This window comes from Polaribacter aquimarinus, assembly GCF_003129485.1.
GTDB classification, from domain to species: Bacteria; Bacteroidota; Bacteroidia; order Flavobacteriales; family Flavobacteriaceae; genus Polaribacter; species Polaribacter aquimarinus.
Map to the genome: position 1 here is coordinate 230686 of NZ_QFFG01000004.1, position 57671 is coordinate 288356.

A 57671-nucleotide genomic window follows, 5' to 3' on the forward strand; every position below is an offset into this window, starting at 1 on the left:
TTATCAATTCTAACAAGAATATTCTTAACACTTTTGCTACTACATATTCACATTCTGCTGGTCCTTTTCCTGCTGATATTTGTATTATTTTAGTTTTCATTTTTTTTCTATTTTTCTGTCATTTCGACTTTACGGAGAAATCTCAGAGACCTTTCGTTTACTTCGTAAGCTACTTTGTAAGTAAAATATATTTTGCTTAAAGTAATGCTCAAGGTGACATTAATAACTCCATTAGTTGATAAATACGCCCGCGTTAGGGATTGAAGCATTTGTTTGAGCTCTTTTTTCTTTTTCAGAAAAAAAGCGAGTGCGTAAAGCCCGACCTTTAGGGAACGCCCAAATATTACTTATCCATTTTTACAATTTTTGGTGTAAATGTGCCTAACACCTCTACCAATTCTTGCTGATTTGCCATCACTTTTCTGATATCTTTATACGCCATTGGTGCTTCATCAATTCCACCTCCAATTAAGGTAACATCGTTCATTTTTAACTGATGTTTGATATCACTTTTAGTGAACTTTTCTTTACACTTTCTGCGAGAATGTTTTCTACCTGCTCCATGTGAAGCCGATTGCAAACTCGCCGAATTTCCCAAACCACGAACGATAAAACCTGGTGCTGTCATAGAGCCTGGAATGATACCCAACTCGTTCTTTTTAGCGGGTGTTGCTCCTTTTCTATGCACAATGCATTCTTTACCATTTACGGTTTCTTTCCAAGCAAAATTGTGATGATTCTCAATTTTTGCTACAGGTTTTGAACCTATTAATTTTGCAATTCTGGAGTGGATATCATCGTGACAAGCCTTGGCATAATCGCCTGCTAAATTCATTGCTTGCCAATATTCTTGCCCATCGTGCGTATTTAAATCTAACCAAGCTAAATGCTGCACATTTTTTGGTAAATGGCATTGTTTTGTTGCCAAATACGTGTAATGTTTTGCAATATTTGCGCCCAAACCTCGTGAACCACTGTGTGATAAAACACCTATATATTCGCCAGTTTGCAATCCGAATTCATTGTTGTTTTCTGTGATAGCAACTGTACCAAATTCTACAAAATGATTGCCACTTCCTGAAGTTCCTAATTGTTTATACGCTTTGTCTTTTAAGCGTTTTATCAACGGAATTTCTGTAAACTCATCTCTATAAAATATTTCGTGATCGTTTTTTTTATCGTGCGTTTCTCGCATTCCGAATTTTGTATGATCTTTTAAAATATTTTCAAATTGATGTTGTTTCCCTTTTAAAAATGAAACTGGAACTGGATAAACCGTCAAACACATTCTGCAACCAATATCTACACCTACTCCAAAAGGAATTACTGCATTATCTGTGGCTAAAACTCCGCCAATTGGCAAGCCATAACCATAATGTGCATCTGGCATTAAAGCACCTTGCACAGCTATTGGTAATTTTAAAGCATCATACAATTGATACTTTGCTTGTTCGTCAATTTCATTTTCGCCATAAATAGAAAATGGAACTCTAGTGTTTTTTAATTGATGCATTTTTACTTCAACTGGTTTTACCAAACCTTCTGCAACTTTTCCCCAAATGGCATTTCCTTGAAACTTTTCTGGAGCTAATAAAACTTCTTTGGCTTCTTCTAAAATGCGTTCTTTGGCTTCTCTTTTTCTGTATCTATTAATTTGCCCTAAAGCAATATTGATACTATTGTTCTTTGGAAATCCTAATTTGATTAGGTCTTTTCCTTTTAATTTATTTCCCATGATATTTTTCATTTATAATATCCGTTATTGGATATTTTTTTAGGTTCTTAAGAGTTCTTTTCGTGCTTAATTTCTCTTTTTTATACACTCTTAAGTTCCAATCATCTTTGTATTTGCACAACTTTTGTTCTGCTTCATAATATCCTCTTTTTAAGAGTTGATTATTTAACAAAGCATACTCGCTTAAAAGTAACGGGTCTATTATTTTTGAATGTGTTACATAAGCTCTTGTATACTTAATTTTGTATGCTCCTTTCGGAATTCTGATATAGAATCTCAATTTTAATTTTTTATGATATCTGTAATAAAAAGGGGTGCATAAACTTTTGGCTTTAGTACTTAACTTATTAAATTGCTTCTTACTTAAAGTTGGTAAATCTTTATAAATAAGATTTTCTGAGGTATACTTTAACCATTGTTTTTGGGCTTCTTCTTTTGTTCTGCCCCAAAACATTTTTTTACCTTTTTTGTATACTTCTAAAATAGCTTCTTTGTTTTTATAAAGTTCTATTTTATGGGTAATAACAATTTCTTTAAACCAACCATTTCTTATAGGTTTATCAAGCTTTTTATATCCTAAATTTCTTAATTTTTTAGAAATTTCTCTTTGTCTTTTCCAAATACAACGTACCTCATTTAATCGTTTTGATTTCAGGTTTTCTGGTTTCATTTTCCAAAATTTTTGAGTGTTAAATTCTATTGATGTCAACTTTTAAGTTGATACCAATTCTTAAAATTTTAATTCGGAAAGTTCTTTAGGAAATTAAATCATAAAAAAAGTCCGAAATTTTACAACTTCGGACTTTTCATATATAATAGAATAATGCTATTTGTATTTGTGAAAGTCGCGAAGTAAACAAGCAACAAAACCTAGTTCTGTTTGTATGTTTTTGTTTAATGGATAATTGAACATTTTACTTCGTTTTTTAATATTATTTGTTGCTTAATTGCGATGCAAACCTAAAACGTATTTTTGAATTACACAAATAAAATTTTAATTTATTTTACTGATAATCAATACTTTAAATAAAAAATAGACAATAGATTTCCTATCCGCTTTTTAGCAGATACTGAGTTTAGAAGTAACTCTTTGGCTTTGTGATATGTAACTAAAATCTACATTTGGTATTATCATCTAAAAAAAATTTCAAAAAAAAACGTCCAAAAATCAATTTTGGACGCTTTTACTATTTCATTTATAATTCCAAATCTAGAATATAGACTGCAATAGTCGCAAAAAGCGTCCGTTTTTATGTAGTTTATATCTATTCATCAATTAAAAATTTTGTTTTTTTTATTATTTCTGTGTTGCAAATATGTAAAAATTATAGATAATAAAAAAACGCTCAAATTAAATTTGAGCGTTTTACAATTTAAGTTATCCCCCAATAACCCTTATTGTTTTATAAATTTAGCTGTACCTACTTTACCTGCAGATTCATATTTTACTAAATAAATACCAGAACTTAAGTCAGAAATATCTAAAGTTTTATTTGTGCTATTAACTGCAAAAGACTTTACTTTTCTTCCAAGTACATTGAATAGATCTGCTCTAGAGATAGATTCTTTTGCAGAAATCGTTAATTGGTTTTTAGCTGGATTTGGATACATCGCAAAACCTAAGGTTTTGTTATTTTCTGTACTTGCTGTACCAGAAACATATAGATATACATTATCTAAGTAATAAACACCTGAAAAACCAGCTTGAGTTATTAAAAATTGTTTAATTGCACCTCTATCTCCATTTAATTCAAAATCTTTAGACTGCCAATTCTTAACTTCATCTTGACTGTTTATTGGATTAGAAATGTCAATTGCAGAAGTTTCTCCTGCTTGAGCTGCATGATTAGATAATTTTGGATTCATTACTTGACCTGCTTGAAAATCTTTAGCAATCCAATAATCCATATGCAAATGCGTCATACTTGAAGCGTTTAAATATTGATCTAAATCCATTCCTACGAAATTAGTACCAGTAACCTTTAAAACTTTATTCCCTGCAATAGTTACTTCTTCAAAAACAGAATCATCCCAAGAAACATTAGATAAAGTAGCCGAGGCTGTATATGCTTCACTGTATAAAGAGATTACGTTTGAAGCAGAAAAACTAGGAGGGGTGGCTGGTGCGTCAGTTGGTTCTGGGTCCATAGGTGCAGCTCCAGCTTTAGGACCTTTAATATTATCTACATAAAAAGTTCTTTCGTCTTTTGTAACATCTCCAAAACCAGTAACACCGGCTGCCCAATAAGCATGTATCACAAAATTCGCATATTGACCATTTGCTGTAGCAGCTTTACCATCTAAAGCTGTATTAAATGTAAATGAAAGCGTTTGCCAAGTACCATCTCCATTATGAGTGATAGCTGCTGCTGCCTCTGCTGCTCCACTTAGACCTCCATTTACTTTAACAAGAAAAGAAATTGCTGTTGATGATTTAACATCAATAGTCATAGTTTGTGTTCCAGAAAGATCAACATTGCTTGTAAGAGCTAGATTAGTTCCTTGCCAAACTTCTCCTGCACTATCAGCTACAATTTTTGCAACTTGCGTTGTATTTGTTCCTGTTCCTGCTTCAACTGTGTAAGCACCACCACCAAAGGCTCCAGTTAATCCTCCGCTTTCTCCACTTTCAAAACCCAATAATGTTTCTGATGCTGGAGGCGGCACAGTAGCTTTAGGCCCTTTAATATTATCAACATAAAATGTTCTTTCATCTTTGGTAACATCACCAAAACCTGTTGCACTTGAAGCCCAATATGCATGTATTACAAAGTTGGCATATTCTCCATTTGCAGCAGCAGCTTTACCATCTAAAGCTGTATTGAAAGTAAATGAAAGCGTTTGCCAAGTACCATCTCCATTATGAGTAACAGCTGCTGCTGCTTCTGCTGCTCCATTCACACCTCCATTTATTTTAACAAGAAAAGAAACTGCTGTTGATGATTTAACATCAATAGTCATGGTTTGTGTTCCCGAAAGATTAACATTACTTGTAAGAGCTAAATTAGTTCCTTGCCAAACCTCTCCAGCACTATCAGCTACTATTTTGGCAACTTGTGTCGTATTTGTACCTGTTCCCGATTCAACTGTGTATGCACCACCACCAAAGGCTCCAGTTAATCCTCCGCTTTCTCCACTTTCGAAACCTAGTAATAAATCTTGTGAAAACCCAATTGAAGAAATCAATAAGGCTAATAATAAAGTAATTTTTTTCATAATTAAGTATATTTAAAATGATTATACAACAATATTAACCTTAATGTGTTTAATATTAACATTATTCACCTCAACAAAAAACATACAAATAAAAATACTTAAAAAAGGAAAAAACAAACTTAAGAAAAACCCAATAAGAACAGTACTTTTAAGCCTTTTTAAAAAACGTTAAAATTTAAATATACACATTGAAAAAAATTAGTTGTATAGGTAATGTATAGTCTTAAAAACCTATGTTAAGTCGTTTAATTTTAAAGTATGGTTTATTAAACAAAAAAAACTTTGCAAATATTACATATTTGCAAAGTTTACAAACAAAATCCACTATACATAATTGTAATACTTTACAATTATAATTTTAATATTTTAAATTTTCATTCTTATCCCATAATCCCCAGTACGCTCCAACATCTCCTTCAGCTCCAACTTTCCAAGATTCATCAAAAGAAGAGAAATAAAAGATTTCAACATCATCTTTTTCTGCCCATACTTGAGTGTTTATAAAATATTTCATTGTATTCTCATCAGAAGAAACTGCATCACCTTCATTACCTCCTTTACTTGGCCACCCAGTTTCTGTAATTATTATTTTTTTACCATTTGCAGCTTCTATAACTTGATCGTACATTCTTTGCATATGCCCCAAAGAATAATCTATTGGACAACCTTCCCAATATGGATAACAGTTTGAAAGAATAACATCGCTAAATTCTACCAATTCTGGATGTCTAGAAAATTCGTAATAAGCATCTACATAGCCAACACTAACATCTGGAATTGCTTCTTTAACCCTTTTTATATATATTAATAGTTCCTCTAAAGTTAAATCGTTTCTATACAAAACTTCGTTACCAACAGCTGCAATATCAACACAACCTTCTTTAGCCAATTGTATTAAAGCTTTTATTTCTTCTTCGTTTTTTTCCATATCATCACCTAACCAAGCACCCACCATAGTTTTCATTCCATGTTTTTTAGCTATTCTAGGGATATGCTCATTACCTTCAATACATGAAAAAGAACGAATCCATTTTGTATAAGGTTTTAGGATTTTGATTCTTCTTTCTACTTGCTCTTCTGTTATTGTATCTCCTGGCTCTTGACCATCTTCATACATACTAAAACAGATTCCATGCATTCCTTGATTTAAAGTTTCTCTCCAAAGTTTTTTTAAATCATCAAAATTATATGATGAATAATCTACTCCAGAATCTCCTGACCCTTCTTTAAGTGTTAAAGAAAAATGATGATTTTCTCTGTATGACATTTTATTTAATTATTTTCTTATTTATAATTCCCCTCTACGTTCTACCAATATTTCTTTTATTTCTTTTGCTCTTTTCTCATTAAGACTGTATTTCCACATCACAATCATAGCTAAAGCAGCTGTTGATGCAGGAACTACGATATCAGCTACTCTCAAAGAATTCATTGTTTCTGCTGCTTGATTTGTAATGTTTTGATCAAATCCAACAATTTTTAAGATTACACCACTTAAAATAATAGCAATGGCTTGTCCTAATTTTACCATCCACCAATAGATTGCTCCAAAAGTACCTTCTTTACGAGGCATCCCATTTTCTAATTCGTCTAAATCACAAACATCTGCAGTCATAGACATCATTAATGTAAATAAACCTCCCATACCAAATGCAAACAAAGGAATAGGTATAAAGATTAACCATGGAATACCATTACTTGCATCGATACTAAACCATGACATTCCCATACTATCTAGATAAGGGTTTAAAAACTCAAATATAGAAGCCACTCCATTATTCATAGATTGCCCTAAAGAAGTTTGATTAAAACTATTATTTAGTTCTATATCAAATCCCCACCATTTTAAAATATACCCAATTATTGATAAAAAAGTTGAAATTAAGAAAGCCTTTCTTTTTCCCCATTTTGTTGCCATTCTTGAAATAATAGGAATTACAATAAAAGCCGTAATAATTGCATTTAAAGTATTGAACCATGCAGGCCAAGTACCCGCTTGTTCCCAACTACCACTATTCATATAAAAAACGATAATAAATACAGAAAATGCTGCCACTAATTGAAATCCATTAAAAACCAAAAAAGTAGCCCCACATAGTTTCATAAAAGGTTTATTTTTAGAAACTTGCTTAATTCCTTCCCATAGTTCTTTCATATTAGAAGCTAAAGATTTTAAACTTATTTCCTTTCTATTCTCCATATGAGAAGAATCAATCCCTCTACAAAAAAATGCTGGAAGAATTCCAAATAAAATACAGACTGCTCCCACAATTACTGCCATTGTTCTTACACCTTGAGCAGGGTTATCAAATGTATTTACATCGGGTATAATAACATACAACCAAGGCACTATCATCCACGCTATTTGCCCCATACTATTAGCTAAACTCATTAAACGTGTTCTTTCGTTATAGTCTGATGTCATCTCATAACCTAAACCAACTAACGGAGTTGCAAACATTGTGTTCCCTACTAGGAACAAGATTTGCAAAATCATGACATACCAAAAATTAAAGGTCTGAGAAGCATTTTCATCTAGTTGCCACATTAAAATAAATAAGATTCCACTAATTATTGCTCCGCTAAAAATATATGGTCTCCTACGTCCCCATTTCGATTTTGTATTGTCTGAAATGAATCCCATAACAGGATCAGTAATTGCATCAAATATTCGTGGCAAACCACCTAAAAGTCCGGCCCATACAGGATCCATCCCAAAAGCAGTTAATATGAATACTTGTAGATAAACCCCTAATACTCCTGGTAAAAGATTTAATACAAAATGTCCAGCTCCAAAAGCAGCTTTTTGTCCAAATGGAACTTTTCCTCTTGTAGTTGTCGTAGATTGATTTGACATATTTATTCGTTTTAGTTAATTAGTAATTTATTATTTACTCAACATTATAGTCTGTAATGCTTGTGCGTCGATATTTATAATTGTTTCTTTTTCTCCTAACTGCAATTTGAAATTTTTCTTTGTTAATCCTTCATTAAAAACTACAACTGCAATAGATCCATCTGTATTTTGAGCTGCTGCCACTTGTAAGTCTTTGTCAGATTTATCTACCCCAATAACTTTAGCATCTGGTCTTATGTACTTACTAAAATGTGCCATTGTATAATACAAAGGTGTAAAATACACTTCGTCTTTTACTGGGTCTACAATAACAGGAGCAATACACCAGTTTTTAAACCAGTTTGGTCCTCCTTTTGTGTCTAAAACCATATTCCAGTCTACCCATCCATCAACAAAATTGTTTAAACAGCCAATAATATCTCTTGCATATCTATTTACTGGAGCGTATTTTGGATGTAAATGTTTATCCTTTTCAGGAGCCCAAGTATATCCCCAATCTGTTGCTTCTTTTTTCCAGTACCAAGCATCATCTTGCCAAACAGGAACTTGAGCATCTATACAAGCTTCTGACTGAATTAAATATTTATTAGGTGCTTTATGATGAGCATATTGTAATTCGTCTGGAAATACTTCGAAAGTACTTGCGTACCAGTGAATAGCAGTTCCATCAAAATATTTTGAAGTTTCTTCATTTTTAAATTGAGAATCTACCCATTCTTTTAAGTGTTCTCTATTCTGATCGTATCCTAAAATTTTAATATTTGGATAGTCTTTTCTAAGTTTAGGACCTAAATGATTTTGTACGAAATTGGTCATTTCATCAGGAGAATAATGCATGCTTTCCCAATTATTACCATTTCCAAGAGGTTCATTTTCTACCGTAAAACCCCAAATATCAATTCCTTCTTTTTTGTAAGCTTCAACATATTTAGAAAAGAACAGCGCCCAGGTATCATAGTATTTTGGCAATAATTTTCCTCCAACCCATTTGTTATTATCTTTCATCCAAGGAGCTGCTGTCCATGGTGAACCAAATATTTTAAAACCATCTTTAGATGCTTTCATTGCATCTTTTATAAAAGGAATTAAATCGTCTTTATCTTCTTCGATTGTGAAGTGTTTCAACTCCATATCATCTTCCACAGGAGAATAAGAGTATTGAGATATCGAAAAATCACAAGAATTCATATGACTTCTTGTTAGAGAATAATTTGCTCCTTCTCTTGAGAAATAAGCCTGAATTATAGTGTCTCTATTCTTCTTACTTAATTTGTTTAATAAGTAAGCAGATGATTCTGTAAAAGCACCTCCAAAACCAGTAATGGTTTGAAAAGTTGTATCAGGATTAATTTTGATTGTTGATACATTTTCTGAGGTTATAAAATCAGAAATTTTAGTCAATTTATTTCCTGCTGCTGATGTTTCGTATACATCAACTACTAACGTATCTACTTTTTGGTTGCAACTAATCATCATCAATAAAAAAAGTGTTGAGAAAAAATAATTTGTTTTCATTTTGTTGGTTAATTTTATCTTGGATAATCTGTATTTGGTACTAAAACTGTTTTCATCATTTCTGCTTTATCGCCATTAAAGGTTTTGGTAATTGGTTTTCCGTTTCTCATTAATCCTTTAAAAATTCCTTTATCTACTAAATCCCAAATCGGGAATTTAGCCTCTCCTTTTAAGTTGATTAATCCGAAATGATTTTCAGACCCTAGTGGATTATTTGCATCTTTCCATTGCTCATCAAAAGCTTCAAAATAGAAACAAGAAATTCCTTCTTTATTGGTCCATTCTCTCATGTGTTTATAATACAAACCTTGTTTGTATTGGTCTGTTGCTCTAGAACCGTTTTCACCATAATGTCCGCTAGAAATAGTTGCCCAACCAGTTTCTCCTATATGAATTTTCTTAGTAGAATCGATACTTTTTACATAGTCTGAAACATCTTTAAAGAGCTGTTTAGATTTCTCTAAAGCACGTAACATTGCTTTATCTATTTTTTCTTGATCAGAAAGATTTTGCTCATCTTCTGGTATTTTCCAAAAATCTGGAGCATAATGCGAATAATGATATGGATAGGTGTGCATAGAAACATAATCTACAGCCTTAATTAAATCTTCTAAATCTTTCACTCTATAACTTTCGTCTCCACCACCCCAAGAAGAAAAATCATCTGAACTAGTGATCCATAAATCTTTAGATAGCTCTCCTTTTTTCTTTAAATTTTGTAAGTGATTTACCCATTTTAAAATCACACTAGGTTGCACAAAATAACTTGTTGCCCACTTTACCATAGCTTCATTACCAACTGCAATTACTTTTACAATATCTGGATATTGGTTTGCTAAAGCTACTGCCCTTGCAATCTCACCTTCGTTTTGAGGACTTTCAATATTATGATCTGGTTCTTTGTCTGTCCAAGCATTTAAACAATCTATCCAAGCTCCTAACATTACATACATTTCGAATTTTGGATCTTCCTTTTTAAGCTCGCTGATAGCCTTTAAAACATTAGCTGCGTGAGGTAATTTCGGTTGTACATTATAAGTTCTCAAAATTCTAATTCCCATTGCAGAAAGAATTTTTAAATCCTCTTTTAATTCTTTTATAGTTGGTTGTATCTCTCTTGAGTTTTCTCTGTATCCACCATAAGAAATTGCCAAATAATCTGCATTTCCTAAAATTTGTTTCGCCGTCATTGTTGTTGTTTTCTCTTTAGTATCTTTTGTCTCTTCCTTTTTAGAACTACACCCGAAACCAATGACAAAAATTAAAATTGCTGTTGTTGTTTTTAAAATTGATTTCATACGCGATTGTTTTATATTATTCTAAACTTTTCTTCTATTTTTTAAATGTTAAACCGTATCCAAATGGATATAATGGTTCTATGCTAGCATCCCAAAAATTAGGGCCATATTTACCTTTAAAATCATCTATTGATTTTGGCCAAGAGTGAGGTAATTTTCCAGAGAAATTATAATCTCCAAATAAAACTTCTGCAACTCCATCACCTTCTGAACCTGGTAACCAAGCAGCAACAAAAGCATCTGATTTTTTTATCTGCTCTGTAACCACTAATGGTCTTCCTGAAATTAAAATTACCAAAGTCTTTACTCCATTTTCTTGATACTTATTGATGTAATTTTGATGTTCTTTAGTAAGGGTTAATTCTAGTTGATTGGATTCGTGTCCAATATCTCCAAAGAATTCTGCATAAGGATTTTCACCAACTACAATAATGGCTAAATCTGCATCATAATGATTTCCTGTTGCGTCTTTATCGTAAATTACTGTTCCTTTTGATTGCTTTTTGATTCCGTCTAAAATGGTGGTTGCTCCTTTATAATTTTCTTTAGTTCCTTGCCAATTCACTGTCCAACCTCCAGATTGTAAGCCCGAATTGTTTGCGTGTTCGCCAACCACAATAATTTTCTTTGTTTTTTTATCAATTGGTAAAATGTTATTTTCATTTTTTAACAAAACCAAGGATTCTCTTACAGCTCGTTTTGCCACTTTTCGGTGTTCAGTACATCCTATTTTGGCAATAAAACTTGGATCAGGAAAAGGATTTTCAAACAATCCTAATCTATATTTTTGACGTAAAACTCTTCTTACTGCATCATCAATTCTTGACATAGAAATCGAATCATTTTCAACTCCTTTTTTTACTCCAGATTGAAAATCATCCAAATCTCCATCAACAGCCATCACTACATCTACACCTGCATTGATAATATCATTTCCTCCAAATCTTGAATATCCTTTCCAATCAGAAACTACGATGCCTTTAAAGTTCATTCCGACTTTTAAAGTATCTGTAATTAACCTTTTGTGAGCGTGCATTGAAATTCCTGTAACGGTATTGAATGATGCCATAACTGCACCAATTCCTTCTTGAACAGCAGCTTTATAAGGTGCTAATAATTTAGCTTCTATTTCTGTTGCATTTAAAGAAGTTTCTCCACCTTCTACTCCATAATCAGTTGAACCATCGCCTACAAAATGTTTAGCAGTTGCCATAACCGTTTTTGAGTCAGACAAGTTTCCTTGATGTCCCCTAACTGATGCTTTGGTTAACTTTTCTGTTATTTCTGTACTTTCTGAAAACGCCTCATAAACTCTACCCCATTTTTCATTAAAAGGTATGGCTACACAGGGAGCAAACACCCAATTAAAACCTGTAGCTTGTGCTTCTACAGCAGTTATTGCTGCAGCTTTTTCGACTAATTTTTCATTTGCTGCTGCACCCAAACCTATATTATGTGGAAAAATAGTTGCACCATTATACGTATTTTGACCATGAACAGCATCAACACCAAATAACAATGGGATTCCTAATCTAGTGGAAAGCGCTTGTTTTTGTAATTTGACAAATTTTTGTTGCCATTCTTCTGCAGTTTCTCCAGGATTAATGCCTTGTGTATGAATCACAGAACCAATGAATTTGGTGGCGATATCATCATCTTTAGTATCCCAGAAATGTCTAACCTGAGTCATCTGCCCGATTTTCTCCTCTAGGGTCATTAGTTTTAAAAGAGAATCGACCTTTTTTTCAATCATAATATCTTCATCAACCTTTGAATTCGATGTATTTTTACAACCAATAACCGTAAAGATTAAAGGAATAAAAATTTGATATTTATGAAATTTACTAGGCATTTCTTATTTTTTGATAGAAACTACTATTTTCTTTATTTCTCCTGATCTTTTAAACAACATATCGCTGTTTTGTTTATCTATTCTTAAACTATTTACTTCATAAGCTTTACCATCTGTATAAAATACTTTTAACTTATTATCATCTGATAATTGATATACAATTGGTACTTGACAATAAGTAAATGCTAAGGTTTCTGAATCTAGAATTAAAGTTTTCTTATCGCTATTAACATCAACATAATTAAAGTTTTTAGCTTCTTTTAAGAACTCTTCTTTTCTTAATAATCTTGGATTAAAGTTTAGTTCTCCATTTTTAACAAAAACCCCAAGCTCACCCATTCTTGATAAGATATCTTCCTTTACTTGACCAGTCATTCCTGGTTGTTGTGCACCTTTTGTAGCTGGCGTGTGCGAATACGGATCTGTTGGAAAAGCACCATACAATTTTGGTGATTTATGCACTCCAATTCCTTCGTTTATTTCATAATAATGGTCTAACAATCTACCTATAACTTCTTCACTTTCGTTATTGTTAATTGCTAACAAGCAGTTTTCTTGAACTGCTAATAATAACTTAGAAACCATATGCCAATAGATTGAGCCTAAACCTTCATAACCGAAAAATGTGCCTGATCTTCCGGTAAAAGATTTATGGTCGAACATTTCTTCGTAAATTTCTAAGAGCAAATTCTCTTCTTCTTTTACTAAAGATTGATATTCTTCAGAAAGGTTTTCTAAACCTGTTTTTAAAACATCAGCATTATTAAAATTACCGTTAAAGTGATAATTTCCTGCAACATCTTTATTGATGATTTTATGATTACCATCTGCTAATAATTGCTGTAACAATTTTGATTTCTCAACTGCTTTTGATGGAATATTATTCTTATCTATAAACCTTCCTAAGTCTTTATTAGGATATAAAATATAGCTGTATTGATCTTCTCTGAACAATGCACTTGCTTTTAAACCATCTAAAGTGGCTAAAGCTTGTTTTGGTGATAAATGCCCAGAACTTAATACTGCAACTTGACCTTCTAACATTTCTGACAAGTAAGAAATCGATACTTCTTTCTCATTTTCCACGGTCATTAAATTATACGCGTGATACATATTATCATCACGTTTATTGGCATCTATAGTTTGTTCTGTATATTTTTTTATGATGCTAAAGAAATCTAGTAAGTCGTTTTTAGAAATGGATGTTTTTTTGTTTTGGAATCCGTTTTTGTAAATTAATAATCTATAATTACTACCCGCATTTCCTACTCCATCTAAAACAGTTTTTCTATCAGCATCAGAAATATTTTTCGATAAAATGTTTTCATTTTCTTTTAGTGATACAACTACTGTATTAAAGAAAGTTACCAACTCATCAGAAATAGAAATCTTATCTATATCTGTGTTTGAAACTACATTTTCGAAAAAGTTTATAAAACGATGTAAGTAACAAAGTGTTACCATAGAAACACCATTACCCACCAAAGCATTGTTGGCGTCATTCCATTCTGGTCTTTGTGTATTCATCCAAATACCACCTTCAGGAATAAAATTAGATACTTTTGCCAACACAGTAGCTAGCAATTTCTCCATCATATTTACTCTATAGATACTATTGTTTGCATCTCTTAATAGCGCTCCATCTGCTCCTATTTGAATTCTTAATTCATCAATTTTATGATTTAATTCTTCATCAAAATCAATGGTATCTTTTGGATTTTGAAGCGTTTCTTGATAACTTTTAATCTTATAAGGTACGTTTGCATATACAAACACCTCTTCTGTAAAGTTTTCTGCTAATCTACCTGGATAATAATTTTCTATAAATTCTAAGAATTTTAATAGATAAATAATTTGATGATCTCCCCAATATCCGATATACGACCAAGGGTCATCTGGTTCTATGATTTCCCAATCAAAACCTCCTTTTGTAACTCTGTAGGGATTGTAGCCGTCAAAAGTAGAAGCGTTTAAAAACTTATGAATCATACCTTCCATAAACTCAGGATATGAATGCGCTAAAGCCTCCCAATTCTGAAAAATATCTCTCCAGTTTCCTTCGTAATCTAAAATTTTAGAACCATCAATTTCACTTCTAGTGTTAATTGAAAAACGGTTCCAAGGTCTACTTGGGTCTCCGTGTCTACGACTAAACTTTAACGGTAGATACTCTAAACATAACCTTTTAAAGTCTTTGTCTTCATTGGTTTTTGCTATATTTTTCAAGTAATCTACCGTAAACTCTTCTGGTAAATTATCTACTATATTTCTTTGATTTTCATATACCTCTTGATTAGCCTTTGCTAAATATTTTTCGAAATCTTGTTTTTCAATTTGATAGTTGTTGTCGAAAATTCCACCTCTCATAATATTGAAAAGCGTATTCGCAAAATGCCTTGTATTTCTTGGTTGAATTTGACCTATTTGTAAACCATCTGAAGCCGCTGTTAACTCTATTAAGTTGTCTGTGCCTTCATCTATACTCTTTTGGATAAGTTCAGTTAAATTCGATTCTTTTTGAATTAAACTAGCCAAACTATGGTAAGAGTTTAAATTTTGATTTACATTGGCAACCAGCGTCCAAGATTTTTTTTCATTAGCATTTAAGGTTAATTCTTGTATCGTAAAATAAGCTCCTTTTTCTGCTTTTACATCTACTTCTTGATGAATTTCTTCACCATTTCTAAACGCATCTAATTGTCTTGATGAAATTAAATATTTAGGATTTTGAACCCCAAAAGACCAAGCTAAATTCGATTTTAAGGCTTCACTAGGTTCTGCTTTATCTACAATAATGGCACTTAAAGCATAAATACCAATTCCTGAATCAGTTTCTAGTTCACACTTTTTATAAGCATCCACTAAATTACTACGAATACCTTGAATTGCAGAAGTAACCCCGTAAGGCAAAATATTTTGAATTCCGTCTAAAATGGTAACCTCGATTTTAGCAGAAGTGTTGTTAATTAAGTTTGATTTTCTTACAAAACCATGCTCGTTAGAAGTGTTCCAATGATATCTATACGTTAATCCTAAATCTTCGTTGATTTCTTCAAAAACAACTTTGTTTCCGTAATTGTTTTTGTATAAATTTCTTTTGATTTGATAAACACCTTCGTATTTACTAGAAAAAGGTTCCCAAAGAAAGGTTTTACCTTCTTTATGAACTTGTACAATAGTCTTACTACCAGTGACATCTGCAGATTCAGTAATTTTATCATCAGTATAATAAGGAAAAAGAGAATTTTCTGCATCCTTTCTACCCGCAGTTAAACCTCCATTGCTAGAGATAAACATCCAATGATTTGAATTACTTACAAGACTCATAAAAAATGGTCTCATTTTATCGCTATTCGTAATTTTGTAATAGGTTTCATTATCAAAATTCACCAATTCTCCTGTTACTTCTAGTTGAGGATTCTTTGCAATATTTTTACCTAAATAAATAGTATTCTTGGTCATTATAAAATCATACTTAAAACATATCCACAGATATGAAAAACAATGTTTTTATTTTAAATTTTAGTGTTATTTTTTAAGAAGTCTTAGTTTAACTTCTATAAAATTTTTAATTTTAAAAAATGAGTTGGCAACTTCTTGAGTTACCAACTCACTATATTTTATTTGTAAACTCTTACGTAATCCACAATCATTGTTTGTGGAAAAACTGTATTTGCATCTGGATTATCTAAGAAATTTCCACCCACAGCTAAGTTTAATATGATATAAAATTGGTTACTATTAAACACCCATTCTGTACCTTCTGGCAAGTCTGCTGGAGTGATTTGATTATATAAAACATCATCTACATAATAATTAATATAGTTCTCTCCCCACTCAATGCCAAAAATGTGAAATCCAGTATCAAACCGATCATTAGTTAATTCGTAACTTTTTGTAATTGGGTTTCCTCCTGAATACCCTGGTCCATGCACACTTCCATGAGTAATGGTAGGCTGTTGCCCTCTATATTCCATAATATCTATTTCACCGATATTTGGCCAAGCAACGGTACCATTTGAATCATCACCCAACATCCAAAAAGCTGGCCACAAACCTTTACCCCAAGGTAATTTTATACGTGCTTCAAACCTACCATATGTAGTTTCATACAAACCTTTTGTTAAGATTTTGGCTGAAGTATAATTAGCTCCCATAAAAGTTTCTCTCTTTGCAGTAATATGCAACATACCATCTTTTACTTCTATGTTTTCTGAACGATTGGTATAATATTGTAACTCATTGTTTCCCCAACCAGGTAATCCTTGAGCACTTCCATCGCCCAAATCAAACTTCCATTTTGATTGGTCTACTCCTCCATTTGTATCAAATTCATCAGCCCACACTAACTCTGATTTAGTTGTAGTTATTTGGGTTTCGTTATTTTCGCAGTTTGAAAAAAACACTATTGCAAATGCGAATAGAGATAAACGCATATGTGATTTATATTTATTTATAAAATTCATCTTTTAGTTTTTTAATTATTTTCTGAAATAAACATTATCAACGTATACTTTAGTTTGACCATAAGGTATACCCACAAATATTATCTGAGCAAGCTTGTCTCTTTTTGTTAATCCGGTAAAACTAGATAAAGGTATATCATGACTTACCCATTGATTTTGAGCTGGGTTATTTACCGTAATTTCGTGTTCTACATTATCACCACTTGTAGTGATGTCTCCATCAGGTCCAGCATCGACAAGTTTTATTTTAAATTCTGTATAAGTTGCAGACCAAGTATCTACTCTAAAATGTGTCATAGATGTTGCATCTATAGTATTTGCATCCTTAAATTCTACACCTACAAAACCTAAGTTATTATACTCTTTCATATTATCATTTACGATAACAACATCTTGTAATACTGTAGCTCCAAAAGACCAATCTGTTCTCCAAGTATCTACTGCAACATCTGTGTAAGCATCACTAAATAATGAAATTACATCTGCTGAAGGATTAGAAGGGACTGGTGATGCTATTGATGGTGCTGTAGGTATTTCATAGAAATACATATTATCTACTAAAACATCTTGTATAGTAGCATCAGATACTAACACAATTTGACCTAAATTAGATTTATTAGTTAGACCTGTAAAGTCAGAAAGTTTAAAATCAAAACTTACCCAGCTTCCTCTAGTTAAATTTGTTCCAGGTATAGTTATACTTCCTGAAGAGTCATCTCCTCCTCCAAAAGTATCATCACCACCAATATCTTGTAATCCAATTCTAATAAAATCTCCTGGATTTATATCTTCTTGAACTTGAATATCAATATGAAAATTAGTCATAGAAGATGCATTCACTGTTGGTACATTGATATGAAATTCTACACCTACATAATTTAAAGCCTTGTAATTAATGATTTCATTTCCGTTGATATTTATATCATTTTGACCTTGGGTAGTAGACCCTCCCCAATATCCATTATAATGATCTACTGCAATATTTGTATATGTATCACTAAACACAGATATTACATTAGCGGCACTTTGAGTTGGTGTAGGTGCTGGAGTAAAAGCTCCAAGAGATTCTAAAGAGTATTTCCCTTTAGCATCTATACCGTTTAATTTAGCTGTAATTTCTGCTTTACCAGTTCCTGAAACGGTGATTTTGCCTTTTTCATCTACAGTTGCAACTGATGGATTTGATGAAGTAAAATTAAAATAAGCAGGAGCAGTGGCCACTGTCTGCTCAGTACCATCACCTAAATTAAAAACTTGGTTTAAACCATCAAGAGTAATTACACCTCCAATAAAAGTTTGTTCAGATTTTTCAGAACCATTTAATATTTGTGGTCTTGGTTGTGCAATTGTTCCTAATTTTTCAAATTTCATTTCATCAATCCAAAATGTGTAACCAGAACCATTTGTTCCTTGTGTTCCTGCAGAATATCTAAACAATCCTCTTTCTTGTATTAATTTAGATGGATCTGGAATTGGAATAATTATTTTTTGCCAAGATGTACTTAAACTTGTATTTTGAATTGACGTTACATATTTATTATCCAAAAAATCTTCTCCAAAACCAAGTTCGCCTATTGTAACTCCTTGAGAAGCTTTTGCCCAAAATGTAAGGGCATCATATTTTCTTAAATCTCTTCCGGCACCATCAATTCTAAAAATAGCACCAGCATAATTTCCATTTGGATCGTTACCATTAGGAACATCAAATCGCATTGATGCTGTACCTTCATAACTCTCTTTTTCATCTACAGACCATGCGGTAGGTTTTGAGCCTCCATAAGGAAAATAAAAATCACTACCAAGACCTACAGGCGAGTCTATAAACACATCTCCGACAGAAGAAAAGGTAGCCAAAACTGCTTCATCAGAAACTTCTCTATCGCAACTGGTTACAGTTACTAAAATCAATCCTAGACAGAATATGATTTTTGAATATATATATTTTATTGTTTTCATTTTCTTATATTTTATTTTCCAATATTGATATGAATATATGTTCTAATCTCCCACTCTGAACCATTAGGAAAACCTACTGGACTTATAGTTGGAGCCGTTGCAAATGTACTTGATGTAGCATTTGGAGAATATCTAGGCGAAAATTCATTTAAAGATCTCCAAGTACCCCTTAAACCTACTTTTGTATCTGGTAAAATGAACCAGTCTGGTTTACCTAATGATGTAGAAATATCTAACATTAACTGTGTTGGAAATGTTAAGTTAAAGTCTCTATGATAATCAAAAGGTCCCCAGTCATTAAACTTTGCTATAGCAGTTACCTTCATTTTATTAAATATCATTCTAAGATCTCCACCACCTCTATATATTGTTCTTTCGCTATCTCCATTAGCTTGCGCAGTACCATAGTAGAAATTTGCTACCAAACCTAAATCTGTATGTACTTTTGAAACCATTCTAGAGTGTACTTCCCATAAATCTTGAGCTGGTGCAGATTTAGAAAATGCGAAGAAAGAACGATCTGCTAAGAATCCAATTGCTGCATCTTGTGTTGTGGGTAGGTGACGAAATACAAAACCTAAATTGAATGCAAATTTGGCATCTTCTGCTTTATCATTATCCCATTGGTACATGTAGGTTGCAGGAGTTGGATCGAAAGTAAAAAGAATTTCTCCTGCTGTAGTTTCTCGATTACCTCCTCTAACTGAAAATGGATCATCTACCCAATTTCTTAAACGCCCGGGTGCTCCAACACCATTAGGCATAGGATCAACTAAAGGCTGCTGATACAAGAAGTTTGGCGCAATTTGAAATTTACCTCCAAAATTATAAGCTATACCAGTTAAAAAGTTACTCATGTTACCGCTACCAGAATCTTTTAATTTCCATCCTGTAAAAGTTAATGTAGGATCAACCCCTCCATTAGCAACTAAACCCATTATAGAACTTTGGGCATACCAATTAAAACCTCCGTTAGTATAAGTGATTTTTGCTTTACCTCCCCAATTATCTTTAGATTGAACTCTATCATTAACTACTTGTCCTTTATCATTAATATCTTGATACACTCTACCATTTAAAGGTTTACCAGCCCAAATTGCACCTAATGTCCATCCAAAGTGTTTTCCTTTTCTTTCAAAAGCTATGGTTGCTCTCTCTGTAGGCAACGCTGGAATAACCCCTGATCTAGCTTGTGCTGGATCTAAAATTCGGTTTCCATTTTCATCAATTCCGTTACCATTTACAATATCTTTATGATATATTGCTGAGAAATCTAATCCACCTATTTTTCTATTATATTTTAACAAAACTGCTGGATTTGCTCCCCACCAAAGTTGTGGCCCAAAAGCAGCTTTTAAACCTTTTAAAGCTCCTTTTCCATCAACTTCCATTCCTAAAATCTCTCCGTTATAAATATCTAAATTAGGACCATAATTTGCTTCTGGATATAGCCCAAAGAAATCTCCTTCATACCCCCAGTGATAATGCCCGGTTCTATAAAAACCTCTTAAATCGAAATCTTTAGCATTCCATTCAAATTCAGCGTTATAAACTCTTAATCTATTATTATCGGTAATTGTTGTAACTCCATTGGGTGAATTAACTTGTATAGGTCTACCCACGTTTTCATAAAAAATATCATCTATTGGATTCCCAGCAATATTTCCTAAAATATTAAAGTTAACTTCCGCTTTCATATTATTAGACGGCTTCCCTTGAACCCCAATAAAATAAGATTGCATGTGATCAAAACCTCTTCTATCTGGAATTGTTTGACCAGTTCCATCAGCAACATCAGGTGTTGTTAATAGAGAACCTCCCGTATTAAAAGTTGTAAACTCTGCTCTTAAATTCGATAGAGACAACTTCTCTGTTCCACCAACAGAAGCTTTATCACCTCTTGCTTTTAAAACTGCAGCCATTAAATTAATTTTCTTAAAATGACTTTGAAATTCAGTGACATTACTTTTAAAAGGATTAAATTCATGTGCTTCTTTAAGTGCATAGTACGAAGCTCTTGGGTATAATGTGTATAAACCTCTAATATCCGTAGGACCTTTAGCAGCAATACCAAACCACTCTTCGTTCATATTTTTATCACCTTCTTTAGCTTGATCTCTGCTGTAACCATTACTTGGCCAAGAAGCTTGAGTATCGTGGATATCAGCATTTTTTCTTTCGTCGAACCCTGCTTTAAACCACCCATCACTAGATTGAAATGTAAAACCTCCTAATGAGTTTTGTGCTTTCCCTAAGCCATAAGCATTAGCATATATTTCTTTCCAATTGCTAACCATATAATGAGCTTGCATTAATTGATCTTCTTTATTGTCTCTTGCATTATAAGCATCAGAACCAAACTCTGTAAATAAAATTGGTTTACCGAATTCTTTCTTAACTCTATCAAAAGCATCATAAAAAGATTCACCTCTATACATGTTAGTACCATATACATCCAAATCTTTACATTCACTTGCTACGATATCTAAGTATAATAAATCACCGTTACAAATACCTATAGGATGATTTTTATCAACTCCTTTGATAGCTTTAGCAGCATCATTAAATAACTTGTACATTGCTCTTGCTTCTGCTCTTTTGGCTTTATCCTGGTCGTTTATGACAATTCCTTCATCTGTTTCAGCTCCTTCCCATGTTAAATGATAATTATTTTCATTACCCAACATAAATAACAAAAGGCCTGGAGTGTTTTTATAGATATTAGCCATCTTAACAGACTCTTCTATAAGATGTTTTCTCACCTTAGGATCTGCATATTTTGTTTTTGGATACCAGACACCATTTAAAGTTAAACCATAAGCTCCGAACTGATGGTTTATCATAGTATAAATACCAAAGTTCTCATACATATAAGTTATCCATTTGGGAGGTACTCCAATATATGTCCTAATAGCATTTACCCCCATGTTTTGCCATAAAGGCATTTCACCATCAAGAGCAGCTTTAATAATATCATCTGGCTTTTCCCAAAATTTAGCATCAAGTACATTATAACCAATTGGAACATAATCCCAATTTATACCGTTTACAATAAATGGCTTACCATTTACTTCTAGTCTTGTTCCTTTTTCATCTTTAACAATAGAAACCTTATCGCTCTGAGCATAAAAACTTAAGGTAAACATGAAAAGTACTAATCTTAGTAAATTGTTTCTCATAATTTATTTATGTTTAATTGATAATAAATTTGACTTCGTAATTAAACTTCTGTTTTTTTTAGAAGGCCTAAGATGTTAAAATCAAATTATTATGATTATTTGAATATTATAAAGTTAATAGTTAAATATTGTTAATATGTTAAAATACACCTCAACAAAAAACATACACCACAAAAAACATCTAAAAAACTTAGTAATTACTTGATTTTTTGTTTGAATTTTAACATATAAAGCTAAACGTTAAACTATATTGTTGTGGTAATGTATAGTTCTAATTTTTTATTGATGTGGTAAAAAAAAGGATGAAAAAAAATGTAAAGGCAAAAACTCATTTCATCTATTGTATTAAAAAAGGGTCAGAAGAAATTCTGACCCAAAAAAGTATCTTAATAAAGGTCTTTATATTGAATAAATTACTCTAATACAATAATAAACCACCAATCAAATGAAGCATCAGCATCTGTAGTTCTTAATACCATTTCATTAGGTGTACCTCTATCAAAAATTTCGTACTTATGATTACCACCAGTATAATATCCGATAAAACCATTACCGGACAAACTAATCGTTTCTATTCCTCCTGGAGCAGTTAATGTATAACTACCAGTATAATCGGGATATGCATAATTTAGTATGTCTGCTCCGTCAACTGTTCCATCTGTATTTGCACCTAAATCATTAACAATATGTGGATCCCTTCCAAAAACATCTCCATTTGTAATATGCTGAAAAGTACCATCTGAACTAAAAACAAACCTATCATCATACATCCCTACTGTAGCTTTTTCATTTGGACCAGCTCCATACCATTCTACAGGAGTAGAACCACCTACTGGCCCCAAACCAAAGTGACCAGGTTTAGAAGATTGAATTTTCCACGTTCTTGAAGTTACAGCATTTGGGCTAGCTGGATCAAAACCAAATAATTTAGCCGTTAGGTCATTTGGTGGAGAATATGTAGATAAAACTTCTACTTGAATTGATTTACTTGCAGTTAAACCTGCTGTCCCTGAAGCTACAACAGTAACAGTATATTTATTTAAACCTAACTTACTAAAACTTATAGAAGTTTTACCTGATAGGGCAACAATTTCTGTTCCATCAAAAACATATTTAAAAGAAACAGCTTGATCAGCCGTTGCTGAAAAATTAACAACTCCACTTCCATCTCCATTAGGATTAGCTGCATCTGCTCCAACAATTTCAGCTGTAATTTGGATATTCGATGGTGTTACTATCTCTCCAAAAGAATACTCATTTTCTTGACATCCTGTAAAAATTAGGATCACAAAGAAAAATAACGCTTTTATATATTTTATTTTTTTCATTGTATGTATTTTATTGATATTTAAAGTCATCTATATAAGCTTTAACATTATCGTTATTATTTTCTCCATTAACCTGAATAACAACTCTATTAAAGTCAGTTCTGTTTAAAGGATCGGCAGCACCAACAGTGGTATCATTTTTAAAATCAAAAGTAACCGTTTGCCATGTATCTAACTGAATTGGCTTTATTACCTCTGTTTGTAACACCCAAGGTTGACTTGCTGTACCATCTTGTAATTTTAATGAAACTTGGTTAGGTGAACCACCTGTTACACTAGTAGAGGCTACGTATATTTTAAAAGAAAAAGTATGCTTTTCCATATTAAAATTAGCATCAGCATCAAATCTTATATTTGCATATTGACCTCCAGTGTCGTCATACTCTAAAACCGTATTAGAATTATTATCAGAATTTTTAAAAGGATTTGCTAAACTAGTATTTAAACCTGCACTGTCTCCTGCCCAAGTTGTAATATTTCCTCCTCCTTCAAAATCATCATGAGGAATTGGGCCTGTAAAAAGGTCATCACCCCAAGCGATATCATCTATATAAGCTATAACGTTATCATTGTTATTTTCTCCATTTACTTGAAGTACAACTCTATTAAAATCTGATCTATTTAACGGGTTTGGTGAACCAGCTGTTGCATCGTTTTCAAAATCGAAAGTTAGAGTTTGCCAAGTATCTAATTGAATTGGTTTAATTATTTCTGTTTGAGAAACCCAAGGTTGAGCTGCAGTACCATCTTGCAGTTTTAAAGAAACTTGATTAGGTGAACTACCTGTTACACTACTTGAAGGTACATATACTTTTAATGAGAATTTCTTTTTTACAGAAAAATCAAAATTTTGAGCTACATCAAAACGAACATTAGCATATTGCCCCCCAGTGTCTTCGTACTTTAAAACCGCATTTGAAGAGTTGTCAGTATTTTTAAAAGGATTTGCAAAACTAGTGTCTGCACCTGCACTATCTCCAAACCATGTAGTTATTGTACCATTTCCTTCAAAATCATCAAATACTTTTGGAAATGTTGTTGGGGCCTTATAAAAATATAGATTATCTATAAATACAGTTCCAGAACCAACAAATTTAAATTGTTTTATATCTGATATAACTAATCCTTGACTTGTAAATTCAGATAAAGGTATATCAAAACTGTTCCATTCATTTGTTTTTAATTGTTTAGTCACAAAAAATTCTGATGATGAAGAACTAATTGGATAAATATCTATTGAAGTTGCATCTGCAGTCCAAACATCTATGTGTAACATCTCCATAGAAGATGCATCTTGTAAATTGTTAGAAAAATCAATACCTTGATAGTTTAGGTTGCTATACTGTAAGATAGCATCTCCATTTAAATCAAAAGCTGAATAAATTGTTGCTTGATTCCAGCTAGGATTATAATCTACACCACTAATATTAGTATAAGCATCACTAAAAATAGAAATAACATCTGTTGCATTTCTCACAGGAGGCGTAACTGCTGAAGCAATTGGTGCTAAAATTGCAGTTACTTCAAATTCTGCGGTATATTCTGTTGTAGCTATAGCACCACCTTTAGCAGTTACTTTAACTGAATATTTTCCAGCATCTTTATATTGGTAGTTAATCGTATTCCCGATATTTGCAGTTGCTACTGGTTGAGTAATTCCCGTTTCTCCTGAATCAAATTCAAACATAGCTGCAAAATCTGCATTTGCAGTAATATTAACTTGTTTTGAAATTGCTTTATCATTTTCTATAACCACAACTAAATTTTGAGGCGCTTTAAATGACACTACTAATTGTTGTATTAATTCCGTTTCATCTCCACCTAAGTTATAAGCTACTACTTTAACATCGTAGGTACCTTCTGCATAAGTATGATCTATACTTTGTCCAGGAGTTAATGTCTCAGGATCTTTTGTAGTATCTCCAAAAAACACTTTAAAACCTACAGCACCATCAGCACTTGGAGTAATAGTTACCAAACCTGTATTATCTTGTGTGATATCGTATATAGCTGCAACATTTGATGGTGGAGCCATATTCTCTACAAAAGAAATATCTCTTAAATTATCTGTACATGCGACCAGAACCAGCAACACTATACATATCTTATAAATATTTTTTATTTTTTTCATCTTTAATATTTTTAGTAATTAGGATTTTGAGACCAACGATCACCTGCTAATTGAATTTCAATAGCTGGTATTGGGAAAATTTCGTGTTTACCTGAAACAAAACCATTGATTTCTTGAGCTGCTTTACCTGTTCTTACTAAATCAAAAAATCGATGTCCTTCTCCAACTAACTCTACCCTTCTTTCTTTATATATATTATCTAGTAAAATAGTTCCAGTAGCATTGATATCATGATTGGTATCACCAAAGGCTCTTCTTCTTACTCTATTTAAATACGTTTGTGCTTTTGTATCGTTTGGAGTTGAACTTCTATTAAATGCTTCTGCAGCCATTAATAAAACATCTGCAAAACGAATAGCTCTGTAATTGTTTGGATTTGTTAAATTACGATCTCCTTGTGCTGTTGCACTTCTCTTTCTAGGTATGTATTTTCTATTAAAATAACCTGTATGTTCGAAACCAGTTCCAAATGTTGCTCCATTAGCAGTAGCCCAAGCATTAATATCTAAAATAGCTACATCTTTTCTTAAGTCACCTGCTTCGAATGCATCAACTACTTCTTGAACAGGAACATTAAAACTAAATCCTGAAGAGAACTCAGGACCAGTGTAAGCTCTAACACCACTGAAGCCAACAGCTACATTACCTTCACTACATTGCAAACAATCGAAACTTGCTCCTTGTCCATCAAAATACTGAACTTCAAAAACAGATTCTATATTATTTTCTCCTGCCTCTTCAAAAATTGATTTGTAGTCTGTTACCAAATCATAAGGTCCATTGGTAATTAAGTTATCAAGTACTACTGAAGCCTCATCAAATTTATTCTGATATAAATAAACTTTACCTAAAAGAGCTTGAGAAGCCCCTTTGGTCACTTTACCTGGAATAGATTGTGTGTAAGGTAGGTTGTCTACAGCAAAAATTAAATCTTTTTCAATTTGAGCATACACTTCTGCTTTAGGTGTTCTATCAATATTAAATTGCTCACCAAATTCTATTCTTTTATCAACTGCTAAAGGCACATCTCCGAACCATTTTACTAATTCGAAATAGTAATAAGCTCTTAAAAACCTTGCTTCTGCTAGTAATTTTTCTTTTCCAGAAAAATCTGTTTTGTCTTTAAATTCTAAGATATAATTAGCTCTGTTTACACCAGCGTACATCCAACTCCAAATATCTCTTAGTTGAGCATTTAAAGGAGTATGAATCATATCATCTATTTCTTGAATACCAACAACATCAGTGGCGCTTTCACCTCCTGCTAGAGTATTATCGGAAGCTATTTCACCTAACATAACATTTAGGTATGTAGATTGTAATAAATCATAAGCACCAATTAAAGCATCATTATAATCTTGCTCTGAGTTAAAGAAATCTTCAGAATTATTAGATGTTGGTTTTACATCAACAAAATCATCACTACATGAATAAGTTATAACTCCCAATAGAATTAATACTAAATATATTTTTATGTTTATTTTTTTCATCTTACTTTTTTTAAAAATTAACATTCATACCGAATATAATTGTTCTTGGACTAGGATAAAACCCTTGGTCTATTCCACCACCAATAGGACTACCATTTGAGGTCGTAGGATCAAAACCTCTATACTTTGTAAATGTCAATAGATTTGTTCCTGAAACATATAGTCTTAGTCTACTAAATTTTGCTCTTTCTAAAACTTTCTCGCCAAAACTATACCCTAACTGAATACTTTGTAGTCGAACAAAGCTACCATCTTCTACATAAAAATCTGAGAATAAATTATTACCATTTGCTCCAGTAGTTACTCTTGGAAATGTGTTACTTGATCCAGGTCCTGTCCATCTTTCTAAATAATAAGTTGGTCTGTTTGTTAATGGTAAATTTCTTTCATAATTTCTAACGATTTCATTACCTATAGATGCAAAAGCATAAGCATTAAAATCGAAATTTTTATAATTGAAAGATAAGTTTAGACCCATTGTTAAATCCGCAATAGGATCTCCAATGTATGTTCTATCAGTTTCATCTACTAAACCATCATTGTTTGTATCTACAAATCTTAAATCTCCAGGATTAGCATTTGTTTGATATTTGGTATCTTTTGTATCAATAACACCATCTTTATTTGTATCAGAATTTAAAGCATCTACTTCTGCCTGTGTTTGATATATACCATTCGTTTTGTATCCGTAAAAATATCCTATTGGAAAACCAGCTTCCATTCTAGATGGAGGTTCTTGACCAACACCAAAAGTTCCTCCTTCTATAATTCCTGTAGAATTACCAACAAAAGTTACATTGTTATCTAACGTTGTAAAATTATAATTTATATTAAAATTAAAATCTTCTGAAATTACTTCTTTATAACCAATAGCAAATTCAAATCCTTTATTCTCTACTGTACCTGCATTAACAACAGGAACTTGAGATCCAGGTGCTGCAACACCAATAATACCAGATGTTTGAGCAGAAACTAATAAATCCTCAGTAGTTTTCTTGAAGTAATCAGCAGTAATGTTAATTTTATTAAAAAGCTCCATATCTACACCAATATCTAAAGGAATCTGCTTTTCCCATCTAATTTCAGGATTTGAAATTGGACCAGGAGCAAGACCTTGTTGAATTTGATTATTGAAAACATACTCTGCCTGACCATTTAATATTGACACGAATCTAAAACCTGGTATTCTATCATTACCTACAATACCATAACTTGCTCTAAATTTTAAAAAGTTTACAATATCAGAATCGTTAAGAAAATCTTCTTCTGAAGCCACCCAACCTATTGAGGCTGTTGGAAAATATCCAAACTTATTTTTTGGACCAAAACTAGAAGACCCATCTCTTCTTACTACTGCAGATAGCAAATATTTACCATCAAATCCGTATTGTAATCTTGCAAAATATGATAATAAGCGACTATCAAAACTTAAATTTGAACCATTATTAAATGATTTATGAATAGCAAGACCATCACCCAAAGGTGCAACACCTAAAAGATCTACATCACTTAAATTAGTACCTCTTGCATTACTGGTAAGGTTTTTTTCAAATCTACTTATTGTTTTGAAAACTGATGTTCCAACCATTGCTTTCACATCATGTACATCATTAAAAACTCTTTCGTAATTTAGTACAGCATCAAAAGTATAATCGTAATAACTTTGACTAAAATCGTTAAATGTACTTTGATCAACATTAAAGACATTATTATTTCCGTATGTATATAATCTACTAAAACTATTACTATTAGCTACAGAATAATTTGCTTGAAATCTTGTTACAACAGTAAAATGATTTAAAAACTTATAATTTAAACCGTAACTACCTGAAATTTTATTAACCCATCTTCTATTACTAGCATTATCTACCTGAGCCAAGGGGTTTGCTACTTCTATACCTGTTCCTGTCGCTGGAGGTGTTGAAAAATCTCCATTTGTATCAAATACAGATGTAGTAGGTGGCATATTAACAGCATTAAATAATACCGATCCTAAAACATTTTCAATTAAACTTCTTTGATTGGTGTTGGTATAAATTGTAGAGGTAGTTAATTTTAGGTTATCAGTAATATCTGTATTAAAATTAAATCTTAAATTTCTTCTGTTAAAGTTAGATTTCTCTCCACCTACAATACCATCTTGATTCAAAATTGATAACCCCAAAGAAAAAGTAGATTTTTCAGTTCCTTTATTTAAAGTATAGTCAATACTAAAAGTTGGTGCGGTCTGAAATACTTCTTTTTGCCAATTAGTTCCTTGTCCTAAACTACTTATATTAGAGAAAGGTAACGGTTCACCGTTAGCTGCGAAAGCTTCATTCGCTAATAGTGCATACTCGGTAGCATTAAGTAAAGGAATCTCCCTTGTTGTCTGCTGAAAACCTGTTTGAATGTTTAAATTAGATTTGAATTCAGTGTTCTTTCTTCCTGATTTTGTCGTCACCAAAATTACCCCGTTTGCTGCACGAACTCCATAAATACCCGCAGATGCATCTTTTAAAATATTTATAGATTCTATATCTGAAGGATTAACAACACTCAAATCTTCTATTACCCTTCCATCTAATAAAATTAATGGTCTACTATCTCCGTTTGTCGAAACCCCTCTAATTCTTATGTTAGAAGCTGCTCCAGGAGCACCAGAAGATTGGGTAATATTAACACCTGCAACTTGACCTTGTAAAGCTTGTTCAATTCTTGTAGGTTTTAGATCTTCAATTGTAGCACTAGAAACTAATGATACAGCACCAGTAACTTCTTTTTTTCTCTGAGTACCATAACCAATAACAACAATTTCGTCTAATGATTCTGCTGACTCTTCTAACCCAACATTTATAGTTACTTGATTAACTGATACTTCTTTTACTGAGTATCCTAAATAAGTAAAAACTAATACAGCACCCTTTTGGACTTTAGGAAAACTATAAAGTCCATCAAAATCTGTCTGAGTACCACTAGTGGTTCCTTTAATTTGAATGCTTACTCCAGGAAGTGGGTCTCCAGTTTTGGCATCTTTTACAACACCTCTTACATTTATAGTTTGAGCCGTAACTGCAAAACCAAAAAATAAAAGGAGTAAAATTGTGAATGTTTTTTTCATTTAGTTAATTATTTTATTTGATGTATAAAATTATGCTTAATAAATTGTTAAATCTATAATTAAAGCCACTACAAAAAACATACAATGCAAAAAAAGTAAAAAAAACCTAGTGTTTATATGAGCTTAAGAAAAAATAAACAAAATACAAAACTCACTAAAAAAATGAGTTTGTTGTGGTAATGTTAAGGGGAAAATTGAGATGTGTGAGGTATTAAATTTCTAAAATATAATTTGTTAAGTTCGAATCATGAGATAAATTCATCTTTTTTCTTAATCTATATCTTTTTACCTCTACACTTCTTGGGGAAATATTCAGCAAAGGAGCAATTTCTTTTGATGATAGATTTAATCTTAGATAAGCACATAATCTCAAATCGTTTGGAGTTAAATTTGGATGCTTATCTTTAACTTTGTCTAAAAAGTTTTTATCTGCATTATTAAAAGCTTCTTGAAACATTTTCCAATCGTCGGTATTGTTTAAGTTATTATCAATGATTTTAATAACTTTTGTAACATGCCTATCACCTCCATTCATCAACTCCATTTTAATAGTACTTAAAAACTCATTCTTTTTTATCATATTCATTGTCGATGTAGCTAATTCTTTATTTTTATTAGCTATATCATTTCTAAGCTTTTCATTATTTAACTTAATAATCTCTTGAGAGCTTTCTAACTCTTTTAATTCAGATTCTCGTTTTGCTTTTTCTAATAAATCTTCCCTTTGTTTTTTATAATATCTTTTGGAAGCTAAATGAACACTATAAAAAGAAAATAATGAAATTAAAACATATATACTTATCAATAAATTTGACAAATACCATGGCCTTTCTATTTTAAAAGTATAGGTAGACACATTACTACTTAATTTACCTCCTATTATTGCTCTTACATTGAATACATATGTTCCGTAAGATAAATTATCGAATAAAACAGAATTAGAGCTAGTTGGTTTACTCCAACTTTTATTAAATCCATCTAATTTATACTGATATTTAGTAGTAACAGTTTTATCATAATTAGGTACACTATAAAAAAATTCGAGATTATTACTTTTATATTTTAAATTACTTTTTTCAGTTAAACTTAGGTTTTCTTTCGGTTCATCTATAATAAAACTTTTAATTTCATTCATGTAAATATTAAATTCTGGAACTTCATTTAAAGATTTTAAATTAATTATAATATATCCATTAGAAGTACCAATAAGATAGTTGTCATTGTTAATATGAATAATGTTCTCATAACCAGAAGCTGCTTTGGGTATAGATTCAGCCAAGGAAATGGTCTTAATTTTTGGTTTATTACTTAATTTACCTGGAGATAAATATTTAATATGGTCTTTAGAGAAAGCCCATAATTTATCATTTACAGGACTGTAAACTAGTTTTGCTGAAATAAAAGAAGATTCAAAAATTAAATTACTAAATAAACTATCTTTACTAAAAGAATCTTTTTCTTTATTGTAAACATAAACCCCTTTTTTGTTGGCATATAAAATTTTATCTCGGTATTTTAAAATACTTGAATGAATACCTTTGGCTAGAGTTTGCTCAATCTCAAGATTTATAACTTCTGTAAAATCTTTATCAAGAGTAAGCTTATATACACCTTTGTACTCATGATTTACAAAAATCTTGTTATCATCTGCTAGTACTATAAATTTACTTGAATTTTTAAACCCTTTTATTTTATTCTTTAACTCCCAACGAAAACCATTATTCTTTAATATATATAAACCATCATAACACCCCTGTAAAATTGTATTATTATCTATTTTTAGAATAGTCCATGTTCCTTCTTTACTAAATATATTATCTGCTTTATTATTATTAATAATAAAAGTACCTGAATTATGACCACAAAATAATTCTTCATCAATTATTGATAAACTCCAAACCTGTCCTTGAGTATTCTTTATAAACTTAAACTGATCTTTAGAATTAATTTCTCTATAAAACAATCCTTGGTTAGTACCTAAATAAATGTTGTTTTTATAAATAATTGAAGTATAAATAGTGCCTAAAAAATCACTCTTTTTATTATACATCTTAAAAGGAGAAATATTATTCACACAATTTATTCCATTATCTAAACCTAACCACAAATTATTTTTTTTATCTTCTAATATGGAAAGTATTGTATTATTACTTAAACCAGAACTTTGTTTTATTTGGTACTGTAATTCTCCTATTTCATTAAAATATATCAAGCCATTTGATATTGTTCCAATAGCAAAACTCTTATCTCGCAATTGCTTTGCACTATATACTGTTTTAGATAATAATAAGTTTTCTGAAGGAATTTTCCATTTTTCAAGGCCATTACTATTCAAATAAAAAAAACCATTTTCTTTACTTAAAAGTAGAAGCCTGTTGTCTTTTAAAAAAACATTTACTATAAAATTATCTTTAACTATTTTATCGTTAGAAACTAACTTTGGCGCTCCATTTTGAATTTTAAATAATCCTTTATTAGCTTCATGAAAATAAATTACACCAGCCACTTTAGCTAAACAATTAATCCTATTAGCTACATTAATTACTTTAATCTCTTTTGAGCTTAAATTATAAAGATATATTCGCTGTAATGATCTAAAAATCATCCATCCATCTATTTCCAATATTTGCCATATTTGCTCGTCTTCGAGCATCTTTACATTCTGCTCTTTTACAATAGAATTATATTTTAAATCTCCATAAATATCTTTCTCCCAAAAACCAAACCCCATGTAAAAACCTGTAAATACTTTATTTTCAAAAACTTTAACAGATCTCATTATGGTTTCATTTGGAGTTTCAAATAACTTCCATGAAGCGCCATTATATTCTAAGAGACCTTTATTGTTGGCAACATAGATAAAATCATTTTGAGATTGAGAAATATCCCAGTTTTGATTTTCTGCTTGATAATCTTCTGTATAGAAAATATTAATAGGTGGAAATTCTTGTGAAAAAACCAAACTACTAACAAATAAAAACAAAACCTGAAGCAAATATCTAAACCATTTCATACTATTAAAAGACTAATATGTTTGGTTACTAAATTACATAAAATATAGTAAAATTATATAAATTATTATTTATTGTATTTAAATGTATGGTTTTTTATAATCCAAGAAATAACAAATAATATTCAATACAAACAATTTCTAATAATTTTTACAGAAAAATCATTAACTTTATTAAAATTTTTAAACTGTATATGAATTTTATAAAAAAATTAGGTATTGCAAACTTTTTAATGTTGGCTTTATGTATTTTGATAATTCTTGTAGCAGAATATCTCTTTCTTAGTGGAGATAAATTGCATGGGATTTTCCTCGGACTTTGGGCTCCAACCTTATTAGGAGTAATGATTTACTTAAAACTAATCAACCGTGAGCGCAGATAGTATTGTCCTTTATTTTTCGATTTTTGTAGGAATATGTGTAATTATTTGGGCTTTTCTAATGATTAATGAATTTAATAAAGTTAGTAAAGACTAATTTTTCTTCTTTAAACTAATCGCCAATCCACCTCCTGAAGCTAGGTTAAATTTTAATTTAGAGTTCTTATCCAACTCTTTATTATTTATTATTATGTCTAACGGGTTTTTATTCCAATGAGCAGTTTTACCATCTTTGTAAATTGTTGCTTCATATATTGTTTTTGCTTCTAAAAAACTGAAATCAATTTCAATTTCTCTTGCATTTTCATCAGTAATGCTTCCCAAAAACCAATTATCTGTTTTTCGTTCTTTTCTAGCAATTGTTACATAATCACCTACTTCTCCATTTAAAACTTTGGTTTCAGACCAATCTACGCCTACATCTTTAATAAATTGTAAAGGTTTTGGATTTGCCTCATAATGCGCTACCAAATCAGCAGCCATTTGTACAGGGCTGTAAATAACCACATACAAAGCCAATTGATGCGCAAGAGTTGTGTTTACTTGATTTTCTTTACGATATTCATCAAACTTGATATTAAAAATACCTGGTGTAAAATCTATTGGACCTGCTAACATTCTTGTAAAAGCAACTATTGATAGGTGTTCTGGAGGATTCCCACCATCTGGAGACCAAGCATTAAATTCTTGCCCTCGTAAACCTTCTCTAGAAATAATATTAGGATACGTTCTACGCAAACCTGTGGCTTTAATGGGCTCATGCGCATTTACAGCAACTTGATATTTAGCCGCTTTTATAGCTGCATTGTTATATTGATATACCATGTACTGCCCATGATGATATTCACCTTTTGGAATGATTTTACCCACATAACCCGATTTTACTGCATGCATTCCATATTTCTGCATTAAAGCGTAGGCTGTATCTTGCTGTTTTTCATAAGTTTGAGTTGCTGCAGAGGTTTCATGATGCATAATAATTTGTACTCCTTTTTCTTTAGCATAAGCTGTAACTTCATCTAAATTATAATCAGGATATGGAGTTACAAAATCGAAAACTCCTTCTCTATCTTCAAAACCAATCCATCTTTCCCATCCTGTATTCCAGCCTTCTACTAAAACACCTTTGATGTTGTTTTTTGCTGAAAAATCAATAAAACGTTTCACATTTTCTGTAGTTGCTCCATGTTTTCCATGTGCTTTTCCTGTATCTTTCCATTTACCATCAACCATTTCCATTCCATAATCCCAAGAAGATTTTCCTAAATGCATTTCCCACCAAACACCTGTATATTTCATTGGTGTAAACCAAGAAACATCACCTAATTTATTAGGTTCATTTAAGTTTACTATTAAATTTGATTCGATTAAATCTGGTGCATTATTAGCAATTTGAATGGTTCTCCAAGGTGTTTTAAAAGGTAATTCTCTTTTTACCTTATGTTCAGTATTTTTAGAACCTACCAAATTACTTGTAAATTTCAAATTCTTAGTATCTACTTTTAAGGTCATTCCTGAATAATCAACTAAGGCAGCTTCGTGAAGGCTTAAATGTATGCCATCCTCACCTACTAAAGTAACAGGAGTGTTTACTGCATTTTCAGGAATGCTTGTTTGAGCCAAAGCACTGTTTACTTTGTAATTTTTTGCATCAATTTCTGATAACTTAGTAGTGCTATACAAGTGTTCGTAAATATCCCAATCTCCTGGAATCCAAAAAGTTTTGTAATCTTCAGTTAAATTGAATTCAGTTTGTTCTTCTTTTATAAATACTTCTTTTAAATTTTCTTGTTCTGGAAACTCATATCTAAAACCTACTCCATCATTATACACTCTAAAAACCAAATTGAGTTTGCGTTGTAAATCATCTCTTTCTTGCAATTCAACAACGATTTCTTTGTAATTATTGACAACATTTAGTTGCTCACCCCAAGGCATTTGCCAGGTTTCATTTACTTCATTTGGCTTTTTTACTTTGGCAATAAAACCTTTGTTTAATGAAGGTGCGTTTGTAAATTCAAAACCAACATATGAAGTATCAATAATTGCTTTTTGATTGTAATTGATGGTGTAAAAAAAACTTCCTTCTTTATTTAGAAAAAATTTCACATTTACATTTTCATCTGGTGATGAAACTCCTGAAGATGCTACATCACAAGAAATTAAAGTGATGAAACTAAAAATAAAACACAGAATTCTAATTTTCATAATCGTTTCTTTTCTAACAAAACAATATCAAAATCTGAATCAATCATAACTTTACCATCTTTTACCTGAACAATTTGATTTGAATAAACATCATTTAATTTGTCGCCATTTTTAAAAATGGATGAAACATCAATACTTTTTTCTCCTTTTGATAAATTGATACCAATGACAACTTTATCGTCTTTTCTAATTCTCGAAAAAATCAATCCATTTTCCTCTGAAATTATTTGATGTTTTCCTGCACCAACTGCCATATGATTCGCTCTAAACTGTCCTAATTTTTGCCAGTGTTTTAAAACTTCTTGGGTTTTATCATCAGACATAGCATCCCAATTCATAAAAGAGCGTAAAGTTGCATCACCAACAGCCCCTTCTATTGTTAAATTTCTTGCAGTTTCATCACCATAATACACTTGTGAGGTTCCTGGAGTTAAGAACAACATTGTGGCAGTTTTGAAAGGCATTTTACGTTCTTTATCAAAAGGTTGACCATCATCATGAGAAGTCATATAATTCAAGACTCCATAACCCTTTAAATTTGTGTTTAGCAATGAATCGTATTTGTGAAATACATCTTTTTCTGCCATTTGTTTTGCATTCCATTTGATTTCAAAATTGATTAAGCTGTTAAATGCTTTATCGAAATAATTAACTTCTTTATCTCCAAAATCAAATGCTTTTCCATGAGAAATTGCATAATTATATACTTCTCCAACCAAATAAAAACCATTGTCATCAAGTGCTTTCTCTGGATTATTTTTCTTGTATTGTTCAAAAGCATAATCGCACTCAACTTTAAATTCTTGCCACACAGATTCTTCTGTATGCTTCACAGTATCAACTCTATAGCCATCAATTCCAAATTCTGTAATATAATCTGTTAGCCACTTCATAATATAAAAACGTGGGGCTCTTGGATAACCAGTTCTTTTAAAGAACACATCCAATTCTTTCAATTCTTGTTCATATCGTCCTTCAGCTTTCCATTTAGCCACTAATTGAGGAGGTAATTCTACATTGTCATTGCTATCCGTTCTAATGTCTGGTAAATTTTTAACTAATGTACATTTAATCGTATTCTCGTAATTCGAATATTGACACTGCGGTTCTGTTCTTACCCAATCTGAAGGCCAAACAGGATCTTTTGCTGTTACTGGCCCTGTATGATTGATGACAGCATCTAATAAAATTCGAATTCCGTTCTTATGAGCAACCTCAACCAATTCTTTTAAGTCTGCTTTTGTTCCGTAATTAGAATCAATATTTGTCCAATCTTTTGCCCAATACCCGTGAAAACCATAAGTATTACCTGTACCTTCATCTGTAGCTCCATGAATTTGTTCTACAATTGGGGTCATCCAAATGGCATTGATTCCTAAATTTGTAAAATAGCCTTCTTTAATTTTTTGGGTAATTCCTTTGATATCTCCACCTTCAAAACCTCTTAAAACACCTGTTTCTTTAGTTCTATCAAAATTGATATCATTACTCGTATCTCCATTATTAAAGCGGTCTGTTAGTAAAAAATATACATTTGCTCCTTCCCAAACAAACTCTTTAATTGGTTTTTGAACTTCTTTCTTTGGTTCTTGACAACTTATAATTGTTATCGCTAATAAAAGAATTGAAATATATCTCATAATTTATTGTAATTGTAAAATGAATGATTGAAATGGAGCTAATTTTAGACGAACTAGACCTTCTCCTTTTTGAACATTTAAAGTAAATTCTTCAATACTATATAATTGATCTTTTAATTGATATTCCCCATCTTGCAAATTCCATTTTGTAATAATTTCTGATGGGATTTTCAATTCAAATCTATGATTTCCAACAGCATCAAAATTTGAAACAATAATCAGTTTTTCATTATCTGACCAACGTACAAATGATAAAACTTTAGAATTATAATTTAATGTTTTTTCTCTGTTATATTGATGAATATCTTGATATTTACCCATCAAAGCATCAGAAGAAATGGTGAAATTTAAAAGTCTTTTGTAAAAATCTCTTAACTCAAGTTCTTCTATGGTAGATTGCCCACCATCAAACTGTTTTGCATTCACCCAACGTTGTAGTGCAGGTACACCAACATAATCAAAAATTGATGTTCTTGAAGGACTTCCAAAACCTGCATTTTCTGAACCATCTTCACCCAATTCTTGTCCGAAATAAATCATAGTTGGTGCAGTAGAAATGGTTGCAGAAACAACCATTGCTGGTTTTGCTTTATCAGGATTTCCAGCAAATTCTGGACTCGAAATTCGTTGTTCGTCATGATTTTCTAAGAAGTGTAACATATTGTGTTCAATATCATTTAAATCTTCTTGAATTGGCGGAATGTTATCCGTTAAACCTTTACCTTGCATTATGTTTTTTATGGTATCATACAATTGCACTTTATCATATAAATAATCCATTTTACCTTTTCTAATATAATCTCTATATAAAGAAGGATTATACACCTCAGCTAATAAAAAAGCATCAGGGTTTTTCATTTTAATTGATGAATTCATATAACTCCAAAATTCTACAGGAACCATTTCTGCCATATCGTATCTAAATCCATCAACTCCTTTTTCAATCCAATACAGAGCAATATCTCTAAATTTAATCCAAGAATCTGGTACAGTTTTATCTTTCCAAAAATTGAAATGTTTTTTGTAATCTTCGTTATCAAATCCTTCTGGTAATTCATCAAAATCTTTTTTACCATCAGGAGAAATACCATAATTCACTTTTACAGTTTCATACCAATCATAAAAATTGGGTTTTGGAGAACGTGATCCATTCCCTGTCCATTTTGCAGGATTCTCATCAAATTCTCTATCTGATAAAGGATGATTTTCTCCTCCTAATGGTTTGTATCCATTTAAAAAATCAGGTACTTCAAATTCTTGTTTTGGTACGTAATAAAAATTATTATTCACCTTGTAAGCAACAGTTTTATCATCATCTGCACCAAAATCTTTTGTTCCTTTAGGGTTCGTCAAACTCTTGTAATTCCGAGCGACATGATTAGGCACAATATCAATAATTACTTTCAACCCATTTTTATGAGAACGTTTAACTAAAGCTTCAAACTCTTGCAATCTATTCTCTACATTTACTGCCAAATCTGGGTTTACATTGTAGTAATCTTTCACTGCATATGGAGAACCAGCACGTCCTTTTACAACATCCGGATCGTCATTTGAAATGCCATATTTTGTATAATCGCGAATTACATCATGATGAGGAACACCCGTGTACCAAATATGTGTAACACCTAAATCTTTAATTTCAGTTAAGGCTTTATCAGTAAAGTCATTAAACTTTCCTACTCCATTCTCTTCTATTGTTCCCCAAGATTTATTTGTAGTATTTGTATTTCCAAAAAGTCTTGTAAACACTTGATAAACGACAACTTTACGTTTCTTTTTTTTATCAGTTTCTGCAACTACATTATTTGATGTTTTTTCTGGTTTACAGCCTACTAAAACTGAAAGAAAAACTGTAAATATGATAATGTTTTTTCCCATTATTTTAATGAAATTTGTATTTTTAATTCTTTCCTTGGATTCCATTTTACAGGAATTTTTATTTGATTTTCTTTTACTGAAATTCGTTTTCTTTTTCTATTAACTTTTATCTTTTTTGGATTCCAATTAATATTATGTACAATCAATTCTACTTCCTTTTCTTGCGGATTCCAATTGCTACCAAATGCTGCCTCAAAATCTATTTCTAACCATTTTTTTTCTAGCTCAACTTCAAATTCTAACAACTCATATTCTCCTTTTTCAAAAGCGTTGGCTGTTTCCCCATCATCATTATACATGGTTCTTTCTGATTCTTTTACAGAAGCATCAAACCAATAATGTAATTCTAACTTATTTCCACTATAATTATCAGTAGTTTGCACCAACTTTGTCATCGGAATTACAACTCCACCTCTTACATAAGTCGGAATTGCTTTCTGTTTTACTTTTACCGATTTTGTCTGACCTCCTTTAACTTTTTCATCAAAATAAAAATTAAACCAATTCGCAGTTTTTGGAAAATAAATTGCTGTCGTTTTTACGGAGTCTTTTAAAATAGGTGTGATTAAAAAATCTTTTCCCCATAAATATGTAGATGAGTTTTTCATCAATTTTTTATCATCTTCTTCAAAGAAAATAGGACGCATTAAAGGTATTCCTTTTTGGTTGTTTTCAAACGCCAAATTGTAATTGTAAGGCAGCATTTTATATCGCAACTCAATGGCTTTTTTTGCGTGTTTTTTTGCAAAATCACTTCTAAAAACAGGTTCACTTGCTACATCTTCTTGTGCATGGGGCCTATAAATTGGTTGAAAAACCCCATATTGTAACCATCTCACATACAAACTGTCATCTAAATTCGCACCTGCAAATCCACCTAAATCTGAGTGCATATAACCCAGACCTTGCATTCCCATTTGTAAAGAAATTTCTGGTTGCGATTGCAAACCTCCCCAAGTTCTATTTACATCTCCTGACCAAGGAATCATTCCGAAACGTTGTGAACCAGAATATCCTGCACGCATTAAAATAAAAGGACGCTCATTTGGGAAATCTTGTTTGTAATTTTCAGCAATTAATCTTGCCCAATCACGACCGTAAATATTATGGATTTCATCTGCTTTTTGATGGTTACCAAAAGTTACCCAAGCAGGAAGCACTTCAGGTTCACCTAAATCTCCCCACAAACCTTTTACACCATAATCTAATATTTCTTTGTAAATGTTCCAGAACCAATCTTTACCATCCTTTTTATAAATGTCTACAATTCCTGTATTCCCAAAGTAAAAATCGTATCTAGCAGACTTACCAACTGTATCTTTAGCTAACACTTGTTTTTTATCGGCTTCATCCCATTTTTTTGAGGTTGATAAGACAAATGGTTCTGTAATTAAAACGGTTTTAACACCTTTGTTTTTTAAATTCGTAACCATTTGTTTCATATCTGGAAATGAATCTTTGTCCACTTCCAAATTCCCCATAGTACCTTGTACCGTTTTTCCAAACCAATACAAATCTAAAATTACACCATCTACAGGAATCTTTTCTTCTTTAAACTTATCAATTGTGTTTTCAGTTTCTTTTTGAGAATGGTATCCAAATCTACTTGAAAAATTACCCAAGGTCCATCTTGGTGGCAAAGGTTGTTTTCCTGTTAAATCAGTATAATTATCTATTAAATCTTCCCAGGAATCGCCAATGATTATTTGATATGTTTTTCGTCCTGAAATGGTTTCATAAGTTAATGAATTGTCTTTTTTACTATCCAAATCTAAATATCCAACTGGTGCATTGTCAAAATGAATCATGTATTTTTTGGAAGAAATAACTATTGGTATTGTAAAATTCATCAATTCAGAATGCGTTTCATAGCCATAATGTGCTCTGTTGTATAAAGCTAAACGATTACCTCGTCTATTCATTCCTAAAGCCCTTGCTCCTCCTCCAAATAAAATTTCATCATCTTTTAAATTAAATTCTATTTTTTCAGTTTCATCATATACAATATTTCCTTTTACATTTTCTAAATGGATATGTTTTGATTTGAAATAACCTCGTTTTTCTGAAGTAATTTCGTTGTTCTCTTTATCAGAATAGGATATTTGAAAAGGTTTATGAGTAATATCTAACGAAATCCCATCAGAAATTGCTACAGTTCTATTTTCTGATGTATGCAGAACCAAATCTACTTTTTTCGGTTGCAAAACCACTGCATGAGATGCATCTTTAAAATTTTGATTTTGCGGAATAAATGTAGTTTCTACAATTTGTGGTGAATAGTATTTAATAAGGTATTTTCCATCATTTACAATAATAGTAATCTTATTTCCATCTTGTTCTAAATTTTTTAGAAAACGAAATTCGTTTTGTGATAAAGAAATTTGAATTGCAAAAAGAAAGTAAAAAAGGGAAAATAGTTTTCTCATAATTGGTTTTAAAACTTTTTAATGTTCTCGATACAAATTTATTCGTCCGTCATAAATTTAATAGAACTGACAATTTGTACTACTTTTTTAATAAAAATGTAATTGGAATATCCACTCTTTTTTGCCAAGACAATTCAGAATGATTGGTGTTTTCAAAAAATACATTTTTAAAATTTTCATCCATAACATATCCGTTACTCACAAAGATTTTATCTACAATTGAGGCATATTGAGGATAGTATTGATCTAATGTTTTATTACCATAATCGAAATACATTTTATGTGTTTTAGCATCAGGAACATTATTCTCTAAATAACTAAAAATTGCTTTTGGCAACGGATTATTTTCCATTGGCCTTCCTCCTACCCAATGCGTAGAAATACAAGCCGCACCAGCAAAAACATTTGGATATTCTGCAACTGCATACATAGACATTAAACCTCCCATTGAAGAACCGGCAACAAAAGTGTTTTCTTTATTTGTAAAAACAACGTATGTTTTATCTATGTAAGGTTTTAATTCTTCAACCATAAATTTTAAGTACTCATCTCCATTTAAATCTTCAACACTTACCTTATTTTTAGAAAAACTTATTAAATTTTCTAATTCTTCTTTGGTAAGATATTTCATAGATTTTTCAGGATATAAATCCAACCACCTAATTTCTGATATGTTATGAATAGCAACTACAATAAAATTTTTAGTAATACCATCTTTCATTAGTTTTGAAGCAACCTCATCAATCATCCATTCTTGTTTGTTCCAAGTAGTTTTTGCATCAAATAACATTTGACCATCGTGCATATATAACACTGCATATTTTTTTTCTGATGAATAATTTTCCGGCAACCAAACATCAACAGGTCTTGGAGTAATATTTGTTGAAGGAAAAGAATCTACTCGAATTAATTTTCCTGATGATAATTTTGCAGATGTTAATTCGTATGAGTTTATTTCAGATGCATTTGCATCTTCTTTTTGTTCTTGTTTTGTTGAAGATTTACAAGAAAAAAATATAATTATTAATAAAATTGAAATTAGATTTTTCATAATTAAGATTTCTTGATATTATTTTTTTCTTTAGAAATTTACTTGAACTGATAGTTAGTTTTAATCAGTCTTTAAGGTTTTAAAAACCGCAAAGATCTTATATATTAATTCGATTTAGTAGTTAAAATAGTACTTCCTTTTTGTTTTAGATGGATAACATCGCCCCAAATAAAATCTTCTCCAGAAACAATATTCTTTAAAGTTTTACCTTTTAAACCAACCTCTGCATATCTTTTTAAATCGATACTTATTGGTTTTTCATTTTTATTGATGATATGTACAACTGTTTCATCATCTTTAACTCTAAACAAGAAATAAGTCCCCGTAAAAGGTGAAAAATGAACTGTTTTTCCTTCTTGAATTGCAGCACTATTTTTTCGATAATTTAAAATTTTACTCACAAAAGACTGCATTTCTTTTTGATTTCCTGTTAAACCTTCTCCCGTAAAAGCATTTACTGAATCACCTTTCCATCCTCCAGGGAAATCGGTTCTTATCAATCCATGATCTCCAGGTTTTGCAGTATCATCCATCAAAATTTCAGTTCCGTAATAAACCTGTGGAATCCTTGGTAATATCAACAAATAACTCAATGCCATTTTAGATTTTGTAAAATCTTCTCCAACTTCTGTGTACAACCTACTTTTATCGTGATTGTCTAAGAAAGCCATAATATCTTTAGGTGTTGCGTAATGAAAATCGTTTGCTAAACCTTCGTATAATTTTACCAAACCTTTGTCCCAAGATTCTTTTTCATTAATTCCGTCTATGATTGCTTTTTGCATCGGAAAATCCATTGATGATTTTAAATTAGACTGATAACCATCTTTATTTTTTGCGCCTTTTTGCCAATAACCCACCAATAACGGATTGTAACTCCACTCTTCTCCAACTATAGAAAAATTAGGATATTCTTTCATTATTGATCCAGCCCAATTGCTCATAAAATCTTTATCTGGATATGGATACGTATCTTGACGAATTCCGCCCAAACCTAAAGTTTCTATCCACCAAATTGAATTTTGAATGATGTAATTTGCCATAAATGGATTACGTTGATTCAAATCTGGCATTCCAGCCACAAACCAACCTTCATTATTTCCTTTTCTATCAGCTTCCGAAGCATATAAATCTTGATTAGTCGTTCTTCTATGATTAGAACCAATATTTGTTTTCCAGTTCCAGTTTTTAATATTGTCTTCGTAGTTTTTTTGATGGTTTACCCAATCATCAAAAGGAATATCTTTCATCCACCAATGTTCTAATCCGCAATGATTAGCCACTTGATCCATAATCAATTTCATTCCTTTTTTGCGCAATTTTTCAGCTAGTTCCTTGTAATCTTTCATTGTTCCAAAACGTGGATCAACCTGATAATAATCGGTAATTGCATAACCGTGATAAGATCCTTTAGGCATATCATTCATTAACACAGGAGTTGGCCAAATCGCTGTAAAACCTAAATCTAAAATGTAATCTACACCATTAATAATTCCTTGTAAATCACCTCCGTGTCTTTTATAACCATCTGTTCTATCTAAAGATTGGTCTTTTAAATTTTTGTTGATATCATTACTCTCATCAGCGTTTGTAAAACGATCTGGGGTAATTAAATAAATCGCATCAGAACTATCAAAACCTACATAATCTTCAGCAGATTTTACTCTTGATTTTAACTCGTAAGTGTGAATTAAATTCTCTGAATTTTCTTTTTTAAAAGTGATATCAAACTTACCTGCTTTAGCCGTTTTATCAATTTTAAAGTCGATAAATAAATAGTTTTTACTTTTTTTTGAGTTTGTAACTTTTGCAATTGAAATCCCTTGATAATTTATTTCTGGAGTATAGTCAGAAATATTTGGATGATGAACTAAAAGTTGTAATTCATCATTCTTCATATTTACCCACCAATGAGGCGGCTCAACTCTTTCTAAAGATGAGTTTGAAACAGAAACTTCAGAAACATTTTTAGAAGTTTCAGTAGGATTACAAGAAACAAAAAAGACAATTGATAATGAAAACAAAATGTTTCTGAAGCGTTTCATAGTGTATATTTAAACAGTTACTAATTGATTTGGTGAAACAGAAATAGACTCACCATTTACTAAAATTTGAATTTCCTTTTTTCCATCAATCTCAAAATGAGTACCTTTTTGAGTAACATTCACCGTAATTATTTGATTTCTAAAATTAACTTTAAAAGAATATGATTTCCATTCTTTAGGAATTTTTGGCGAAAAAGAAAGTGTATTATTTAGTACTCTCATTCCTCCGAAACCTTCTACAATACTCATCCAAGTCCCAGCCATAGATGTAATGTGTAAACCTTCTTCTACTTCGTGATTGTAATCGTCTAAATCTAAACGAGAAGTTCGTAAATAGAACGTATAAGCCTGTTCCATTCTGTCTAACTTTGCAGCCTGAATACTATGTACACAAGGTGAAAGCGAACTTTCGTGAACTGTAAATGGCTCGTAAAAATCGAAATGTCTTTCCAATTCTTCCGTAGAAAAATGATCTTCGAACATATAAAAACCTTGTAAAGTATCTGCTTGTTTGATGTAAGGTGAACGCAAAATTCTGTCCCAACTCCATTTTTGATTGATAGGTCTTTGACTTTTGTCTAAATCTGCAACTGTGATTAATTCTTTGTCTAAAAATCCGTCTTGTTGTAAGAAAACATTATGCTTTTCAGAGTAAGGAAAATACATATTATCAACCACTTTTTTCCAAGAAGATAATTCTTCATCAGTAAAATTAACTTTCTCTTTAATTCTGATATAATCAGAAATATGGTCTGTTTTTACAGTATTGATATTCTCTAAAGCATACTCAATACACCATTTTGCGATGTAATTTGTGTACCAATTGTTATTTATATTGTTCTCGTATTCATTAGGACCTGTTACCCCTAACATTACGTATTTATTTTTGTCTGTAGAGAAATTTACTCTTTGATGCCAAAAACGAGCAATTCCGATTAAAACTTCTAGTCCTTTTTCTGGGATGTAAGAATAGTCTTCCGTAAATCTGTGATAATTGTAAATGGCAAATGCGATAGCTCCATTTCTATGAATTTCTTCGAAAGTGATTTCCCATTCATTATGGCATTCTTCACCATTCATCGTAACCATTGGATACAATGCTGCTCCATTTGTAAAACCTAGTTTTTCAGCATTTTCAATAGCTTTATCTAAATGTTTGTATCTGTATTCTAACAAAGTTCTAGCTACAGATTGGTCTTTGGTTGCCATATAAAAGGGAATACAATAGGCTTCAGTATCCCAATAAGTACTTCCTCCGTATTTTTCACCAGTAAATCCTTTTGGACCAATATTTAAGGTAGCATCTGTACCTAAATACGTTTGATTTAGTTGAAAAATATTAAAACGAATTCCTTGTTGCGCTTTCACATCTCCTTCTATAGTGATGTCTGACATACTCCAAATTTGCGCCCAAGATTGTTTTTGCATTTCTAATAAAGCATCAAAACCAAAACTTACAGCTTTGTCTAAAACATCTTTTGCAACTGCAACCAATTCGTTTTTATTGTGGTTTCTATCCACTACATATCCACCAAATTTGTGAATGGTATAAGTTTGATTTTGATTGATTTCTTGTTGATAAGAACAAGTTGCAGTTTTATCAGTTTTTTCATTGGTACAATCCGTTAAAACCTCTTCATTATCAACAAATAAGCGAGATTCCATAAATGTACACGTATAAAAATGAGTTTTCATTGTACGTGCTTGAATAAAAGATTGCTGATTGTTTTGATGTACTTCTAAAACATCCCAAAATTGGTCATCCCAATTGGTATCTTCATTGGTAATACTTGCATCTAAATAAGGAGAAAAAGTAATTTTCGCATTGGCATTTAAGGGAGTAACTGCATACCTAATTGCACCCACTTCATCTAATTCCAAGCTCAAAAAACGCTTAGTTTCTACTTTTATTTTTATTCCGTTTTGTAATTCTGCTTCAAAACTACGAGACAACCAACCTTCTTTCATGTTGAGTTCTCTCTTAAAATTTGACACCTTATTACAGGCATGTAAGTCTAATTCTTCATCGTTAATTTGAACGTTAATTCCAATCCAATTTGGTGCATTTAGGACTTTAGCAAAATACTCTGGATATCCGTTTTTCCACCATCCAACACGTGTTTTATCAGGATAATACACTCCAGCAATATAACTACCTTGAAAAGTGTTTCCTGTATATGTTTCTTCAAAATTAGCTCTTTGTCCCATTGCACCATTTCCGATACTGAACAAACTTTCTGAAGATTTTACCATTGTTGCATCAAATCCTTCTTCGAGGATTGACCAAGCATTAGGTATGATATAATCTTGATTCATCTTTTTTCTTTTTAAGAGAAAAGAACAGAGAAGAAAGAAGAAGGATAAACCTAAAATACATTAGATTATTTCTTTTTTCTTGTTTTTATACTCTTGTTTCTTTTAACTAACTATTAATTCTTTAATAAAATCGGTACTGATTTCTGTAAAATCTTTAAAGTTAAATTTTGCGTGAGATAACACTTCATCATCACCAATACCTATACTTACCATTTCTGCAGCATTTGCAGCTTCTACACCTGCAACAGCGTCTTCAAACACAATACAATGATCAGCATTTACACCCAATTGTTTTGCTGCTAAGAGAAAAACTTCTGGATCTGGTTTTGCTTTTGTAACATTATTTCCATCTACAATTGTATCGAAATAAGGTAATAAACCTACTTTTTCTAAAATTGGTTGTGCATTTTTACTTGCTGACCCTAAGGCAATTGGAAATTTGTTTTCCTTTAAAAAAGTTAAAACCTTAGGAACATCTGGAAGAATTTCTGATTCATCCATATTTTCTATGAACTCTAAATAATCGAGATTTTTCTCGATCATCCAAGTATCAAATTGATCTTGAGAATACGCTATTTTACCAATGTCATTTAATAAAATATCTAAACAACGTTTTCTACTAACTCCTTTAAATAATTCGTTTTGTTCTTTGGTAAATTCAAAACCTAATTCGTTTGCTAGCTTTTTCCAAGCTAAGTAATGATATTTGGCAGTGTCTACAATGACACCATCCAAATCGAATATAAATCCTTTTTTCATTTACTTTTAATTTGATTGTACTACATCATCTACATCTTTTACTTTGTAGACTAAAACTGCAGCAATTAAAAAACTAAATCCACTAATAACCAAAGCAAATATGGCTTCGTTGTTATAAGCGTATTTTACTAATGGACCACCAATTAATGCGTTGATAATTTGAGGGATAACAATGAAGAAATTAAAAATCCCCATATATACTCCCATTTTTTTGGCTGATATTGATCCTGCTAAAATTGCGTAAGGCATTGCTAAAATACTTGCCCAAGCAATTCCAACTCCAATCATTGAAACTATCAACCAGTTTTTATCTGGCATTATGTAAATTGATAAAAGCCCTAAACCTCCAATAATTAATGAAATAGAATGCGTTTTTTTTCTCCCTAATTGTTTTGCTATATATGGTAGTGCAAAAGCATAAAATGCAGAAACTAAATTATAAACTCCAAAAAGAATTCCAACCCAATCTCCTGCATCTTGATAAGATGTACTACTGCTATCATTGTGTGGCAAACCATAAATATGTTGCGCAATTGCAGGTGTAGAAAAAACCCACATTCCAAAAAGTCCAAACCAAGAAAAGAACTGCACCCAACTTAGTTGACGCATTGTTGCAGGCATTTTTTTGAAATCATCAAAAATATCCATTAAACTAGAACTCTCTTCATCAGAAACTTCTTCAGATTCATTATCAAAACTTGCAAGTTCCTCTGGAGAATATTCTTTTGTAGTAGTTACTGTAACTAAAATAGAAATGATTAAAATAGCTGCTCCAATAATAAAAGACCAAATTAAATTAGCAGGAACAACACCTTCTGATGTTTCATTTGAAACACCAAACCAATTTGTGATGACATAAGGTAACCATGAGCCAACAACAGCTCCAAAACCAATTAATGCAGTTTGAACACTAAACCCTAAAGTTCTTTGATCTGTTCTTAAATTATCACCAACTAAAGCTCTAAAAGGCTCCATAGCAATATTAAAAGAAGCATCCATAATCATTAAAAAACCGGCTCCAACCCATAATGCAGGTAAGAAAGCAATGAAAATATCCGCTTGCGGCATTAAAACTAAACCTATTGATGCTAAAATAGCCCCAACTAAAAAATATGGTTTTCTTCTTCCAAATCGTCCCCAAGTTTTGTCACTATAATGACCTATAATAGGTTGTACAATCAACCCCATCAAAGGCGCAATAATCCAAAACCAAGAAAGTTCATGAACATCTGCTCCGAAAATTTGTAAAATTCTGCTTGCGTTTGCATTTTGAAGGGCGAACCCCATTTGAATTCCCAGAAATCCGAAACTCATATTCCAGATTTGCCAGAAGCTTAATTTATGCTTCTCCATTATCGTAATTATTTTAGTGAATACTACGATAAGTGTTTAGACTTATCAATTATTGAGTGTGGAATGAAATTTATTGATAAATCGTAATTATGCAACAAAGATATATGTTTTCTTTTAATTTGATAAAAAACATAAGAAAAATCTACGACGACGGTTTCGTAAAATTAGTAAATTCGTAAAAAAGTTACGACGACGGTTTCGTAGATTCTCGTAGTTTTAAGTCGCTAGAAATTACAATCTTTTTTGGTTTAATAGTTTCAGATTCTTTTTCGATTCTCTCAATTAAAAGTTCAACCGCTTGCTTTCCCATAGTAAAGCCATGTTGTGCAATTGTTGTAATTGATGGAGAGGAATATTCAGAAATTAAGCCATCGGTAAACCCAATAACAGCAATATCTTCAGGGACTTTTAACCCTTTTTCTTTTGCTATTCGCATGGTTTTTGCTGCGTAAATTTCATTTACCGCAAAAACACCATCTATATCCGACTCAAAAGCTTTTCTAATTTGCTCTTTAATGTTGGCTTTTTCATCAATTTTTATAATGATATTATCGTCTTTTTTAATGTAAGATTCTATCAGTGCTTTTTCATAACCTTGTCTTCTTAAAGCTCCAACATTAACATGATCTGGCGTGGTAATTAAAGCTATTTTTTTTCTTCCATAATCTAACAAATGTTGTGTGGCTTTATAGCCAGCACTCACATCATCTACAACTACTTTGTCACATAAAATTTCATCTACTACTCTATCAAAAAGCACCAAAGGTATCTCCTCAGAAACCAAGCCCTTAAAATGATTAAAATCCTTATTTTCAAGGGTTTCACTTGCTATGGAAACAATAATTCCATCAACACTTCCATTAGATAAAACTTTCAATGTTTCTACTTCTTTCTTATAAGATTCGTTAGAGAAACAAACCATAATATTGTAACCTTTTTCATTAGCTCCATCCTCTATTCCTTTGATTACTGTAGAGAAAAAATGATGTACAATTTTAGGTAGAATAACACCTATTACTTTTGTTTTTTGATTACGTAGTTGAAGTGCTAAATGGTTTGGCTTGTAGTTGTATAGATTTGCATAAGCTTGAATTTTCTCTTTAGTTTCATTACTTATTTCATGACTATCTTTTAAAGCTTTAGAAACTGTAGAAGTAGAAACACCTAATTCTTTAGCTATTGTCTTTATGGTAATTTTTTGCTTCATTTTTTATTAATAGACAAATTTTGGTGTTATTTTTTGTTAATATAGTGATAATTCACAAATAAAAGTTGTTAACACGAAACCGTTTTCGTGAATTTTTAAATATTGAAAATACAGTTTTACGTTATATCTTTACTATGTGGAATGTAAATTTATTGTTAAATCCAAGTCAAATTTACAGTTATTATTTAACAAATTATACATGAAAAAATTTAAATTATTGTTAATTGGAATTCTTTTGACTTCATCATTTACTATGTTTGCTCAACAGACAGTAAAAGGTGTTGTAAAAGAAAAAGCAACAGGTGAACCTTTACCTGGTGTTAGTGTAGTGGTAAAAGGTACAACTAGAGGTACCCAAACCGACTTTGATGGAAACTTTTCTATTGATAGAGTTAAAACAGGAGACATCCTAGTTTTTCAATATTTAGGGTTTGCAGACAAAGAAATAACTATTGGAACTAGTTTTAATCTAACAATTCAACTTGATGAATCTGCCGAACAACTTGATGAGATAGTTGTTGTGGGTTATGGAACAACTACTGTAAAAGATGCTACGGGTTCTGTAGAATCTATTACGGCAAAAGATTTTACTAAGGGTAATATTGTTACTCCAGAAAATTTATTAAGCGGTAGAGTATCTGGGGTTAATGTTACTACGAGCGGTGCACCAGGTTCTGGTTCACAAATTACTATTCGTGGTGGTTCTTCTATTGGAGCCTCTAACAACCCTTTAATTATTATTGATGGTTTACCAATTGAAGAAAGTGGAGTTACGGGTTCTAGAGGTGTTTTAGCAAGTATTAACCCCAATGACATTGAGTCTTTCTCTGTGTTAAAAGATGCTTCTGCAACTGCTATTTATGGTTCTAGAGCTTCTAATGGTGTAATTATTATAACCACTAAAAAAGGTAGAACTGAGTACACTTTAGATTTAGATGCCCAATATACTTTTGGAGAAGTATTAGACAGAGTAAATGTTTTTTCTGCTGGTGAATTCAGAAATTTAGTTTCTCAAAGAAGACCTGGAGATTTAGGTTTATTAGGAAACGCTAATACAAATTGGCAAGATGAGGTTTTACGATCTACAGTTTCTTCTTTATATAACTTAACCGCTAAAGGACAAATTTTTGGAGCAATACCAACAAGATTATCTATTGGTTTTGCAAATCAAGAAGGTGCTGTTTTAACTTCTCAATTTAATAGAAAAACAATTTCTTTATCTATGAACCCATCATTATTTGATGATCATTTAAAAATAAACTTAAACTATAATAGAGCTTTTGAAGATAGTAGATTTGGTGATGCAGGACAAATTGGAGCTGCTTTACGTTACGACCCTACTCAACCAATTTACGATTCTAGTTCTCCTTTCGATGGTTTTTATCAACATAGAAACGGAAACATTGTTTCTAACGGAACACAAAATCCTGTAGCTTCTTTATTATTAGCTAACAGCACAGGGTTTAACTTTAGACAATATGGAAATTTAAATTTTGATTATAAATTCCATTATTTACCTGAATTAAAAGCTGTGGTAAATGTTGGTTTTGATAAAACAAAAGGTTCTTCTGAATATTTAAATAAGTTCCAAATTGGAAATGGAGATTTAACACAGCAATTTGCTGGAACAGAATCTAACGGTACTCAAGAAAGATCAAACCAGTTATTTGATACTTATTTAAATTATGTAAAAGAATTAGAAAAATTAAAAGTAGATGTTACCGCGGGTTATTCTTACCAACGTTTCGAAAACTTTGGACAAAATTCTGGTAACTTAAAAGACCCTGATTCTTTTGCTACTTCTTTTGCAGATCCAGATGTTGTTAATATTGGTTTCTTTGGTAGAGCAAAATTCTCTTTCTTAGAAAAATATTTACTTACTATAAACTATAGAAGAGATGGTACTTCTCGATTTAGCGAAAATAATAGATGGGGAGATTTTGGTGGTGCTGCAATTGCTTGGAACATTAGTGATGAAGATTTCTTAAAAGATTCTAAAGTAATTTCAAATTTAAAATTAAGAGCAAGTTATGGTTTAACTGGTCAGCAAAACTTACCTGGTGTTAATGACTTGTACTTAGATAGATATCGTTTCGGTAATATCAATTCAAGATACTTATTTGGTAATGCTGCAATTCAATCAACTATACCTTCTGTTATTAATCCTAATTTAAAATGGGAAGAAACGACAACAATTGAATTTGGTGTAGATTATGGATTGTTTGATAATAGATTTAACGGGGCATTAAGTGTTTTTCAAAAAACTTCAGATGATTTATTATTTAACGCAGCTTTAGCAGACGGAACTAACTTTAGTAACAGTACAATTCAAAACATTGGTCAATTGCAAATTAAAGGTATCGAGTTTACTTTAAATGGAGATATTCTTAAATCTGATGATTATAATTGGAATTTCACTTTCAATGCAACTTATCTAGATAGAGAAATCACAAAATTATCCAATGGTCAAGATGTAAGAACTGGTGGAACTTCTGGTGGAACTGGTAATACAATTCAATTATTAAGAGAAGGATTTGCACCTAATTCATTTCATGTTTATAAACAATTATATGATACAGCAGGAAAACCAATTGAAGGAGCATATTTAGATTTAAATGGAGATGGAATTATCAATGATGATGATAGATATTTAAAAGAAAACCCTAATGCTGATGTTACTCTAGGGTTCCAATCTAATTTTAATTATAAAAATTTTGATTTAGCTTTTAACTTAAGAGCTAGTATTGGAAATTATGTGTACAATAATGTAAAATCTTCTAGAGCTCAATTTGAGTTATTACAAGACAATGCAGTTCTAGGTAATATACCTACCTCTGTATTAGATACGAACTTCTTAAGAACTTCAGATGTAATTAATTCTGATATTTATATAGAAGATGCTTCTTACTTAAGAATGGACAATATTACATTAGGTTATACTTTTGAAAATCCAATCAAAAAATTCTCATACAGTAGTATAAGATTGTGGGCAGGTGTTCAAAATGTATTTACTTTAACAAACTACACAGGTTTAGATCCTGAAGTTTTTAATGGAATCGATAATTTAATTTATCCAAGATCAAGAAACTTCTTATTTGGAGCTAATATTAAATTCTAATAAAAATCAAGATGAAAAAATATATAGAAACAATTAAAAATCTATTTGTTGTTATTTTAATAACATCAGTAGTGGCTTCTTGTACAAAAGATTTAAACATTGTACCAGAAGATGATCAAACTGTTTTAAGTGATGCTTTTTTTGGAAGTGAAGATGCTTATTTAGAAGTTTTAGCAGGCGTTTATGCAAACTTTTCACTAACAGGTGTTGACGGACCAGGGAGCTCTAATATTGAAGGTTTAGATGCAGGTACAAGTCAATACGGTAGAGTATTGCTTTATTTACAAACTCTTTCTGCAGATCAAATGATTTGGTCTTATGAAAATGACCCAGGAACTAGAGAAATTCAACGTAACCTATGGACGGCTCAAAACCCATTAATCGTTGGTATGTTTAGTAGAGCAATGGTTACTGTATCTTTTGCTAATAATTTTTTAAGAGAAACAACTACAGAAAAATTAGATGCTAGAAAAGTTTCTGATGCCACAAGAACTAACATTGTAACTTTTAGAGCAGAAGCAAGATTATTAAGGGCTATGGCTTATTATCATATGATGGATTTATTTGGTAAGGCTCCTATGGTTTTAGAAACTGACCCAACTGTAAAGTTTTTTCCTCCACAAGCTAGTAGAGCAGAATTGTTTACTTTTATAGAATCAGAATTGAATGCTATAGAAGGAGATTTAGCAGCTCCTAGAACAAATAATCATGGAAGAGCTGATAAAGCAGTAGCATGGACAATTTTGGCTAAAATGTATTTAAATGCGAATGTTTATATTGGAGAAGATAAAAACACTGAGTGTCTTACTTATACCAAAAAAATTATTTCAAGCGGATTTTCTTTAGCTGATGATTATGCGCATCTTTTTATGGCAGATAACAATACAAATTCCGCTACTAAAGAAATTATTTTCCCTTTAATTTCCGATGGGTTAATTACTCAAAATTATGGACCTACAACTGTTATAATTAACGGTCAGGTTGGTAGTTTAGAAGAAAACGGTGCCGCTTTAGGAGTTGGTGCTGGTGGATGGGGAGGCGCCCTAAGAGTAAGAAAACAATTTGTTCAATTATTTGATGGAGGAATCTTTGCAAACGATAGTAGAAATACAATCATTTCTGGAACAAGAGATATAGAAATCTCTGACATTTCAGATAAAGACCAAGGTTTTGTAATTGAAAAATACTCAAATGCTACTTCAACGGGTTCTTTTGGTTCAGATCAAACTTTTGTAGATACTGATTTCCCTTTATTTAGATTGGCAGATGTGTATTTAATGTATGCCGAAGCTCATGTAAGAGGTGGTGCTGGAGGCTCCGATTCAGATATGGAAGCCTATGTGAACAGCTTAAGAACTAGAGCAAATAATCCTCAAAATAATCTTACAGCTGCAGACATCACTTTAGACTTTATTTTAGATGAAAGAGCAAGAGAATTACATTGGGAAGCTCACAGAAGACAAGACTTAATTCGTTTTGGTAAATTTACTGGAGGAAATTATAATTGGACTTGGAAAGGAAATGCTAGTAATGGTATTGCTTTACCTGCAACAATGGATGTTTATCCTATTCCAGCATCAAGTTTAGCTTCTAACCCAAATTTAACTCAAAATGAGGGGTATTAATTTAACAAACAAACTACAAATGATGAAAAATATAAAAAGATTTTCAGCACTAAGCATTATAGGATTGATCCTAATATTTTTTCAATCTTGCGAAGATACATCTGAAACATTTACAATATCAACACCAACTAGTCCTGTTTTAGAAGCTTTAAGCTTTAATAAAATAGAGCTAGATGCAGTAAACACTAACAATCCTGCCGTAACATTAAATTGGAAAAAGTCAGATTACGGTGTTCAAGCGGCAATTAATTATGCCGTTGAAATTTCTAAAGATGATGTTTTTACCGCACCTGTTGTTGCGTCTAATGTTACAGGTAGAAATACTGTAACTTTATCTGTAAGTGAGTTAAATGCTGCTGCAGGTAATGCGGGTTTAAACCCTTTTGAATGGGCTAACATATATATAAGAATTGTAGCTTCTTTAGGAACTCAAGGTAATGAACAAGTTATTTCTAATGTAAATACCTTAGAAGTTTATCCTTACTTTAATTATGTATTTAATGATTATTTCTTGGTTGGAAATGGTGTAGCTCCAGGATGGAACAACAACAGTAATAATCCTGCTTTATTTAGAGATGCATCAGACAGCAATCAGTTTTCTTATACAGGTTACTTTAAAAACGACAATTCTGATTACAACGAAGGTAGATTTAAAGTCTTAGAAACAATAGGATTATGGCAACCTCAATGGGGTGTTTCTGATAATGAAGGAAGTGATGATTTTAAAACAGAAGGGACTATAGCTGGAAACCCAGGTACACAATCTAATGACCCGGGTAGATTTGGTGTAGAAAACTCTGGTTTCTATACATTTACAATTAATTTTGCAACACAAAAATATACAATGACACCTTATAATGCTTCAGGGAAAACAAGTCCTGCAAGTTTAACATTAAAAGGAACAAGTACAGCAGATGTTGCAATGACGGCTTTAACATTCGATGGTCATATTTGGTATGCAAAAAGTGTAAAATTAGTACCAGGAGAAGTTGAATTTGTTACAGATACTGGAGCAAAATGGGGAAGCACAACTTCTTTCTCTGGAGTAGCTACAGATGCTGGTGGTGCAATTCCTGTCATTGTAGAAGATGATTACGATGTTTGGTTTAATGATTTAACAGGAGATTATATCTTAATTCCTTTAAACTTATAATATCAATTTAATTTTTAAAAAGATAAAAAATGAAAATATATTTAAAAAGATTTAGCTTTTTGCTTTTATCATTAACACTCTTATTGGGTGCTTGTGAAACAGAAGAAAGCTTTACAATTACAAGTCCAGACCCTGAGTTTAAATTAAATACTCCTGGTATCAGTAGTGTATTCTTAAATTTTTCTCTACCTGATAACCCTGCATTTACCATTAGTTGGGATGATCAAATAGGTTCGGGTACAGATTATACTGTAGAAATGGCAACGGAAGCTACTTTTGCTTCACCAGTTGCTTTAGGAACAAGTCAGGCAAGTAGCTTTTCTATGTCTGTAAAAGATTTTAATGAAGCCATTAATAACGCAGGAATAACTACTTTCAAAGATGTCGCAATTTATATGAGAGTAAAAACTTCTAATGCTACATCTAATGAAATATTGTTATTGGTAACAACATACCCAACTAAAGAGCCTGAAATCGATGGTATTAAGGAAGGTGATGCTTTTGTTTTATCTTTAGATAATAACGATGCTGTTGCGTTAACATTCAACTTAAATGACCCAATTTTAGATTCTTCGCTAAATATTGATATTGAGTATATCATTGAAGCTGCAGCTCCAAATACAGATTTTGCAACTCCAATAGAAATAGTAAAATCTAAAAATAATGGTACTATATCAATCACCAATTCACAGTTAAACGCTGCTGCAATTCAGTCTGGTATAGCGGTAGATACTGCTGGAGATTTAGAAATAAGAGTAAGATCAATCATTACTGATAAAACTACACAACAAACTCTTGAGAGAATAGGAACACCAATAAAAATTAATGTTACTACTTATCTTACTGTATTAGATTTATCTACATCATGGGGTATAGTTGGTTCAGCTGCTAACGATTGGGGAGCTACTCCTGATTTACCCTTATACAAAACCGATGTTGATGGTGTATTGGTGGCTTATGTAAACCTTACTGATGGTGAATATAAATTTAGAGAAAATAATGATTGGGGTAATAATCTAGGTACAGGTGGATCGGCTGGATCTTTAAGCTCAGGCGGAGGAAACATAGCTGTAACTGCTGGATCTTATAAAATCACTTTAGATCTAAATAACAATACGTACACTCAAGAAAACTTTTCTTTAGGTATTGTTGGAGGTGCATATAATGATTGGGGTGCTTCTCCAGACTTTATGCTAGAATACGACCCATATTCTGATGTTTTTAGAGGAATGGTTACACTTATAGATGGTGAAATGAAATTTAGAATGAATAACGATTGGGGTACCAATTGGGGTGATGATGGTAAAGATGGAACATTGGATCCAGGTGGAGCTAATATTGTAGTAACTGCAGGTACATATTTTGCTACTGTAGAT

Annotated in this window: 32 protein-coding genes (2 of these 32 only partly in view); 4 read left to right on the forward strand and 28 right to left on the reverse strand. The window is 31.6% G+C overall.

All coding sequences use genetic code 11. The features are described 5' to 3' along the window. The 28 genes from prfH to DIS07_RS10960 form a co-directional block, all read right to left on the reverse strand. Nucleotides 1-100, reverse strand: the 5' end (the start) of a protein-coding gene (gene prfH, locus DIS07_RS10820; RefSeq protein WP_109405268.1) for a peptide chain release factor H. The gene continues 602 nt to the left of window position 1, outside the view; the window shows 100 of its 702 coding nt (coding positions 1-100); it begins with the start codon at nucleotides 98-100; its stop codon lies off the left edge, out of view. A gap of 243 nt (nucleotides 101-343) precedes the next feature. Then, nucleotides 344-1735 carry an RtcB family protein gene (locus DIS07_RS10825; RefSeq protein WP_109405347.1) on the reverse strand — a complete coding sequence of 464 codons (1392 nt, stop codon included), beginning with the start codon at nucleotides 1733-1735 and terminating at the stop codon, nucleotides 344-346. After that, nucleotides 1725-2405 (reverse strand): hypothetical protein, encoded by a 681-nt coding sequence (locus DIS07_RS10830; RefSeq protein WP_109405269.1) that lies wholly within the window; start codon nucleotides 2403-2405, stop codon nucleotides 1725-1727. The genes DIS07_RS10825 and DIS07_RS10830 overlap by 11 nt, the downstream gene beginning before the upstream one ends. Before the next feature lie 725 nt (nucleotides 2406-3130). Further along, a complete protein-coding gene (locus DIS07_RS10835; protein WP_109405270.1) occupies nucleotides 3131-4951 on the reverse strand; it encodes a T9SS type A sorting domain-containing protein in 1821 nt (606 codons plus the stop codon). A 358-nt stretch (nucleotides 4952-5309) separates the two neighbouring features. Continuing rightward, nucleotides 5310-6218, reverse strand: a complete 909-nt coding sequence (locus DIS07_RS15195; protein WP_109405271.1) for a glycoside hydrolase family 17 protein — start codon at nucleotides 6216-6218, stop codon at nucleotides 5310-5312. Nucleotides 6219-6239: 21 nt separating this feature from the next. After that, nucleotides 6240-7808: an MFS transporter gene (locus DIS07_RS15200; protein WP_109405272.1), complete on the reverse strand. Its 1569-nt coding sequence runs from the start codon at nucleotides 7806-7808 to the stop codon at nucleotides 6240-6242. A 30-nt stretch (nucleotides 7809-7838) separates the two neighbouring features. Further along, nucleotides 7839-9284 carry a glycoside hydrolase family 30 protein gene (locus tag DIS07_RS10850; RefSeq protein WP_109405273.1) on the reverse strand — a complete coding sequence of 482 codons (1446 nt, stop codon included), beginning with the start codon at nucleotides 9282-9284 and terminating at the stop codon, nucleotides 7839-7841. 53 nt (nucleotides 9285-9337) lie between these two features. Next, on the reverse strand, nucleotides 9338-10621 hold the full coding sequence (locus DIS07_RS10855; RefSeq protein WP_109405274.1) for a glycosyl hydrolase family 17 protein: 1284 nt from the start codon (nucleotides 10619-10621) through the stop codon (nucleotides 9338-9340). 34 nt (nucleotides 10622-10655) lie between these two features. Further along, nucleotides 10656-12473, reverse strand: a complete 1818-nt coding sequence (locus DIS07_RS10860; protein WP_109405275.1) for a glycoside hydrolase family 3 protein — start codon at nucleotides 12471-12473, stop codon at nucleotides 10656-10658. Nucleotides 12474-12476: 3 nt separating this feature from the next. Then, nucleotides 12477-15935, reverse strand: coding sequence for a hypothetical protein (locus DIS07_RS10865; protein WP_109405276.1), 3459 nt, complete (start codon nucleotides 15933-15935; stop codon nucleotides 12477-12479). Between the two features lie 158 nt (nucleotides 15936-16093). After that, nucleotides 16094-16939 (reverse strand): glycoside hydrolase family 16 protein, encoded by an 846-nt coding sequence (locus DIS07_RS10870; RefSeq protein WP_109405277.1) that lies wholly within the window; start codon nucleotides 16937-16939, stop codon nucleotides 16094-16096. A gap of 15 nt (nucleotides 16940-16954) precedes the next feature. After that, complete coding sequence (locus tag DIS07_RS10875; RefSeq protein ID WP_109405278.1) at nucleotides 16955-18895, reverse strand: Ig-like domain-containing protein; 1941 nt, start codon at nucleotides 18893-18895, stop codon at nucleotides 16955-16957. An 11-nt stretch (nucleotides 18896-18906) separates the two neighbouring features. Beyond that, nucleotides 18907-22074 carry a glycoside hydrolase family 2 TIM barrel-domain containing protein gene (locus tag DIS07_RS10880; protein ID WP_109405279.1) on the reverse strand — a complete coding sequence of 1056 codons (3168 nt, stop codon included), beginning with the start codon at nucleotides 22072-22074 and terminating at the stop codon, nucleotides 18907-18909. Between the two features lie 413 nt (nucleotides 22075-22487). Further along, nucleotides 22488-23402 (reverse strand): glucan endo-1,3-beta-D-glucosidase, encoded by a 915-nt coding sequence (locus tag DIS07_RS10885; protein WP_109405348.1) that lies wholly within the window; start codon nucleotides 23400-23402, stop codon nucleotides 22488-22490. Nucleotides 23403-23412: 10 nt separating this feature from the next. Then, nucleotides 23413-25533 carry a PKD domain protein gene (locus tag DIS07_RS10890; RefSeq protein WP_146190727.1) on the reverse strand — a complete coding sequence of 707 codons (2121 nt, stop codon included), beginning with the start codon at nucleotides 25531-25533 and terminating at the stop codon, nucleotides 23413-23415. Between the two features lie 11 nt (nucleotides 25534-25544). After that, on the reverse strand, nucleotides 25545-27023 hold the full coding sequence (locus DIS07_RS10895) for a RagB/SusD family nutrient uptake outer membrane protein (protein ID WP_109405349.1): 1479 nt from the start codon (nucleotides 27021-27023) through the stop codon (nucleotides 25545-25547). 10 nt (nucleotides 27024-27033) lie between these two features. Beyond that, on the reverse strand, nucleotides 27034-30123 hold the full coding sequence (locus DIS07_RS10900) for a SusC/RagA family TonB-linked outer membrane protein (protein ID WP_109405281.1): 3090 nt from the start codon (nucleotides 30121-30123) through the stop codon (nucleotides 27034-27036). 211 nt (nucleotides 30124-30334) lie between these two features. Further along, entirely contained in the window at nucleotides 30335-33136 is a 2802-nt protein-coding gene (locus DIS07_RS10905; RefSeq protein ID WP_109405282.1) for a helix-turn-helix and ligand-binding sensor domain-containing protein, read from the reverse strand. A 470-nt stretch (nucleotides 33137-33606) separates the two neighbouring features. Then, complete coding sequence (locus tag DIS07_RS10915) at nucleotides 33607-35721, reverse strand: glycoside hydrolase family 97 protein (RefSeq protein ID WP_109405284.1); 2115 nt, start codon at nucleotides 35719-35721, stop codon at nucleotides 33607-33609. Beyond that, entirely contained in the window at nucleotides 35718-37361 is a 1644-nt protein-coding gene (locus DIS07_RS10920) for an alpha-amylase family glycosyl hydrolase (RefSeq protein WP_109405285.1), read from the reverse strand. Before DIS07_RS10920 ends, DIS07_RS10915 begins: the two co-directional genes overlap by 4 nt. Before the next feature lie 3 nt (nucleotides 37362-37364). Next, entirely contained in the window at nucleotides 37365-39242 is a 1878-nt protein-coding gene (locus DIS07_RS10925) for an alpha-amylase family glycosyl hydrolase (protein ID WP_109405350.1), read from the reverse strand. Next, nucleotides 39242-41668: a TIM-barrel domain-containing protein gene (locus tag DIS07_RS10930; RefSeq protein WP_109405286.1), complete on the reverse strand. Its 2427-nt coding sequence runs from the start codon at nucleotides 41666-41668 to the stop codon at nucleotides 39242-39244. The genes DIS07_RS10925 and DIS07_RS10930 overlap by 1 nt, the downstream gene beginning before the upstream one ends. A gap of 79 nt (nucleotides 41669-41747) precedes the next feature. After that, complete coding sequence (locus DIS07_RS10935; RefSeq protein WP_109405287.1) at nucleotides 41748-42719, reverse strand: alpha/beta hydrolase; 972 nt, start codon at nucleotides 42717-42719, stop codon at nucleotides 41748-41750. Between the two features lie 104 nt (nucleotides 42720-42823). Continuing rightward, nucleotides 42824-44764, reverse strand: coding sequence for a glycoside hydrolase family 13 protein (locus DIS07_RS10940; RefSeq protein WP_109405288.1), 1941 nt, complete (start codon nucleotides 44762-44764; stop codon nucleotides 42824-42826). A 9-nt stretch (nucleotides 44765-44773) separates the two neighbouring features. Then, a complete protein-coding gene (locus DIS07_RS10945; RefSeq protein ID WP_109405289.1) occupies nucleotides 44774-47080 on the reverse strand; it encodes a glycoside hydrolase family 65 protein in 2307 nt (768 codons plus the stop codon). 102 nt (nucleotides 47081-47182) lie between these two features. Then, the gene (pgmB, locus tag DIS07_RS10950) at nucleotides 47183-47839 is read right to left on the reverse strand and encodes a beta-phosphoglucomutase (protein ID WP_109405290.1); all 657 of its coding nucleotides are present in this window, start codon (nucleotides 47837-47839) and stop codon (nucleotides 47183-47185) included. A gap of 6 nt (nucleotides 47840-47845) precedes the next feature. Beyond that, nucleotides 47846-49192 carry an MFS transporter gene (locus DIS07_RS10955; protein ID WP_109405291.1) on the reverse strand — a complete coding sequence of 449 codons (1347 nt, stop codon included), beginning with the start codon at nucleotides 49190-49192 and terminating at the stop codon, nucleotides 47846-47848. A gap of 184 nt (nucleotides 49193-49376) precedes the next feature. Next, on the reverse strand, nucleotides 49377-50399 hold the full coding sequence (locus DIS07_RS10960; protein ID WP_109405292.1) for a LacI family DNA-binding transcriptional regulator: 1023 nt from the start codon (nucleotides 50397-50399) through the stop codon (nucleotides 49377-49379). 199 nt (nucleotides 50400-50598) lie between these two features. Here DIS07_RS10960 and DIS07_RS10965 point away from each other — a divergent pair, with 199 nt between their 5' ends. The 4 genes in view from DIS07_RS10965 to DIS07_RS10980 are tightly spaced (at most 29 nt apart) and all read left to right on the forward strand, a layout consistent with a single transcriptional unit that may run on beyond the window. Next, a complete protein-coding gene (locus DIS07_RS10965; protein ID WP_109405293.1) occupies nucleotides 50599-53517 on the forward strand; it encodes a SusC/RagA family TonB-linked outer membrane protein in 2919 nt (972 codons plus the stop codon). 11 nt (nucleotides 53518-53528) lie between these two features. Next, nucleotides 53529-55142 carry a RagB/SusD family nutrient uptake outer membrane protein gene (locus tag DIS07_RS10970; RefSeq protein WP_109405294.1) on the forward strand — a complete coding sequence of 538 codons (1614 nt, stop codon included), beginning with the start codon at nucleotides 53529-53531 and terminating at the stop codon, nucleotides 55140-55142. 22 nt (nucleotides 55143-55164) lie between these two features. Then, nucleotides 55165-56295 carry a SusE domain-containing protein gene (locus DIS07_RS10975; RefSeq protein WP_235869131.1) on the forward strand — a complete coding sequence of 377 codons (1131 nt, stop codon included), beginning with the start codon at nucleotides 55165-55167 and terminating at the stop codon, nucleotides 56293-56295. Between the two features lie 29 nt (nucleotides 56296-56324). Then, nucleotides 56325-57671 carry the 5' portion of a SusE domain-containing protein gene (locus tag DIS07_RS10980; RefSeq protein WP_109405296.1) on the forward strand. It continues 330 nt past the right edge of the window, so the window shows 1347 of its 1677 coding nt (coding positions 1-1347); its start codon is at nucleotides 56325-56327; the stop codon falls past the right edge of the window.

Bases quoted from the DNA above. Each gene is read 5' to 3' on its own strand.
- DIS07_RS10825 (WP_109405347.1), bottom strand. From the start codon at position 1,735: ATGGGAAATAAATTAAAAGGAAAAGACCTAATCAAATTAGGATTTCCA.
- DIS07_RS10955 (WP_109405291.1), bottom strand. From the start codon at position 49,192: ATGGAGAAGCATAAATTAAGCTTCTGGCAAATCTGGAATATGAGTTTC.
- DIS07_RS10940 (WP_109405288.1), bottom strand. From the start codon at position 44,764: ATGAAACGCTTCAGAAACATTTTGTTTTCATTATCAATTGTCTTTTTT.
- DIS07_RS15200 (WP_109405272.1), bottom strand. From the start codon at position 7,808: ATGTCAAATCAATCTACGACAACTACAAGAGGAAAAGTTCCATTTGGA.
- DIS07_RS10885 (WP_109405348.1), bottom strand. From the start codon at position 23,402: ATGAAAAAAATAAAATATATAAAAGCGTTATTTTTCTTTGTGATCCTA.
- DIS07_RS10850 (WP_109405273.1), bottom strand. From the start codon at position 9,284: ATGATGATTAGTTGCAACCAAAAAGTAGATACGTTAGTAGTTGATGTA.
- DIS07_RS10975 (WP_235869131.1), top strand. From the start codon at position 55,165: ATGAAAAATATAAAAAGATTTTCAGCACTAAGCATTATAGGATTGATC.
- DIS07_RS15195 (WP_109405271.1), bottom strand. From the start codon at position 6,218: ATGTCATACAGAGAAAATCATCATTTTTCTTTAACACTTAAAGAAGGG.
- DIS07_RS10880 (WP_109405279.1), bottom strand. From the start codon at position 22,074: ATGAGAAACAATTTACTAAGATTAGTACTTTTCATGTTTACCTTAAGT.
- DIS07_RS10915 (WP_109405284.1), bottom strand. From the start codon at position 35,721: ATGAAAATTAGAATTCTGTGTTTTATTTTTAGTTTCATCACTTTAATT.
- DIS07_RS10870 (WP_109405277.1), bottom strand. From the start codon at position 16,939: ATGAATTTTATAAATAAATATAAATCACATATGCGTTTATCTCTATTC.
- DIS07_RS10965 (WP_109405293.1), top strand. From the start codon at position 50,599: ATGAAAAAATTTAAATTATTGTTAATTGGAATTCTTTTGACTTCATCA.
- DIS07_RS10905 (WP_109405282.1), bottom strand. From the start codon at position 33,136: ATGAAATGGTTTAGATATTTGCTTCAGGTTTTGTTTTTATTTGTTAGT.
- DIS07_RS10960 (WP_109405292.1), bottom strand. From the start codon at position 50,399: ATGAAGCAAAAAATTACCATAAAGACAATAGCTAAAGAATTAGGTGTT.
- DIS07_RS10835 (WP_109405270.1), bottom strand. From the start codon at position 4,951: ATGAAAAAAATTACTTTATTATTAGCCTTATTGATTTCTTCAATTGGG.
- DIS07_RS10860 (WP_109405275.1), bottom strand. From the start codon at position 12,473: ATGCCTAGTAAATTTCATAAATATCAAATTTTTATTCCTTTAATCTTT.
- DIS07_RS10935 (WP_109405287.1), bottom strand. From the start codon at position 42,719: ATGAAAAATCTAATTTCAATTTTATTAATAATTATATTTTTTTCTTGT.
- DIS07_RS10920 (WP_109405285.1), bottom strand. From the start codon at position 37,361: ATGAGATATATTTCAATTCTTTTATTAGCGATAACAATTATAAGTTGT.
- pgmB (WP_109405290.1), bottom strand. From the start codon at position 47,839: ATGAAAAAAGGATTTATATTCGATTTGGATGGTGTCATTGTAGACACT.
- DIS07_RS10890 (WP_146190727.1), bottom strand. From the start codon at position 25,533: ATGAAAAAAATAAAAAATATTTATAAGATATGTATAGTGTTGCTGGTT.
- DIS07_RS10945 (WP_109405289.1), bottom strand. From the start codon at position 47,080: ATGAATCAAGATTATATCATACCTAATGCTTGGTCAATCCTCGAAGAA.
- DIS07_RS10830 (WP_109405269.1), bottom strand. From the start codon at position 2,405: ATGAAACCAGAAAACCTGAAATCAAAACGATTAAATGAGGTACGTTGT.
- DIS07_RS10855 (WP_109405274.1), bottom strand. From the start codon at position 10,621: ATGAAATCAATTTTAAAAACAACAACAGCAATTTTAATTTTTGTCATT.
- DIS07_RS10970 (WP_109405294.1), top strand. From the start codon at position 53,529: ATGAAAAAATATATAGAAACAATTAAAAATCTATTTGTTGTTATTTTA.
- DIS07_RS10865 (WP_109405276.1), bottom strand. From the start codon at position 15,935: ATGACCAAGAATACTATTTATTTAGGTAAAAATATTGCAAAGAATCCT.
- DIS07_RS10900 (WP_109405281.1), bottom strand. From the start codon at position 30,123: ATGAAAAAAACATTCACAATTTTACTCCTTTTATTTTTTGGTTTTGCA.
- DIS07_RS10925 (WP_109405350.1), bottom strand. From the start codon at position 39,242: ATGGGAAAAAACATTATCATATTTACAGTTTTTCTTTCAGTTTTAGTA.
- DIS07_RS10930 (WP_109405286.1), bottom strand. From the start codon at position 41,668: ATGAGAAAACTATTTTCCCTTTTTTACTTTCTTTTTGCAATTCAAATT.
- DIS07_RS10895 (WP_109405349.1), bottom strand. From the start codon at position 27,023: ATGAAAAAAATAAACATAAAAATATATTTAGTATTAATTCTATTGGGA.
- DIS07_RS10875 (WP_109405278.1), bottom strand. From the start codon at position 18,895: ATGAAAACAATAAAATATATATATTCAAAAATCATATTCTGTCTAGGA.